The sequence below is a fragment of the Marinomonas maritima genome (assembly GCF_024435075.2).
GTDB classification, from domain to species: domain Bacteria; phylum Pseudomonadota; class Gammaproteobacteria; order Pseudomonadales; family Marinomonadaceae; genus Marinomonas; species Marinomonas maritima.
Genome location: NZ_JAMZEG020000001.1, coordinates 748,438 through 806,108, shown reverse-complemented (window position 1 = coordinate 806,108; position 57,671 = coordinate 748,438). Strand labels below are relative to the sequence as shown.

55 protein-coding genes (1 of these 55 running past the window's edge) are annotated in these 57,671 nt (G+C 42.6%); 12 read left to right on the top strand and 43 right to left on the bottom strand.

Translation table 11 applies throughout. The annotated features are described in order from the left end of the window. From ispF to M3I01_RS03900, 5 genes are all read right to left on the bottom strand, one after another. Positions 1-265, bottom strand: the 5' portion of a protein-coding gene (ispF, locus tag M3I01_RS03920; protein WP_255894279.1) for a 2-C-methyl-D-erythritol 2,4-cyclodiphosphate synthase. It extends 242 nt beyond the left edge of the window; only the first 265 of its 507 coding nucleotides appear in the window; it begins with the start codon at positions 263-265; its stop codon lies off the left edge, out of view. A 16-nt stretch (positions 266-281) separates the two neighbouring features. Beyond that, positions 282-1,013, bottom strand: a complete 732-nt coding sequence (gene ispD / locus M3I01_RS03915) for a 2-C-methyl-D-erythritol 4-phosphate cytidylyltransferase (RefSeq protein ID WP_255894793.1) — start codon at positions 1,011-1,013, stop codon at positions 282-284. Continuing rightward, a complete protein-coding gene (locus M3I01_RS03910) occupies positions 1,013-1,291 on the bottom strand; it encodes a septum formation initiator family protein (protein ID WP_112137310.1) in 279 nt (92 codons plus the stop codon). The genes ispD and M3I01_RS03910 overlap by 1 nt, the downstream gene beginning before the upstream one ends. 122 nt (positions 1,292-1,413) lie before the next feature. Beyond that, positions 1,414-2,715, bottom strand: a complete 1,302-nt coding sequence (eno, locus tag M3I01_RS03905; protein WP_255894276.1) for a phosphopyruvate hydratase — start codon at positions 2,713-2,715, stop codon at positions 1,414-1,416. 51 nt (positions 2,716-2,766) lie between these two features. After that, positions 2,767-4,401 (bottom strand): CTP synthase, encoded by a 1,635-nt coding sequence (locus M3I01_RS03900; RefSeq protein WP_255894275.1) that lies wholly within the window; start codon positions 4,399-4,401, stop codon positions 2,767-2,769. A gap of 409 nt (positions 4,402-4,810) precedes the next feature. On the opposite strand from M3I01_RS03900, the gene M3I01_RS03895 reads away from it, so the two are divergent. Beyond that, positions 4,811-5,491 (top strand): nucleoside/nucleotide kinase family protein, encoded by a 681-nt coding sequence (locus tag M3I01_RS03895; RefSeq protein ID WP_255894274.1) that lies wholly within the window; start codon positions 4,811-4,813, stop codon positions 5,489-5,491. 20 nt (positions 5,492-5,511) lie between these two features. On the opposite strand, the gene M3I01_RS03890 is transcribed toward M3I01_RS03895, so the two are convergent. The 19 genes from M3I01_RS03890 to rpsB form a co-directional block, all read right to left on the bottom strand. Next, positions 5,512-5,661 carry a hypothetical protein gene (locus tag M3I01_RS03890; protein WP_255894273.1) on the bottom strand — a complete coding sequence of 50 codons (150 nt, stop codon included), beginning with the start codon at positions 5,659-5,661 and terminating at the stop codon, positions 5,512-5,514. A gap of 54 nt (positions 5,662-5,715) precedes the next feature. After that, a complete protein-coding gene (tilS, locus tag M3I01_RS03885; RefSeq protein ID WP_275564924.1) occupies positions 5,716-7,020 on the bottom strand; it encodes a tRNA lysidine(34) synthetase TilS in 1,305 nt (434 codons plus the stop codon). Positions 7,021-7,106: 86 nt separating this feature from the next. After that, entirely contained in the window at positions 7,107-8,054 is a 948-nt protein-coding gene (gene accA, locus M3I01_RS03880; protein WP_255894270.1) for an acetyl-CoA carboxylase carboxyl transferase subunit alpha, read from the bottom strand. Between the two features lie 84 nt (positions 8,055-8,138). Next, positions 8,139-11,615 (bottom strand): DNA polymerase III subunit alpha, encoded by a 3,477-nt coding sequence (gene dnaE / locus M3I01_RS03875; protein WP_275564923.1) that lies wholly within the window; start codon positions 11,613-11,615, stop codon positions 8,139-8,141. Positions 11,616-11,619: 4 nt separating this feature from the next. After that, complete coding sequence (gene rnhB, locus M3I01_RS03870) at positions 11,620-12,219, bottom strand: ribonuclease HII (protein WP_255894269.1); 600 nt, start codon at positions 12,217-12,219, stop codon at positions 11,620-11,622. Continuing rightward, on the bottom strand, positions 12,219-13,376 hold the full coding sequence (lpxB, locus tag M3I01_RS03865) for a lipid-A-disaccharide synthase (protein WP_255894268.1): 1,158 nt from the start codon (positions 13,374-13,376) through the stop codon (positions 12,219-12,221). The genes rnhB and lpxB overlap by 1 nt, the downstream gene beginning before the upstream one ends. Positions 13,377-13,439: 63 nt before the next feature. Next, positions 13,440-14,216, bottom strand: coding sequence for an acyl-ACP--UDP-N-acetylglucosamine O-acyltransferase (lpxA, locus tag M3I01_RS03860; RefSeq protein ID WP_255894267.1), 777 nt, complete (start codon positions 14,214-14,216; stop codon positions 13,440-13,442). After that, complete coding sequence (gene fabZ / locus M3I01_RS03855) at positions 14,216-14,653, bottom strand: 3-hydroxyacyl-ACP dehydratase FabZ (RefSeq protein ID WP_112137286.1); 438 nt, start codon at positions 14,651-14,653, stop codon at positions 14,216-14,218. The genes lpxA and fabZ overlap by 1 nt, the downstream gene beginning before the upstream one ends. Then, positions 14,650-15,690 carry a UDP-3-O-(3-hydroxymyristoyl)glucosamine N-acyltransferase gene (gene lpxD / locus M3I01_RS03850; protein ID WP_255894265.1) on the bottom strand — a complete coding sequence of 347 codons (1,041 nt, stop codon included), beginning with the start codon at positions 15,688-15,690 and terminating at the stop codon, positions 14,650-14,652. The genes fabZ and lpxD overlap by 4 nt, the downstream gene beginning before the upstream one ends. Before the next feature lie 3 nt (positions 15,691-15,693). Next, the gene (locus M3I01_RS03845) at positions 15,694-16,188 is read right to left on the bottom strand and encodes an OmpH family outer membrane protein (RefSeq protein WP_255894264.1); all 495 of its coding nucleotides are present in this window, start codon (positions 16,186-16,188) and stop codon (positions 15,694-15,696) included. Between the two features lie 30 nt (positions 16,189-16,218). Beyond that, positions 16,219-18,564, bottom strand: coding sequence for an outer membrane protein assembly factor BamA (bamA, locus tag M3I01_RS03840; protein WP_394358964.1), 2,346 nt, complete (start codon positions 18,562-18,564; stop codon positions 16,219-16,221). After that, on the bottom strand, positions 18,545-19,891 hold the full coding sequence (gene rseP, locus M3I01_RS03835; RefSeq protein WP_255894262.1) for an RIP metalloprotease RseP: 1,347 nt from the start codon (positions 19,889-19,891) through the stop codon (positions 18,545-18,547). Before rseP ends, bamA begins: the two co-directional genes overlap by 20 nt. Next, positions 19,888-21,063 carry a 1-deoxy-D-xylulose-5-phosphate reductoisomerase gene (ispC, locus tag M3I01_RS03830; protein WP_255894261.1) on the bottom strand — a complete coding sequence of 392 codons (1,176 nt, stop codon included), beginning with the start codon at positions 21,061-21,063 and terminating at the stop codon, positions 19,888-19,890. The genes rseP and ispC overlap by 4 nt, the downstream gene beginning before the upstream one ends. Beyond that, positions 21,063-21,866, bottom strand: a complete 804-nt coding sequence (locus M3I01_RS03825; protein ID WP_255894259.1) for a phosphatidate cytidylyltransferase — start codon at positions 21,864-21,866, stop codon at positions 21,063-21,065. The genes ispC and M3I01_RS03825 overlap by 1 nt, the downstream gene beginning before the upstream one ends. Positions 21,867-21,868: 2 nt before the next feature. Beyond that, a complete protein-coding gene (gene uppS / locus M3I01_RS03820) occupies positions 21,869-22,600 on the bottom strand; it encodes a polyprenyl diphosphate synthase (protein ID WP_255894258.1) in 732 nt (243 codons plus the stop codon). A 49-nt stretch (positions 22,601-22,649) separates the two neighbouring features. Continuing rightward, entirely contained in the window at positions 22,650-23,207 is a 558-nt protein-coding gene (gene frr, locus M3I01_RS03815) for a ribosome recycling factor (RefSeq protein ID WP_112137273.1), read from the bottom strand. Between the two features lie 7 nt (positions 23,208-23,214). Further along, complete coding sequence (gene pyrH, locus M3I01_RS03810; RefSeq protein ID WP_112137271.1) at positions 23,215-23,937, bottom strand: UMP kinase; 723 nt, start codon at positions 23,935-23,937, stop codon at positions 23,215-23,217. Positions 23,938-24,065: 128 nt separating this feature from the next. Then, entirely contained in the window at positions 24,066-24,926 is an 861-nt protein-coding gene (tsf, locus tag M3I01_RS03805; protein ID WP_255894257.1) for a translation elongation factor Ts, read from the bottom strand. 85 nt (positions 24,927-25,011) lie between these two features. Further along, positions 25,012-25,749, bottom strand: a complete 738-nt coding sequence (gene rpsB / locus M3I01_RS03800; protein ID WP_112137267.1) for a 30S ribosomal protein S2 — start codon at positions 25,747-25,749, stop codon at positions 25,012-25,014. 335 nt (positions 25,750-26,084) lie between these two features. On the opposite strand from rpsB, the gene map reads away from it, so the two are divergent. The 5 genes from map (at position 26,085) to M3I01_RS03775 (ending at position 32,418) form a co-directional block, all read left to right on the top strand. Beyond that, a complete protein-coding gene (map, locus tag M3I01_RS03795; protein WP_255894256.1) occupies positions 26,085-26,942 on the top strand; it encodes a type I methionyl aminopeptidase in 858 nt (285 codons plus the stop codon). Positions 26,943-27,027: 85 nt separating this feature from the next. After that, positions 27,028-29,721 carry a [protein-PII] uridylyltransferase gene (gene glnD / locus M3I01_RS03790; RefSeq protein WP_255894255.1) on the top strand — a complete coding sequence of 898 codons (2,694 nt, stop codon included), beginning with the start codon at positions 27,028-27,030 and terminating at the stop codon, positions 29,719-29,721. A gap of 6 nt (positions 29,722-29,727) precedes the next feature. Further along, complete coding sequence (gene dapC / locus M3I01_RS03785) at positions 29,728-30,915, top strand: succinyldiaminopimelate transaminase (RefSeq protein WP_255894254.1); 1,188 nt, start codon at positions 29,728-29,730, stop codon at positions 30,913-30,915. Positions 30,916-30,963: 48 nt separating this feature from the next. Further along, positions 30,964-32,001 carry a 2,3,4,5-tetrahydropyridine-2,6-dicarboxylate N-succinyltransferase gene (gene dapD / locus M3I01_RS03780; protein ID WP_255894253.1) on the top strand — a complete coding sequence of 346 codons (1,038 nt, stop codon included), beginning with the start codon at positions 30,964-30,966 and terminating at the stop codon, positions 31,999-32,001. 72 nt (positions 32,002-32,073) lie between these two features. Next, positions 32,074-32,418: an ArsC family reductase gene (locus tag M3I01_RS03775; RefSeq protein WP_112137255.1), complete on the top strand. Its 345-nt coding sequence runs from the start codon at positions 32,074-32,076 to the stop codon at positions 32,416-32,418. Here the strand turns inward: M3I01_RS03775 and M3I01_RS03770 are convergent. Beyond that, a complete protein-coding gene (locus tag M3I01_RS03770) occupies positions 32,415-32,618 on the bottom strand; it encodes a hypothetical protein (protein WP_275564922.1) in 204 nt (67 codons plus the stop codon). The genes M3I01_RS03775 and M3I01_RS03770 overlap by 4 nt on opposite strands. A 79-nt stretch (positions 32,619-32,697) precedes the next feature. Here M3I01_RS03770 and dapE point away from each other — a divergent pair, with 79 nt between their 5' ends. The 4 genes from dapE to panD are packed head-to-tail and all read left to right on the top strand — an operon-like array spanning position 32,698 to position 34,934. Beyond that, a complete protein-coding gene (dapE, locus tag M3I01_RS03765; RefSeq protein ID WP_255894250.1) occupies positions 32,698-33,843 on the top strand; it encodes a succinyl-diaminopimelate desuccinylase in 1,146 nt (381 codons plus the stop codon). 13 nt (positions 33,844-33,856) lie between these two features. After that, a complete protein-coding gene (locus tag M3I01_RS03760) occupies positions 33,857-34,123 on the top strand; it encodes a hypothetical protein (protein ID WP_255894249.1) in 267 nt (88 codons plus the stop codon). Positions 34,124-34,127: 4 nt separating this feature from the next. After that, positions 34,128-34,502 (top strand): hypothetical protein, encoded by a 375-nt coding sequence (locus M3I01_RS03755; protein WP_255894248.1) that lies wholly within the window; start codon positions 34,128-34,130, stop codon positions 34,500-34,502. Between the two features lie 51 nt (positions 34,503-34,553). Next, entirely contained in the window at positions 34,554-34,934 is a 381-nt protein-coding gene (panD, locus tag M3I01_RS03750; RefSeq protein WP_255894247.1) for an aspartate 1-decarboxylase, read from the top strand. A 69-nt stretch (positions 34,935-35,003) separates the two neighbouring features. Here the strand turns inward: panD and tpx are convergent, their stop codons facing one another. Together tpx and M3I01_RS03740 are read right to left on the bottom strand one after the other, a co-directional pair. Then, the gene (gene tpx, locus M3I01_RS03745; protein WP_255894246.1) at positions 35,004-35,501 is read right to left on the bottom strand and encodes a thiol peroxidase; all 498 of its coding nucleotides are present in this window, start codon (positions 35,499-35,501) and stop codon (positions 35,004-35,006) included. A gap of 29 nt (positions 35,502-35,530) precedes the next feature. Then, positions 35,531-36,001, bottom strand: a complete 471-nt coding sequence (locus M3I01_RS03740; RefSeq protein ID WP_112137241.1) for a cold-shock protein — start codon at positions 35,999-36,001, stop codon at positions 35,531-35,533. Between the two features lie 288 nt (positions 36,002-36,289). Between M3I01_RS03740 and M3I01_RS03735 the strand changes: the two genes are divergently transcribed. Beyond that, positions 36,290-36,502: a SlyX family protein gene (locus M3I01_RS03735; RefSeq protein WP_112137239.1), complete on the top strand. Its 213-nt coding sequence runs from the start codon at positions 36,290-36,292 to the stop codon at positions 36,500-36,502. Between the two features lie 8 nt (positions 36,503-36,510). On the opposite strand, the gene M3I01_RS03730 is transcribed toward M3I01_RS03735, so the two are convergent. The 9 genes from M3I01_RS03730 to cysM form a co-directional block, all read right to left on the bottom strand. Next, the gene (locus M3I01_RS03730) at positions 36,511-37,266 is read right to left on the bottom strand and encodes a class I SAM-dependent methyltransferase (RefSeq protein ID WP_255894245.1); all 756 of its coding nucleotides are present in this window, start codon (positions 37,264-37,266) and stop codon (positions 36,511-36,513) included. A gap of 238 nt (positions 37,267-37,504) precedes the next feature. Continuing rightward, positions 37,505-38,305: an undecaprenyl-diphosphate phosphatase gene (locus M3I01_RS03725; RefSeq protein ID WP_255894244.1), complete on the bottom strand. Its 801-nt coding sequence runs from the start codon at positions 38,303-38,305 to the stop codon at positions 37,505-37,507. A gap of 4 nt (positions 38,306-38,309) precedes the next feature. Next, on the bottom strand, positions 38,310-39,017 hold the full coding sequence (gene tsaB, locus M3I01_RS03720; RefSeq protein WP_255894243.1) for a tRNA (adenosine(37)-N6)-threonylcarbamoyltransferase complex dimerization subunit type 1 TsaB: 708 nt from the start codon (positions 39,015-39,017) through the stop codon (positions 38,310-38,312). A gap of 7 nt (positions 39,018-39,024) precedes the next feature. Further along, on the bottom strand, positions 39,025-39,681 hold the full coding sequence (gene adk / locus M3I01_RS03715) for an adenylate kinase (RefSeq protein WP_112137233.1): 657 nt from the start codon (positions 39,679-39,681) through the stop codon (positions 39,025-39,027). A gap of 226 nt (positions 39,682-39,907) precedes the next feature. Then, positions 39,908-42,538: a phosphoenolpyruvate carboxylase gene (ppc, locus tag M3I01_RS03710; RefSeq protein ID WP_255894242.1), complete on the bottom strand. Its 2,631-nt coding sequence runs from the start codon at positions 42,536-42,538 to the stop codon at positions 39,908-39,910. 73 nt (positions 42,539-42,611) lie between these two features. Next, complete coding sequence (gene mazG / locus M3I01_RS03705; RefSeq protein ID WP_255894241.1) at positions 42,612-43,415, bottom strand: nucleoside triphosphate pyrophosphohydrolase; 804 nt, start codon at positions 43,413-43,415, stop codon at positions 42,612-42,614. Beyond that, positions 43,412-45,661, bottom strand: a complete 2,250-nt coding sequence (gene relA, locus M3I01_RS03700; RefSeq protein WP_255894240.1) for a GTP diphosphokinase — start codon at positions 45,659-45,661, stop codon at positions 43,412-43,414. The genes mazG and relA overlap by 4 nt, the downstream gene beginning before the upstream one ends. Before the next feature lie 16 nt (positions 45,662-45,677). After that, entirely contained in the window at positions 45,678-46,994 is a 1,317-nt protein-coding gene (gene rlmD / locus M3I01_RS03695) for a 23S rRNA (uracil(1939)-C(5))-methyltransferase RlmD (protein ID WP_255894239.1), read from the bottom strand. 106 nt (positions 46,995-47,100) lie between these two features. Further along, on the bottom strand, positions 47,101-47,994 hold the full coding sequence (cysM, locus tag M3I01_RS03690; protein ID WP_255894238.1) for a cysteine synthase CysM: 894 nt from the start codon (positions 47,992-47,994) through the stop codon (positions 47,101-47,103). A 382-nt stretch (positions 47,995-48,376) separates the two neighbouring features. Here cysM and M3I01_RS03685 point away from each other — a divergent pair, with 382 nt between their 5' ends. After that, the gene (locus tag M3I01_RS03685) at positions 48,377-51,190 is read left to right on the top strand and encodes a response regulator (protein WP_275564921.1); all 2,814 of its coding nucleotides are present in this window, start codon (positions 48,377-48,379) and stop codon (positions 51,188-51,190) included. Here the strand turns inward: M3I01_RS03685 and acpS are convergent. The 7 genes from acpS to M3I01_RS03650 all read right to left on the bottom strand — a co-directional run bounded on the left by acpS (position 51,157) and on the right by M3I01_RS03650 (position 57,479). After that, a complete protein-coding gene (acpS, locus tag M3I01_RS03680; RefSeq protein WP_255894235.1) occupies positions 51,157-51,543 on the bottom strand; it encodes a holo-ACP synthase in 387 nt (128 codons plus the stop codon). The genes M3I01_RS03685 and acpS overlap by 34 nt on opposite strands. A gap of 28 nt (positions 51,544-51,571) precedes the next feature. Then, a complete protein-coding gene (recO, locus tag M3I01_RS03675; RefSeq protein ID WP_275564920.1) occupies positions 51,572-52,309 on the bottom strand; it encodes a DNA repair protein RecO in 738 nt (245 codons plus the stop codon). Positions 52,310-52,315: 6 nt separating this feature from the next. Further along, positions 52,316-53,224 (bottom strand): GTPase Era, encoded by a 909-nt coding sequence (era, locus tag M3I01_RS03670; protein WP_112137215.1) that lies wholly within the window; start codon positions 53,222-53,224, stop codon positions 52,316-52,318. Further along, positions 53,217-53,900, bottom strand: a complete 684-nt coding sequence (gene rnc, locus M3I01_RS03665) for a ribonuclease III (RefSeq protein WP_255894231.1) — start codon at positions 53,898-53,900, stop codon at positions 53,217-53,219. Before rnc ends, era begins: the two co-directional genes overlap by 8 nt. Before the next feature lie 18 nt (positions 53,901-53,918). Continuing rightward, positions 53,919-54,743: a signal peptidase I gene (lepB, locus tag M3I01_RS03660; protein WP_255894230.1), complete on the bottom strand. Its 825-nt coding sequence runs from the start codon at positions 54,741-54,743 to the stop codon at positions 53,919-53,921. A 50-nt stretch (positions 54,744-54,793) separates the two neighbouring features. Beyond that, positions 54,794-56,599 carry a translation elongation factor 4 gene (gene lepA, locus M3I01_RS03655; RefSeq protein WP_255894229.1) on the bottom strand — a complete coding sequence of 602 codons (1,806 nt, stop codon included), beginning with the start codon at positions 56,597-56,599 and terminating at the stop codon, positions 54,794-54,796. Positions 56,600-56,846: 247 nt separating this feature from the next. Beyond that, on the bottom strand, positions 56,847-57,479 hold the full coding sequence (locus M3I01_RS03650; RefSeq protein ID WP_255894228.1) for a riboflavin synthase subunit alpha: 633 nt from the start codon (positions 57,477-57,479) through the stop codon (positions 56,847-56,849). Between the last annotated feature and the right edge of the window lie 192 nt (positions 57,480-57,671).

Genomic DNA, 57,671 nt, shown 5'->3' with positions numbered 1-57,671 from the left:
ACTGTATTTTTTGATAAGCGCGTTTCAATAAAAGACGACTGTCAGCGCCAGCAAAATCAGCATCAGTATCTGGAAAATGCTTACCTATGTCGCCAAGCGCTGCTGCGCCTAACAAGGCATCTGTCAATGCATGTAGAGCGACATCACCATCGGAATGGGCAATCAGCCCTTGAGAGTAGGGAATAGACACACCGCCCAATACAATGTGATCACCTTCACCAAATTTATGAACATCAAAACCATGGCCAATACGAAACGGCATCATGATAATTACTCCTATGCTATGGACTGCACTCTGTATTAAAATTTGAAAGATTTGTTATTGAAAGGTAAGAAAAAAGCGCCTCTGCAATCTGCAGATCTTCAGGTAATGTCACTTTGATATTACTACTTTCTCCCACTACAAGATCTGGATGCCAACCAACAAACTCCATCGCAGAGCACTCATCGGTTACTGACACGCCTTCAGTCTGCGCTTTTCTTAAGGCATTTAAGAGCGCTTGGGAAGGAAATTTCTGTGGCGTCTGAGCCAACCAAATAGCACTCCGGTCAAGCGTTGTTTCAACCGACGCTTGACCGGAAAGTTGAAGCTTCACGGTGTCTTTAACTGGCATAGCCAAAATCGCCCCCTGACTGGAGGAATGATCAATAATTCGATCTAGTGCCGCATACGTTAACAAAGGTCGCGCCGCATCGTGAACCAAGACGTCTTGCTGGTGGATACCCGTGACATCCATCATGTAACGCAAGCCTTTTTGCACAGTATCGCTACGCTCACTTCCACCCACAAACGTGTGCACAAAATCATGATTATGCCATTTAGAGTCTGACCAATAAGCATCACCAGCGCTAATACCAACAATCACGCCAGCAATACGAGGGTGCGACATAAAAATATTGATAGTGCGATCTAGAATGGTTTGACCAGCAAGTAATAAATATTGTTTCGGGCAGTTGGCCTGCATACGCTGACCTACGCCGGCGGCGGGGATGATAACCCACAATGGTGGCATCACTTTTTATTCACCATACGATAAAAGACTTCTCCATCTTTTATATATTGAAGTTCACTGCGAACATGCTCTTCTACCGCCTCTTCTCCAAGGCGCAGATCATGGACTTGTGCTCTAAGCGCTTGATTTCGATGTTTCAGACGTAAGTTAATACGCTCTTGATAGGCAATTTGCTTTGCTAACTCTTCTTGCCGCTTAACGCCCTGCTCACCAAAATACAAATGGTAAGATTGATAGCCAATGGCACAGACAAAAAAGACAAGTAACAAACGCGCCATAACATCCTCTACGACCTAAGAAAAACATTACCCTTACCATAAAATTAAAAGCAAAGGAATTGAACCAAAAAAATATAAAAAAAGGGGAGAACCAAGTTCTCCCCTTTTAGATCAAGGCGTGATTACGCCTGACCTTTGATCTCAGAAAGACCTTTATAAGGCGCTTTACCACCAAGTTGCTCTTCAATTCGCAATAATTGGTTGTACTTAGCAACACGATCAGAACGGCATAGTGAGCCAGTCTTAATTTGACCTGCGGCTGTACCAACGGCCAAATCTGCTATTGTTGCATCTTCTGTTTCACCAGAACGATGAGAAATAACAACCGTGAAACCAGCGTCTTTAGCCATTTTTATGGCTGCTAACGTCTCTGTTAAACTACCGATTTGGTTAAACTTAATTAAGATTGAGTTGGCAATACCGTTGTCGATACCACGCTTTAGAATCTTAGTGTTTGTTACAAACAGATCATCACCTACTAATTGGATTTTATCACCCATTAGTTTAGTTTGATGCGCAAAACCATCCCAGTCAGATTCGTCAAGACCATCTTCGATAGAAACAATTGGATACTGTTTAGTAAGGTCTTGTAAGAAAAAATTAAATTCTTCAGAAGTGAATTTTTTTCCTTCACCCTTAAGATTATAAATATTTTCTTCTTTGTCATAAAACTCAGACGCAGCACAATCCATTGCTAAAGTGATGTCTTTACCAAGCTCATAACCAGCAACGCCCACCGCTTCTTTGATAACAGCCAATGCTTCCGCATTAGAAGAAAGGTTTGGCGCGAAACCACCTTCATCACCAACGGCTGTGCTTAGACCACGATCGCTCAATACTTTTTTCAGCGCATGAAAGATTTCAGCGCCGTAACGCAATGCTTCACGAAAGTTTGGCGCGCCAACAGGCTGAATCATAAATTCTTGGATATCAACGTTGTTGTCTGCGTGCTCACCACCATTGATGATGTTCATCATTGGCACAGGCATAGAATAAACACCTGGCGTTCCATTAATGTCTGCAATGTGAGCATACAATGGGACTTTCTTAGAAATCGCTGCCGCTTTCGCAGCTGCCAAAGAAACCGCCAAAATAGCATTCGCACCAAAAGTGGATTTATTTTCAGTACCATCAAGATCAATCATGGCTTGATCAAGTTCGGCTTGAGCAAGCGCATCTTTGCCGATCAAAGCATCACGGATTGGACCGTTTACCGCGGCAACCGCTTTTAATACACCTTTTCCTAAGTAACGGCTTTTGTCGCCATCACGTAATTCCAAAGCTTCACGAGAACCGGTAGAGGCACCAGACGGTGCACACGCTGAACCTACGGAGCCGTCTGCTAAAATAACATCAGCTTCAACGGTAGGATTACCACGAGAATCTAAAACTTCTCTGGCTTTGATATCAACGATTTGACTCATAACAAACCTCTTAAAATAAATGAAGAATCACAAACTGCTTGTTTGATCTACTTATTTTTCTTTTCCTGCATATTTCAATGCCGCATGTACAAAGGCACTGAACAGGCCGTGTCCATATCTAGGCGTTGAAGTGAATTCTGGGTGGAACTGACAAGCGACAAACCAAGGATGTTCTGCAATTTCTACCATCTCAACCAAAGAGTTGTCTTCTGAACGACCTGAAATCGTCAGACCTGCTTTCTCTAACCCAGCTACATAAAAGTTATTCACTTCATAACGATGACGATGGCGCTCTTTAATCACTGCTTTACCGTAAGCATCAAAGGCTTTTGTGCCTTCAGTAAGATTACAGTTCTGCGCACCAAGACGCATCGTGCCGCCTAGATCGGATTCCTCTGACCGGATTTCTTTGGAACCCTCTGCATTCGTCCATTCTGTAATCAGACCAACGACTGGGTTCTCTGCTTTTAAATTAAACTCGGTGCTGTGAGCACCGGCTAAATTTGCCACATTACGAGCAAATTCGATAACCGCTACTTGCATACCCAAACAAATACCTAAATAAGGCACTTTGTTTTCACGAGCATACTGAGCTGTCAATATTTTACCTTCTACACCACGCTCACCAAAACCACCAGGAACAAGAATCGCGTCCATTCCTTTTAGGCACTCTGTGCCTTTTTCTTCGATGCTTTCAGAATCAATGTAGTGAAGTTTAACTTTCGTACGAGCATGAATGCCAGCATGATCCATGGCTTCAATCAAAGATTTATAAGCATCCAACAACTCCATGTATTTTCCTACCATGGCGATATTGACTTGCTTCTCTGGATTCAGTTTCGCTTGAGTAACTTTGTTCCAAATATCCAGATTTGGCATATCGCAATCTAGATTAAAATATTCAACAATCAAGCTATCTAAGCCTTGGTCATTCAGCATTTGAGGAATACGGTAAATGGTATCAGCATCTGGAAGAGAAATAACCGCACGTTCTTCAACGCTAGTAAACAACGCAATTTTCTTACGTTCTGGTGCTTCAATAGACACTTCAGAACGACAAATAAGAATGTCAGGTTGAATACCAATAGAGCGAAGCTCTTTGACGGAATGCTGAGTAGGCTTGGTTTTGGTTTCGCCAGCAGTTCGAATATAAGGAACCAGTGTCAAATGCATGAACAATGCTCGACGTGGACCCAATTCTACTTTTAATTGACGAATAGCTTCTAAGAAAGGTTGTGATTCGATATCACCAACAGTACCGCCAATTTCAACTAACGCAACGTCTGCGCCTTCAGCACCAGAAATAACACGTCGTTTGATTTCATCTGTAATGTGAGGAATAACCTGAACGGTTCCACCAAGGTACTCACCACGACGTTCTTTTTTAAGAACATGTTGATAAACACGACCACTGGTGAAATTATTACGCTTGCCCATTTTAGTAGAAATAAAACGTTCGTAATGGCCAAGATCTAGATCAGTTTCGGCGCCGTCTTCTGTGACATACACTTCGCCGTGCTGGAAAGGACTCATAGTGCCAGGATCCACATTGATGTAGGGATCCAGCTTTAGCATGGTGACTTTTAGACCACGAGATTCAAGGATGGCCGCCAAAGATGCCGCTGCCAAACCTTTACCAAGAGATGAAACTACACCGCCTGTAACGAAAATATATCGTGTCGCCATGAGTGTTTAACCCGCCTTAAAATGTGAAAAAATGAGATTTGATGACACATATAAATGCGCCTTCAGGACGGGGGGAAATAATAACATCGTGAGCCCCTTCACTCAATGTAAAACACAGCTGTTTTACATTGAGTGAAGGTTTGACTTGATCGTTATACCAAGGGCATTCTTATGACGTCGAATTCCCAAGCGATACTTCCAAAACATTTTCCGCTATACACACTGGCTTCCCTACCATTTATTCATAGACACGTTGATGGCATTACACCCGAGTTTTTTCCTCGTATTGGTTCTTTATTCGCTTTAATGGTTGCGAAGAAAAGCATACCCTTGGTTCATATACAATCGCTAAAGCGCAATAACACTTCATGCTAAAGTGAGCCAATAAGAATTAAAAATAGGATGATCCATGACGTATTTACAAGCCAATGATTTTTTCGCTCACTCTTCCAGTGTAAAGAACGCTTTATTAAAAATCCGAACCGCTCTAGACAAACCGGAGCGCACACTTATTGGCTTAACAGGCGGGCCAGGTTCAGGGAAAAGCACGTTAGCCGACTATTTAATGTCTCATTTTTCAGATCAACCAAACGCACAGGTTGTTTGTCTTTCAATGGACGGATTTCATCTTTCAAAAGCCCAACTTCAGGCACTACCTAATGCAAAAGAAGCGTTGGAAAGGCGAGGGGCGCCATGGACATTTGATAGCACTGCCTTTATTGAGCGCGTTGAAAAAATTAAGCGGAGCCATCGAAAAGAAAGTGTTTTGTGGCCGAGCTTTGATCATTCAGTAGGTGATCCAATTGAAGACGACCTGACGATCAACAAAGGCGCTAACGTCATATTAGTGGAAGGCTTGTACTTGTTGCATCAGCAAGACGGCTGGCAAGCGTCTAAAGACTTGTTTGATGAGCATTGGTTCTTAGACATTCCTTTGGACATTGCCATTGAACGTTTAGCGCAACGTCACATGAAGGCTTGGGGGTTCAGTCACGAACAAGCCATGCAGAGAATTAATCAGAGCGACGGGCTGAATGCCGAGCTGGTCGCACGCTATAGAAATCAGGCCGATTGGCTAATAAAAGTCTAACGCTTTGCCAAACTCATTCACTAGCGCCTTTGATCAAAAATCGACTCGGCACTTCTTTCAAACGTTAGGTTAATACGCAAAAACATACCTTGAATCGCCTCAAGTTGATTAGACTCTTCGACCAACGCCTGTAATTCGTCGTAAAGCTGATCGCTGATGCGACCTGCCAAATCGTCAACGATGCGAGCTGCTTTTCCGCCAAACAGTCACAAATTGAACACATTCTATTTAGGCAGCGGTAAACTTAGATTAATCCGCCATTCGATATCGAGATGAGAATGATCGGGATGACACCAAAGGTCTCCAATGGCAATCAGCGTATCATCTTGATATATATACGGAAGATGCTCTCGCCACCAGCTTGCAACTTGTTGATCATTGAGCCATTTTTTCAGTTTTCGAGTTTTACCATTCGGCATGATAAGTGTTGCGCCTTCGGGACGCGCTTTTAGTGTACAGTTGTTACTTCCGCGAACACAAATCTCGTCAAAAGGACGCTTCAATACCTCACCTGAGACAAGCGGTGCCAGCACGACGGCTTGATCAAGGGGTAATAGATAAATAACATTTTGATGGCGCATAAGGCGCCCAGAAGAAAACACAAACTCAGGCTGCTTATCTTCTCCACTCGCAAACATATCATCAATACTTTCTAGCTGAGAATGAGTCAACGATGTGTCTTTTCGTTGCAGAAATTGACGCAGCCAAAACAGCCGCTCCTCTCGCGCTTTATCCGCAATAAAGGATAATTTTAAGCCACCAAGCTCATTACACCAAACACCTAATTGCTGGCTAGATAATTGCGCTAGCATGCGGTAATCGGTGGCGATACGTTGCGCACTGGAAGCGATATTTTGCTCCATTTTGGGGAATCGTTCTTTAAGAATAGGGACGACACTTTGGCGGAGGAAGTTTCGTGTAAAACGCTCATCTGCGTTAGATTCATCTTGAATCCAATCAAGTTGCTGCTGTTGAGCGTAACTCTCAACCTCTGCTTTGGATACATACAATAAGGGGCGAATTAATTTAGCACCTTCTTCACCTAATGATCTTTCTGCGGGAATACCGGCTAACCCTTTTCCACCAGTGCCTCTAAGGAGTCGAAACAAAACCGTCTCGACTTGATCCCCAGCGTGGTGGGCCAACAATATAACCCCCCGATTACCAATATGTTTTTGAAAAGCGTGATAACGGGCATTACGAGCAGCGTCTTCAAGAGAAGCTTGAGCTTTAAGTTGTACATGTTCAGTAACAAAATTCACACCAAGGTCGTTGCAGATCAATTCACAATGTTTAAGCCAGTTGTCCGCATTCGCACTCAGCCCATGATGAATATGAATCGCCACCAGTTTTTGCTTTTGCTCTGACGTGAGCTGATTCACCAAAGAGTGAAGTAATACGTGAGAATCCACTCCGCCACTAAAACCAACCCACACTGTTTTCGCCTGCATGAATAGGTCATCAACCCACTCAGGGTTGAAACGAATAGGTGACGACAACGTCATTGGCTTTAGAGTTGAATACTTCATCCTAGCCTCAGCGGCAAAGCGCTTTAAGAGTGAACACAAACAAAAAAGCCCCCTAATATAGGAGGCTTTTTAGCATAGCTAAATAATTACAAGCCGTATGACATCAAACGATTATAACGACGAGCTAATAGCTCATCTGTCGTTAATGCTTCCATTCGATCTAATGCAGCAATAACGTTTTGTTTCAAATTTTCTGCTATTTGCTCATGAGCAATATGCGCACCACCTAACGGCTCTTGGATAATAGTATCCACAAAGCCCAACTCTTGAAGTCGTTGAGCCGTAATCCCCATCGCTTTAGCAGCATCAGAAGCACGGTCTGCACTTTTCCACAAAATAGACGCACAACCTTCAGGAGAAATAACGGAGTAAGTACCGTATTGCAGCATCATTAGTTCATCACAAACACCAATGGCTAATGCACCACCAGAACCACCTTCACCAATCACAGTAGAGATAATGGGTGTTTTAAGACGAGACATAACAGCCAAATTAAAAGCGATCGCTTCACTTTGACCGCGCTCTTCAGCACCAATTCCTGGGTATGCTCCAGGTGTGTCGATCAGGGTAATAATTGGCAATTTAAAACGTTCAGCGGTTTCCATTAAACGTAACGCTTTACGGTAACCTTCTGGACGAGGCATACCAAAGTTACGAAGTACTTTTTCTTTTACTTCACGACCTTTTTGATGGCCAATTACCATCACAGGACGGCCATCTAGACGAGCAACACCGCCAACAATCGCACGGTCATCCGCATAATGACGGTCACCATGCATTTCTTCAAAGTCTGTAAAAACATGTTTTATATAATCAAGTGTATATGGGCGCTTTGGGTGACGCGCTAACTGAGAAACTTCCCATGCCCCTAAATTACTAAATAGGCTTTTGGTCAGCGCTATTTTTTTATCTTCAAGACGACTAATTTCATCGCCTATGTTGATTTCATCATCGTTACCGACTAAACGTAACTCTTCAATTTTTTGTTCAAGTTCAGCAATCGGCTGCTCAAAAGGGAGATAATCTAAATTCATATTTAATTACACTACTGTTTGGTTGCCATAAAATTTAAGGAGAAAAAGCAAATCGCTTTTATCCTATAGCTCTATTAAATGAGACTAAGTATACACTAACTGAACATTTTGTTTACCGTATTGTTTCTGAAGTTGATGAATTAATTCGTCATCTGGACGAACTTTCCAACTTGCCCCCAAACGGATATCACCACATGCCTCAGCGGTATCAAAACCAATAACCACATCACAGCCGTCTCCACGAAATGATTCCATGTACCCTGCTAATGTTTTGATTTCAGTTGGTGTTACCGTCTCTGAAGTCCAAGTAATACGCAATGCCTCAACATAGCGAACTCGAGCCTGAGCAATATCAAGGATATTTCGAGCAATAACTTTTTGCCCTCCACGAAATTCATCAACCGAAATTTCACCTTCAACAACAACAACTTCATCTTTAACAATAACGTTTTTAAAGGTTTCGTAGCTATCTGGGAAAACCGTTACTTCAATACGAGCAGAGCGGTCATCTAGAGTGACAAAAGCAATATTACCACCTTTTTTACTCTTGGTAATCCGCAAGTCCACGATCAGACCAGCCATAATTTGCGTATCACCACGCTTAGGCTGGAGGTCTACAATTTTCGAGCGAACAAAGCGACGAATCTCTTTTTCATACTCATCAATCGGGTGACCTGTCACATACAGACCCAATGTGTCTTTCTCGCCATCAAGTCGCTGACGTGGTGGCCATTCATGCTGAGTACCTATTTCCTTATAAGCATCCTCTGTATTTTCATCTACTGCAATGCCAAACAAATCCGTCATACCAGCGTCGTGGTTTTTCGCATCCTGCACGGCCCTCTTCAGCGCTTCATCGATACAAGCAAATAGCGTGGCACGATTCGGTCCAATCGTATCAAAAGCACCCGAGCGAACCAACGCTTCCATAACGCGCTTATTAACTTTACGCCCGACACGTTGGCAAAAATCAAAAATGTGCTCAAAAGCGCCTTCTTTTCGCGCTTCGACAATGGCTTCGATTGGGCCTTCGCCCACACCTTTAATCGCTCCCAGACCATAGACAATAGCGCCTTTCGGGTTGACGGTGAATTTGAAAACAGACTCATTCACATTGGGCAGCTCTAATACCAACTTCATTGAGCGACATTCTTCAATAAAGATAACAATCTTATCCGTGTTTTGCATATCGGCAGACAATACAGCAGCCATGAACGGCGCAGGGTAATGGTTTTTTAACCAAGCCGTTTGATAAGAAACTAATGCGTAAGCCGCGGAGTGAGATTTGTTAAAACCATAACCTGCGAACTTCTCCATCAGATCAAAAATATTACCTGACAGGTCTTTATCAACATTGTTTTTTAGCGCGCCTTCCATGAAAATTAAACGCTGTTCAGCCATTACCTCTGCTTTCTTCTTACCCATGGCACGACGAAGTAAATCCGCACCACCTAGAGAGAATTTTGCCAATACCTGAGCAATCTGCATTACTTGTTCTTGGTACAAAATAATGCCGTACGTTGGCTCTAGAACAGGAATAAGATCGCTATGTTGATAATCAGAATGAGGGAAAGCCAGCTCGGCACGACCGTGCTTACGGTTAATAAAGTCATCTACCATGCCGGAGCCTAGTGGCCCAGGTCGATACAAGGCCACCAAGGCGATAATATCTTCAAAACGTGAGGGTAAAAGCTTCTTGATCAACTCTTTCATACCGCGAGACTCCAGCTGGAATACCGCCGTTGTTTCGGCTCGCTTTAATAAGTCATAGGTGGACTTGTCTTCCAAATCAATGAGTGCAATATCTAACGGTGGCTTACCTTCCAACTCGTTAATAGCGTCAATGTTTTTAACCGCCCAATCTACGACAGTAAGCGTCTTCAAACCGAGGAAGTCAAATTTCACCAGTCCCGCTTCTTCCACGTCATTTTTGTCATATTGAGTAACTAATCCTGAACCATCTTCCTCACAATATAGTGGCGCAAAATCTATCAATTTTGTCGGCGCAATAACCACACCGCCGGCATGTTTACCAAAGTTACGAACCACGCCTTCTAGTGAAATAGCCATTTCCATGACTTCAGCGGCGTCTTCGTCCCCAGCCAAAAACTCAGGTAATGCTGGCTCTTCTTCTAAGGCCTTTTTTAAGGTCATACCGATTTCAAAAGGAATCAATTTAGAAAGCTTATCTCCAAGACTGTATGGCTTACCTTGCACTCGTGCCACGTCTCGCACTACCGCTTTAGCCGCCATCGCCCCAAAGGTGATGATCTGAGAAACCGCATCGCGACCATAAGTGCGCGATACATAGTCAATTACTCGGTCACGATTTTCCATGCAAAAGTCGATATCGAAATCGGGCATGGAAACCCGCTCAGGATTCAAAAACCGTTCGAATAGCAAATCATACTCGAGTGGATCAAGGTCGGTAATCTTCAGAGCATAAGCCACTAAGGAGCCTGCACCAGATCCTCGTCCTGGGCCAACTGGAATGTCGTTATCTTTTGCCCACTGGATAAAGTCCATTACGATTAAAAAGTAACCGGGAAAACCCATTTGATTGATAATGGTTAATTCAAAGTCCAAACGATCCCAGTATTCTTGACGTCGTTTTTCAATTCGTTCACCATACTTTTTAGTCAAAAAATTAAAGCGCTCAGTTAAGCCATCGTAAGACAGCTCACTAAAAAACGCCTCCATCGTCATCCCTTCTGGTACAGGATAGTCTGGCAGAAAATATTCACCCAGTAACACATCCACACTACAGCGCTTTGCAATCTCTACGGTATTTTCAAGCGCCTCAGGAATATCTTCAAAAAGCGCAGCCATCTCTTCTGGTGTTTTGAAATACTGCTCTTCTGAATAACGACGTTTACGACGTGGATCATCTAAAGTTACGCCATCATGAATACACACACGAGCTTCGTGTGCTTCGTAGTTTTCACGCTTTAAAAAGCGAACATCATTCGTCGCAACGACTGGACATTCAAGCTCGCTCGCAAGAGGAACAACCGCGTGTATGTACTCTTCTTCCCCAAGACGGCTAGTTCGCTGTAACTCAATATAAAAACGTTCAGGAAATATCGACATCCAATAAGCCAAACGACTTTTTGCCTGATCCTGTCGGCCTTTTTGCAGCAACAAACCAATATCGCCAAAACCCGCTCCAGATAAAGCAATAACATCATCACTACAAGCTTCAATCCACTCGCGCTGAACAATTGGACGACCGTCCACTTGACCAAGTTGATATCCTTTCGAAATAATTTCGATGATATTTTTGTAGCCCTTATTTGACGTCGCTAACAAAGTAAGACGGTAGCGAGAATCCATCTCACCATCCTCGTCGACAACAACATCAACACCACAGATAGGCTTAATACCCTTGTCCATTGCACCTTTATAAAAACGTACAAAACCGCAAAGATTGTTTTCGTCGGTAATGGCAACTGCCGGCATGGACATTAACTCGGTCGTGCCAAGTAGCCCTTTGATTTTCACCAAGCCATCTACTAAAGAAAACTCGGTATGGACTCGTAGATGTATAAACGATGCGGACAAAATATTATCTCTCTAAAATCTTTTTTACTGGACCAAAACTACGTCGATGAATTGGCGTGATGCCATGCACTTGAATAGCTTTAAGGTGCAAGGCAGTAGGATAACCTTTATGTTTTTCAAAACCATATTGCGGATAAATTTTGGCCGCCTGCACGATATCCCTGTCACGGGTTACTTTGGCTAAAATAGACGCGGCTGAGATAGCTGCGTGCCGAGCATCTCCTTTCACCACCGCTTCCGCAGGACAAGGCAAATTAAGAGGAATACGATTGCCATCAATCAATACATGCTCAGGCAACACTGTTAATAATGCCACGGCTCGTGACATAGCCAGCATACTGGCGTGCAGTATGTTTATCTCGTCAATTTCTTCTATCGTGGCACTGGCAATACCATAGGCTAAGGCTTTTTCTTGTATTTCAATAAACAACGCTTCACGCTTTTTTTCGCTTAATTTCTTTGAGTCCGCAAGACCCTCTATAGGCCGATTTGGGTCTAGAATCACCGCCGCGGCGACCACTTCGCCAGCCAACGGCCCTCTTCCAGCTTCGTCGGCACCCGCAAGCAAGCTGCCAAAGTAAATCTGACTAACGAAAGGTTCCATTATTTTTCTTTTTCCTTAAGCATTGAAACAATTGCTTGCGCAGCCCGCTCTCCAGCATTTTTACGTAACATTTTATGCAAATTAACGTACTTAGCTTGAATGGTTTTATCTTCATTAAAAGACCGCCAAGTCTGTAGCAATTTTGTTGCTAAATTATTGGGTGTGGCGTCATCTTGAAGCAATTCAGGCACCAAGGCTTCATTCGCCAATAAGTTAGGCAACGAGACATAAGGCACTTTGATCATTCGAGACATGATGGCATACGTCAACTTATTAACTCGATAAGACACAACCATAGGGCGCTTTACTAACATGGCTTCAAGAGCCGCTGTTCCAGACGCTAATAAGATGGCGTCGGATGCGGCCATCACAGTACGTGATTGACCATCGATAATAATGGCTTCAGCATTGGCCTCATGAAGTATCGCCTCTATTTGAACTCGCCTTGCAGCATTGGCCGCCGGCATCAAAAAAACAGCATCGGGCTCTTTCAGTTTAATCTGCTTCATCGCCGCCACAAAAAGAGGCGCAAGGCGAGACACTTCACCTTCACGAGAACCGGGTAAAATGCCAAACACCGGTCCATTAATTAAACCTAAACTAAGCACATCTCTTGCTTCAAAAACGTCGCTATCTAGCGGAATGTCATCCGCTAATGTATGACCGACACAAACAATGGGGATTTTATGTTCGTGATAAATAGGCAACTCGAATGGAAATAACGCCAACATTAAGTCAACTGATTTTTTGATGTTAAAAATACGCTTTTGACGCCAAGCCCAAACAGAAGGACTGACATAATGCACGGTCGGAATACCGGCTTTTTTTAACTTCCTCGCCAAAGGCATATTAAAATCAGGAGAGTCTATACCGATGAAGGCCGTTGGCGGGTTATTTAAACAAGATTGATATAAACGTTTTCGGATACCAAGAAGCTCTATTAAGCGCCCTAAAACTTCAACCAGTCCCATTACCGATAATCGATCCATTGGTACCACTGTCTTGAAGCCTTGCGCCTCCATTAACGGCCCACCAATTCCTTCAAAAATAGCATTGGGGTGCAATATTTTTAAATGGGCAATCAGATTAGCGCCTAAAATGTCACCTGAAGCCTCACCTGCAACTACAACATAACGTATCGGAGACATCACTTTCATTTATACAACCTCTAATAATAAAAAACCCCGAAACTATCCGGGGTTTTCTTTTAAACATAGTGCCTATCGTATTATTCCACGTTTAGACTGCCGAATGGATAAGATGAACTCGGCCACCTCAGGAATATGAAACATGTCCCCCTTCTCCAATTCTTCTAGCGCGGAATCTAGCGTTAATCCTTTGAGGTATATTCTCTTATAGGCTGAGCGCAAAGCTCGGATAACATCAGAAGTCACACCTCTTCGACGCATCCCTTCAAAATTCATCCCATGAGCCTTGGCTGGGTTTCCAGAAACCATAATGTACCTAGGGACATCTTTAGCAACCATTGATCCCATACCGCACATACTAAATGAGTTCACCTGACAAAACTGATGAATCCCAGTATAACCACCAAGAATAACATGATCACCCACTTTGACATGACCCGCCAAAGCGGCAAAGTTAGCCATTATATTATGGTCACCAACAATACAATCGTGTCCAATATGCGTACTAGCCATAAACAAGTTGTGATTACCGACCACAGTAATACCAGTATCTTGAACAGTACCACGGTGAATCGTCGCATTTTCACGAATCACATTACTGTCGCCAATAACCAACTGTGTTGGTTCACCTTTATACTTTTTGTCTTGGTTCGCCTCTCCAACAGAAGCAAACTGATAAATTTCATTATTATATCCAATTGTCGTATGACCATTGATGACAACATGTGATTTAATAATACTACCAGCACCAATTTTTACATTCGGTCCGATCACACAAAAGGGACCAATCTCCACATCGGAGTCAATCTCTGCTTTCGAATCGATTAACGTTGTTGGATGTATCGCCACTATATCTTCCTGTCTGCACACAGAATAGTTGCAGAGCACGCTAATTGACCATCAACCGTTGCTCTACACTCAAATTTCCAAATACCTCGTTTTTCCGTAACAATTTTCGCTTCTAGCTGTAATCGATCACCAGGCACAACCGGACGCTTAAAACGTGCTTTATCAGAGCCAACAAAGTAATAAATAGAACCATCTTCTGGTTTTTTATCCATGGTTTTAAAACCAAGGATGCCAGCCGCTTGAGCCATTGCCTCAATAATCAAAACACCAGGCATGACTGGGTGATTTGGAAAATGCCCATTAAAGAATGGTTCATTAATGGTGACATTTTTATACGCTATAATGGACTCGTTTAAATTCAGTTCAATAACACGATCCACCAATAAAAACGGATACCTATGAGGTAAGTATTGGCGAATTTCATTTACGTCCATCATTTATTATCAACCTTCTCTAGAAACTTATTAACCTGTTGTTTCAATTGTAAAAACTGCTTTGCCATATCGTCTATTCTTCTGACTCTAGCAACCGTTCGACGCCATTTTGCTGTTGGTTCCATTCCCATTCCAGAAGAGTAAGAACCCGCTTCTGTAATAGAATTACTTATCATACTCATACCAGTAATATGAACGTTATCAGCAAGCGTTAAATGCCCTGCAATGCAAACACCTCCTGAAACAGTACAAAAAGAACCAATTTTTGTACTGCCGGCTATCGCGGTACTCGCGGCAATCGCTGTATTATCACCAATTACCACGTTATGAGCAATTTGAACTTGATTATCAATTTTAACACCGTGCCCAATTAGGGTGTTTTCTATTGCACCACGATCAATTGTTGTACTAGCACCGACTTCAACATTGTCACCAATGACAACCGACCCTAGCTGATCAATTTTTTCCCAACCCCCTTCTTTTGGAGCAAAACCAAAACCGTCCGCTCCAATAACCGAGCTGCTATGAAAAATACACGCTTCACCGACAACAACATCATGGTAGAAAGTGACATTAGGATATAGACGCGTTCCTTTACCTATTTTAGCACCACGACCAATAACACACCCTGCACCTATAGCACAGCCTTCAGCGATATTTGCGTCATCATCAATAACAACATTAGGACCGACAACCACACCATCGGCAATGGTCGCCTTAGGGGAAATAACAGCACTTGGATGAACACCTGACCAGCATTGGATGGGCGGCACAAACAAATGGGATAACTGAGCAAACGCTAGGTAAGGGTTTGATACAACAATAGCATTTTCAACCAGTTGAGCCAGCGCCTCAGTCTTCACCAAAACAGCACCTGCGGACGAAGAGGCCAGCTGATTTTGGTACTTAGGATTTGCTAAAAAACTGAGCTCGCATTCTGTTGCGCCTTTCAACGTCCCTAATTTTTTAATCAGAAGATCACTGTCTCCCTTAACAACACCTTGCACCTTAGCAGCCAATTGCCCTAGCGTGTGGCTCATAGATTAGTTGTCCTTATTAATACGTTTCACCAATTCATCGGTAAGATCCGCGTCAGCATCAGCGTATAAACTTAATTGTCTGTTCAAAACTAAACCTAACTTGCGTTCTTCGATTAACGATTTCAACGCAGCTTCGCCTTGAGGCGTTAAAGACTGTATTAGCTTTTGCTCTAACGCTTTCGCTTGGCGTTGCATATTAGCCGCCATTGCTCGCACCTTATTATCATGCTCTGCCAGTGCTTGACGACGTTTTTTAAATTCACCCTCCGAAAGCGTTAGCTCATCTCGTTTCAAATCTTGAGCCGATAACTCAAGATCAGCCTGTTCTTTCTTTAAACGAGCATCCATCTCTGCGACTTTTTGCTTAGGCTCTTTTGCCGCCTCTTGACCGATATTACTCGCGAGAAGCGCCGCTCTAAAATCGATAACAGCCACCTCTGTTGCTTGTACACTACTCATGAAGCATAGAGTAAAAATTACAGTTATGATTTTTTTCATTGTCAATCCTCTTAAATAATATGCTTTAAGTTAAAAAGTGGTTCCTAACTGAAATTGGAAGAAATCTGTTTTATCACCATCTTTTGCATTTAACGGTTTGGCAAAATTAAATGACAAGGGTGCAATAGGTGTGATCCAAGTCCAACTCAAACCAACACTGTAACGTATTTCTGATAGATCAATACCTTCGTTACACTCTGTATTGCCGGAAAAACATGCGTCAGTAAAAACATTACCGCCATCTAAAAAGAAAGCCGTTCTAACAGACTTATGATCTTCAACCATCGGTAAAGGAAAAATAAGTTCCGCCGTACCTGTCATCAAAATATTACCACCCAAGGCGGAACTAGTATTAGTAGAAGTACTAGAATACGAATTCTTTGGCCCTAAAGAAGAGGCGCCATAACCACGAACGGAATAAGACCCACCAGCAAAATAGTTTTCAAAGAAAGGTAAACTGTCTGTATCTCCGTAGCCAGTACCATAGCCTAAACGGCCTTTTAGCCGGAACAACCACAAATCAGAACTGTTTAAATTCCAATATTTTTGCGACGTGAGTCCAAGCTTGGCATATTGCTGATCACCCACAGGCAATGCAACTTCCAAAGAAGCTTTGGTTGAGTAACCATCCGTTGGCAATACACCACCCACTAAATCACTGTCACTCCACGTTAAGCTGCCAATTAAATCGTCGTAATTATCACCATGCGTATTGACATAATCTTGTGTCTCATTGGATGGATCAGAGCCTAATTTCACCGTACTTTCTTTCACCGTCATTCCAAAAGACAAGCGCTGTGTATCAGAAATCGGATAGCCGTAATTTACTCCAGCACCAATTTCATCAAGGTCATAATCTTCCACATCATCATCAGCATGATCACTGGTTTGATAAAAAACTTGGAAGCCACGACTCACACCATCGACAGTAAAATATGGGTTATCGTAATTAATAGAATAATCTTGCGTTTGATTTGTACGGGTTGCATTAAAAGACAGTTTATTGCCTGTCCCTAAGAAGTTACGCTTAGAGACACCAAACCCAAGCACAGTACCGTCTTCTTGCGAATAGCCAATGCTCGCCTGAATACTACCGGAGGCTTGCTCTTGTACAACAACATCAAGATCAACCTGATCAGAGGTGCCAGCAACAGGGCGTGTTCTTAAATCAACACTTCCGAAAAAACCAAGGCGTTCGATACGACGTTTGGAAGATTGTATTTTAGAGTGCGTTGCCAAAGCCCCTTCAAATTGCGTCATTTCACGGCGTAACACTTCATCTTGTGTTTCACTATTACCACTAAACGTGATGCGACGAACATAGACTTTGGGACCAGGAGTAATTTGATAACTAAGGTTAACCGTATGGTTCTCTAGTTTTTCTGGAATCACATTCACGTTAGTGAACAAATAACCATCATCACCCAATTCAGTTGATATTTTCTCAATGATTTTAGTTACTTCACTACGAGAAAAAACATCGCCACGTTTCTGAGAGATTTGCTTCCACACACGATCTTCTGCAATCGGTAAACTGCCACTCAACGACACGTTATTAATATTATAAGGCTTACCCTCATCAACATTAATAACAATATAAACGTCACGTTTATCCGCAGACAAACTCACCTGACTAGAAACGACACTAAAATCTAAATAGCCTTTGTCTAAGTAAAAGCTTTTTAAAGTATTGATGTCACCCTCTACCTTCGCTTTTGCGTATTCATCTGCAGAGCTAAAGGGGTTCCAGGACCCGATTTCTTCCGCCTCAAAGTTTTTCGTAAGCGTTTCTTGGTCGAAATCCTTATTACCAACAATGTTTATATGAACTATTTTTGCTGTATCACCTTCATCGATATTGATAACAATACCCGTCCGGTTACGAGGCATATCCTCCACAGATATATCCACTTTGGCACTATAACGACCAAGAGCGTAATATTGACGCTGAAGTTCCTGCACAATCTGATTTAAGGTTTCAGGTTTGTAAATTTCACCAATTTCTAGGCCTGATAATTTCAAACCTCGCTCTAAGTCTTCTGTTTTAATGAGCTCATTACCTTCTATGGTTAAATTACCAATAGAAGGTCGCTCAGCCACATCAAAGATCAAGACATTGTTTTCTTCATACACATCAATGTCACTAAAGTAACTGGTGTTAAAAAGAGAACTAATAGCTTGATATACTTTACCTGAATCATAGGACTCACTCTTATCGAATCCTATGACATCAAATGCTCGCGCCGATGGCATCTGTACTAGGCCATCAATTCGAACATCTTCTACTGCTTTTGCAAAACTCTGCACGCTTATTAAAGCCAACAACACCGCTGGAACGAATTTCACATATACCTCTCTACAAGCGGGCAATATCATTAAAAATGGCGATGGCCATTAGAGCAAATAAAAGAGAAGCACCAACACGGTACGCCATACTCTGAATTTTCTCAGAGACAGGCTTACGACGAATAGCTTCAATGCCAAAAAACAACAAATGCCCACCATCTAACATTGGAATAGGCAACAAATTAAGCACCCCTAAACTGACACTCAGGTAAGCCATGAATTTTAAAAAAGACTGCAAACCAGAGTCGGCTGATGCGCTCGCCACTTTTGCAATCGTTATCGGTCCAGATAAATTATCAACCGAAATCAGTCCTTGTATCATTTTCCCAATAGACGAAACCGTTAAAGATACCATTTTAGACGTTTGTGCAACACCATAAGAAAGTGCATCAAACGGACCATAATATTGCTCCCTGATAAGACTTTCGTCCCATTTAGGAGGAACTACAGCCAGCCCAGCATACCCTATCACCTTACCATTTTGCTCGGTAGATTTAGGTAATAATGATAATTTAGTCGAGCCTTGTTCACGCTGCACTTCAACGATCAACGTCTTACTTGGGCTTGCCTGCACTAATGCAACAAACTGCTGCCAGTTTGCCACAGGTTGATCGTTTACCGTTAAAACTTTATCTCCAGGAAAGAAACCTGCCTCAGCCGCCGCTCCGCCCTCCACTACCTGAGCGATAATGGGTAAAATAAGCGGCTGCCATGGTGCCAAACCAAATGCTTTAATCAAATTATTAGGTTCATCACCAACAAGCCATCGATTAAGACGTACACTGTCTTCTTGTAACGAACTCAATCCATCAGGTTGGTACCGAACGATAATGATTCCTGTTTTACCAATCAAGCCCGCTAACACTAAATTTACATCTTCCCACGATGCTACCGATTCACCAGCAATTGAAACAAGCTCATCTCCGGCTTGTATTTGCGTTTGCGAAATAGGCGTATCTTGCTCAATCTGGCCTACTTTAGGCGCAATAGATTGAACGCCAAGTAAAGCTACCAATGCATATATAACAACCGCTAAAATGAAATTCGCGATTGGCCCCGCCGCCACTATCGCAATACGCTGCCAAACTGTTTTTGTATTAAAAGCCTGACTTCTTAATGATTCAGGAACATTTCCCTCGCGCTCATCAAGCATTCGTACATAACCGCCAAGTGGAATCATCGCGAGCGTATATTCTGTTCCCGTTTTACCAACATAACGATAGATAGGTCTTCCAAAACCAACCGAAAAACGCAGTACTTTAACGCCACAACGTCGAGCCACAAAATAGTGACCAAATTCATGAAAGGTAATCAGAAGGCCTAATGCAACAACAATAGAAAGGATATTTTGTATCATGAAAATTTACCGCGAGAGATCATATCCAGAGCCAAATGGCGAGAATATCTATCCGCTTCAAAAACATCATCAAGCGTATTCACCGCCACAATATTTGCGACAGTCAAAACATGTTCATTCAATTTTGCAATATCAAGAAAACCGATCAGGCGGTTCAAAAAAGCCTCTACGGCAATTTCATTCGCTGCATTCAATACCGCCATGGCTGTCCCTCCCATAAACCAGGCATCAGCAGCTAACTTCAAATTGGGGAAGCGCAACAAATCAGGAGACTCAAAATTCAAACGTGCGACATCAATTAAATTCAAAGGAGCCACGTTTGTCTCAACTCTGTCTGGCCAACTCATACCATACGCAATCGGGATCTTCATATCAGGGTTTCCCATCTGAGCAATCACCGACCCATCGCGATATGACACCATAGAATGAATAATACTTTCTGGGTGGACGACCACATCCACCTCATTTGGTGTTACATCAAACAACCAACAGGCTTCGATCAACTCCAACCCTTTATTCATCAAGGAAGCGGAGTCAATAGATATTTTTTGCCCCATTGACCAATTTGGATGTTTACACGCCTGCTCCGGTGTCACCGAGCTCATATCATCTAGAGACCACTTCCTGAAGGGCCCGCCGGATGCAGTCAAAATAATCTTTGACACATCCCGTTTATGAGCGCCGGAAGAAGTCTGCGGTAAACTTTGATAAATCGCATTATGCTCACTGTCTATCGGAAGAAGCGTAACATCATGACGCGCCACCTCATCCATGAACAGCTTCCCTGCCGTGACCAAAGATTCTTTATTCGCTAGCAATGTACGCTTGCCAGCACGAACCCCAGCTAACGTAGGCTTAAGGCCAGCGAACCCCATAATGGCCGCCATTACCTGATCAACATCAGAATCAGAAGCAATACTTTCTAAAGCCGCTTCTCCCCACTCAAACGACGTTGCTAAGCCTTGGCACTGTTGAGCCAATTCATTACAGGTCTTTTCGGATCCCATCACCGCGCGCTGAGGCTTAAAACGGCGACAAATTTCTGCCATTTTATCCACACTTTCGTTCGCTGACGCACTAATCAAAACAAATTTATCCGGATGCTGTGCAATAATTTCTAGTGTACTTTGGCCAATTGACCCTGTTGCACCCAATAAACAAATACCTTGCATCAAAGCCATCCAGCCAAACTTAGCAATAAAACATAAATAGGCGCCGCCGCCGTTAAACTATCGACACGATCCATCACTCCGCCGTGCCCAGGAATCAAATGACTCGAATCCTTTAGCTTCTCATGCCTCTTAAACAAGCTTTCCGTTAAATCACCCAACACCGAGACCGAGGAGGTTAATAACGCAATAACCGAGAGAATACTCCACTGGGTTAACGTGAACCCACTTAATACGGCAAATATAATCACACCCATCTGAGTCAACACTAAACCACCAATAACACCTTCCCATGATTTACCCGGGCTGACAAATTTGGCTAACTTTCTTTTCCCGAAAGCTCGACCCGCAAAATAAGCACCGGAGTCAGCACCCCAAATCAACCCCATCAGCAGTAAAACCCAGACGACGAAATCATCCGACTGCTTTAAAACAACCAAGGCAGTCCAGGTTGTAACCAGCACAAAAACGCCAAATAACAAGCGACTAACAACATGACGCCACAGTAGCGGCGATGGATAACGTACCACCCAATAAAGCGCCAAACCCCATAATAAAGGGCTAATGTAAAGTGACACTTTCTGCAAATTGAAATTAAAAACCCAAAAGCACACAACACCAATAAAAACAGAAAAACCAATGCGGCCTATTTGACTACGTACGCCCGATAAACGAGCCCACTCCCAGCCAGCCAGCAACACAACACCCGCCATGGCGACAATAAAATGTGACGCTTCGAGTACAAAAACCGCACAAATAAACAAAACAGCCATGACTATGGCACTTAAAATTCGAGGAAGTAACATGGCTATCGACCACCATAACGTCGTTGACGATTTTGATACACCTGAATCGCGTCATCAAAATGCTGTTGATCAAAATCCGGCCACAACACCGGAAGGAACACGAATTCAGAATAAGCGGTTTGCCAAAGTAAGAAATTACTAATACGCTCTTCCCCAGATGTTCTAATTAACAAATCAGGCGGAGGTAAGTCAGCCAAAGCAACATGCTGCCCTAATAACGTTTCATCGATATCTTCTGGCGACAACACTCCTGACATAACGAGTTCGGCTATCTTTTTCGCAGCCTGCGCAATGTCCCAACGACCACCATAATTCGCCGCAATCACTAATGTCATTTGGTTATTATTTGCAGTGGCGTCTTGAACACTCTGGATTTGTTTCTGCAAACCAGAACTAAACCCTGAAATATCACCAATAACCCGAAGTCGGATTTTATGCTCATTCAATCGTTTTAGCTCTTTTTTGAGAGAGCGCATAAACAGCGCCATCAAACCATCAACCTCTAACTTAGGTCGTTTCCAGTTTTCACTAGAAAAAGCGAATAGCGTTAATACCTCAACACCAGATCTGGCCGCGGCCTCAACCACTCGGCGAACAGCTGTAGCGCCTGCCGTATGGCCTGCAATGCTTGGTAGATGTTTTTTCTTTGCCCAGCGATTATTACCATCCATTATGATGGCAACATGAGCTGGCCCGACCACTGAATCGGAATCAGCGCCATCTAATTTAGACATAACTTTACCCTAGTCAATAAAAAGGGCGAGCCAAAGCTCGCCCTTTTTATTAGATTTGCATCAAGTCTTTTTCTTTTGCAGCAAGACGCTCTTCAACCAAAGCCACGCTCTTGTCTGTTATTTTTTGAACTTGATCCTGACCACGACGATCATCATCTTCAGAAATTTCTTTTTCTTTCACTAGGTCTTTAAGACTGCTGTTTGCATCACGACGAATATTACGAATAGCAATACGACCGTTTTCAGCTTCGCTCTTTGCCTGCTTAAAGTAGTTCTTACGAGTTTCTTCCGTCAAAGCCGGCATAGGAATTCGAATAAGGTTTCCATTTGTCGCAGGGTTCAGACCAAGATCAGATTTCATAATGGCTTTTTCAATTTCAGGAACTAAGTTATTTTCCCAAGGAGAAATACCCAAAGTACGTGCATCTTCAACCGTTATATTAGCAATCTGACTTAGTGGCGTTTCAGTGCCATAATAATTCACTTTAACCGAGTCCAATATACTAGGGTGCGCACGACCTGTACGAATTTTTTTAAACGCAGATTCAACAGAAGCAACCGCTTTATTCATACGATCTTCTGCATCTTTAAGAATTTCGTTAATCATAACTTCCTCACTTAATCAGTGTACCTTCACTGCCACCAACCATGATATTTATCAAGGCTCCGGGCTTATTCATATTAAACACACGTATTGGCATGCCATGATCACGGGTCAAACATATCGCAGTTAAATCCATGACCCCTAATTGTTTTTCAAGGACTTCATCGTAGCCCAATGTATCATATTTCACGGCAGCCGGGTCCTTCATAGGATCAGCAGAATACACACCGTCAACCTTCGTTGCTTTCAATACAACATCTGCATCAATCTCGATGCCGCGTAAACAAGCAGCAGAGTCAGTTGTAAAGAAAGGATTACCCGTTCCCGCTGAGAAAATCAGCACGTCGCCCTCTTTCATCAATCGCATAGCACGACGTCTATCATAAGGCTCAACAATCCCCGTCATCGTGATAGCTGACATCACTCGGGTCGCAATGTTTGCACGCTCCAATGCATCTCGCATTGCCAACGCGTTCATCACCGTTGCCAGCATCCCCATATGATCACCAGTAACGCGATCCATGCCAGCTTTACTCAACGCCTGACCACGAAACAAGTTACCACCACCAATAACGATACCAACTTCAACACCAATGCCTCGTAGCTGACCAATCTCAAGCGCAATACGATTTAACACTTTAGGGTCGATACCAAAGGACTCATCCCCCATTAGGGCTTCGCCACTTAATTTAAGCAAAATTCGTTTGTATTTTGGACTCTTTTCTTTTGGCATATCAACCTCCGGCAATGGTTTCATTTCTTCAATAACTGAGGTCTATTTATCCGACACTCTCGCATTTGTCTTTCATAAAAAGGGGCAGTCAAGCTGCCCCTTTTTGTTGAAGACACCGCAACCAAGAGTTAACCTCTAAGCTGTGCTGCTACTTCTGCTGCAAAGTCTACTTCAGCAACTTCAATACCTTCACCAACTTCAAGGCGAATGAAAGAGGTCACTGTTGCACCAGCGTCTTTAACAAGCTGGCCAACTTTAATTTCTGGGTTCTTAACAAAAGGCTGTTCAATCAAGCTGTTTTCAGCCAAGAACTTCTTCATACGACCCACAATCATTTTATCAACGATTTCTGCAGGCTTGCCAGCCATGTCTGGCTGAGCACGAACAATTTCTTCTTCTTTTGCTAGAACTTCTGCTGGCATGTCGTCGCCGCGAACTACGCGAGGAGCAACAGCAGCAATGTGCATAGACACATCTTTAGCCAGTTCAGCAGAACCACCTTCCAACTGAGTCAATACAGCGATTTGGCCATTACCGTGAAGGTAAGCGCCCACTAATCCGCCTTCGATAATGACAGCACGACGAGGAGAAATATTCTCACCGATTTTTTGTACCAATGCTTCGCGCGCCTGACCAATTTCACCCGCAAGCAAAACCGCTACATCCGTTTCTTTCGTTGCAAAAACAACGTCAGCAACTTTGTTTGCGAAAGCAATAAAACCTTCGTCACGAGTCGCGAAATCAGTTTCGGAGTTTACTTCAACCAAGATAGCGTAAGAAGAATCGTCAGCGACACGCATAACAATTGTTCCTTCAGCGGCAGTACGGCCCGCTTTTTTAGCTGCCTTCATGCCACTTGATTTACGTAGCTCTTCGATAGCGACCTCAACGTCAGCGTTAGCAGCGACAAGTGCTTTCTTACACTCCATCATGCCTAGGCCAGTACGTTCACGTAGCTCTTTTACCAATGCTGCAGATACTGCGGCCATGTTAAATCCTCTTTTTACCAATTCAAATTTAAAAAAGGAGGTAAGAAACCTCCCTTTAGAAACCAGAACAAACTAGAAAGTTTGCTTACGCTTCAGTAGTCGCTTCACTTACTTCAACGAATTCATCAGCAGTACCAGCAGTCGCAGAACGACCTTCTAGAACAGCATCAGCAAAAGCGCCAACATAAAGCTGAACAGCGCGAATTGCATCATCGTTAGCAGGAATAATGTAATCAACACCATCTGGGTTACTGTTAGTATCAACGATACCGATAACAGGAATGCCCAATTTGTTTGCTTCTTTAATAGCAATACGTTCGTGGTCAACGTCTACAACAAACAAAACATCCGGAAGGCCGCCCATATCCTTAATACCACCCATAGAAAGCTCAAGTTTTTCAAGCTCACGAGTACGCATCAAAGCTTCTTTTTTAGTCAGCTTTTCGAAAGTACCATCAGACACCTGACCTTCAAGCTCACGAAGACGTTTGATAGAGGCACGAATAGTTTTGTAGTTAGTCAACATACCACCCAACCAGCGGTGGTTAACGTATGGCATACCAGAGCGAGCAGCTTGCTCTTTAATCGTTTTAGATGCAGCACGCTTAGTACCAACAAACAAAACCTTGTTTTTGTTCTCAGCCATTTTCTTAACAAGCTCAAGAGCGTCATTAAGAGCAGGAACTGTATGCTCAAGGTTAATGATATGAATCTTGTTACGAGCACCAAAAATGAAAGGCTTCATTTTTGGGTTCCAGTAACGAGTTTGGTGACCAAAGTGTGAACCAACCTGTAGAAGGTCGCGCATAGAGACTGTAGGCATTTTACTATCCTTTATATTTGGGTTATTTGTGCTTACCAGCTAAAAGCGTCAGTCAAACAAGGTTTAAGGCAACCAATGACACCCCAGACACTTTATTTTATTGCGGCAAGATCGTTAGTTTTTTAAAGTTTTTTACCTATTTCGAACCAATAGTCCGACAGGCGGGCGTTTTATACCACATTTGACATAAAACAAAAAGACCTGAATCTTTTTTAACGTGCCCTCTGGCACGTGTTTTTTTTCAATTTGAGAGGCGATTCTATCGCTCAAGTCATGTAGAATATCCCGCAACATACTATCAATATAGACATAAACTATTTAAAGATGCGCTAATTATGAGCAACGAAATCCTACAAAAAGTTGAAAAGCTAACAAAAGATGGCCGTGTAGACGCTCCCAGCTGGACACCTCGACCAGCATCCACTCGCTTCACAGATATCAGCGATATTGAAGGGATGAGAGTGGCTGGAAAACTGGCTGCAGACGTTTTAGTCATGCTGGAGGAATTTGTTGTACCAGGCGTATCAACGGAACAAATAGACATTATCGCTCATAACTACATTATTAAAGAGCAAGGCGCCATCCCAGCACCATTAAACTACCATGGTTTCCCTAAATCTTGCTGCACATCGGTCAATGATGTTATTTGCCATGGTATTCCAAACGACAAAGCGTTGAAAAAAGGCGATACGGTCAATATTGACATCACTATCATCAAAGATGGCTATTACGGTGACACCAGCAGAATGTTTTTCGCCGGACCAGCTCTACCACATGCGGAACGTCTGGCCAAAATTACTCAAGAGTGCCTTTACCTTGCGATTGACCTCGTTAAACCCGGTGTTCGTCTTGGTGATATCGGTGCCGCTATTTCAGCTCATGCTCACAAAAACCACTGCTCTGTCGTAGAAGAGTATTGCGGCCATGGCGTCGGCACCACTTTTCATGGTGAACCGCAAGTTGCACATTATGGTGTAGCAGGCACAGGCGTGATGCTAGAAGAAGGCATGACTCTGACCATCGAACCAATGATCAATGCCGGAAAAAAACAAGTGAAACACACAGGCCCAGACAACTGGATTGCTAAAACTAAAGACGGCCGTCTATCCGCACAATACGAGCACACTTTGCTCGTCACCGCAGATGGTGTAGAAGTACTAACTCGTCGACCAGAAGAAACACGCTTCTCATAAGAGAGGCGCTACTTTTTAGCACTAAGATACAAAACTTACAGATTCATCATTTTAGAAAATATCACTCATTCTTCGAGGCTCTTGTATGGACTTCCCTGCTTTTCCAGACGCTCCGCCATTACTTACTGAGAAAGAGAAAAATGTACTGGCTCAACATAGCTGCTCTATTTCTCACTACAAAGCCATCATTGAAGAAAAAACAACAATATATAACGACCTTTTTCACTCCCTCTACCCAATAGAAAAACTCGTCAAAGGGCTATCTTCGTTTTATGACGAAGTACTACAAGCCGCCTGGATTGCAAAAGGGCTTAATAATGAGAAGCATGTCAGCCTCATCGCCGTTGGTGGATATGGACGTGGTGAGCTTCACCCTAAATCTGACATCGATCTTTTAATCCTTATTAAAAATGAAACGTCGGCGCCCAAAAATAAAATCGAAGCCTTTATCACCTTTCTTTGGGACATCAATTTAGACATCGGCCATAGTGTTCGAACTATCGACGAATGCACCGAAATGGCAGCCAAAGACATCACCATTATTACCAATTTGATTGAGTCTAGAACCCTAACAGGCCCATCAGACTTGCAAGCCACATTAAAGCTACACGTCGACATTTCTCAAATGTGGGATGGCCACTCTTTTTATCAGGCCAAATTAGCAGAACAAAAGCAACGCCACGCAAAATACCAAAATACAGCCTACAACTTAGAACCCAACCTGAAAGAATGCCCAGGCGGGCTAAGAGACATGCAAGTCATCGACTGGGTTGCCAAGCGCCACTTACACACAAACAGATTAAGTGCCCTCATAGAAAAACACTTTTTATCAGAAGATGAATACATTCAACTCAAAGGTGCGGTAAGCCATTTATGGAGAATACGCTGGGCTTTGCACATCGTAGCAGGACGCAAAGAAGACAGACTGCTTTTTGATCATCAGCGCACACTCGCAAAACTGTTTGGATTTGACGACGACGATCTGAAGCGTAATGTCGAACGCTTTATGCAAGGCTATTACCAAAGCGTTGCGGCTATTCAACAACTTAACGACTTGCTCTTACAGCACTTTGAAGAATCCTTTTTAGCCAAAGACGACGTCACTCCTATCGAAATCATTAACAATCATTTTCAGGTTGCTAACGGACAATTGGAAGCTCGCTCCACCACACTATTCCAAGATCATCCGTCTAGCATGCTGGAAATTTATGTTTTACTGGGCACTCATGAGAATATAAAAGGCATTCGCGCCAACACAATGAGGCAGCTGCGCGACAACCTTGAACTAGTCGACGACAACTTCAGAAACCGCAAAGAAAACACAGACCTTTTTTTAGACATAATATCCAGCCCTCACAATCTCACAAGCATATTGAGATCTATGAAGCACCTAGGTTTGCTTGGCCGATATTTACCAGAATTTGGCGCAATCATAGGCCAAATGCAACACGATCTTTTTCATATTTATACCGTTGATGCACACACACTACAGGTAGTTGAAAATTTACGCCGCTTATGGCTTCCAGAGTACAAACAAAAATTCCCTATCTCGAGCCAAGCCATACGCCATGTTCAAAAAGTAGAATTGGTGTACATTGCAGGCCTATATCATGACATTGCAAAAGGTCGTGGTGGGGACCATTCTGAATTAGGCTGCATCGATGCCCAAGCCTTCTGTGAACGTCACGGACTATCAAAGCAAGACACTGAACTTGTTGTTTGGTTGGTCAGAAACCACCTATACATGTCTGTTACAGCCCAGCGCAAAGACATTTCAGACCCAGAAGTAATTTGGGAGTTCGCCAGCTACGTCAAAGACCAAGAGCATTTAGACTATCTATTTATTCTCACCGTAGCTGATATTAATGCTACCAATCCGACCATGTGGAACAGCTGGCGAGCGTCTCTTATGCGTCAGCTATATTTAGAAACTAAGCGCGCACTGCGTCGAGGCTTAGACTTCCCTATCGATGCCGATATGATAAGCGACGAGCATAAACAACGCGCACTGGAAATTATTATCGAACGTAATGTCGATATTATGGAAGCAGAAAAAATTTGGGAATCGATCGAAGACGAGTATTTTATTCGCTCAAATGGTGATGAAATAGCTTGGAATACAGAAGCCATTTTACGCCACCGCCCAAGTGAAAAACCTCTAATAGCAATCACCCCTTTAGGTGGACGTAATTTCTCTGGTGCCAGCAAAATATTCATCTATATGCCCATCAGCAAACACCTTTTTGCTGTTACTGCAGCAACCTTTGAACAACTTGGTCTTACCATTTTGGACGCCAAAATAAGCCACACGACAGACAACTTCACTTTAGACAGCTTTGTTGTTATGGACAGCAATGACAACGACACCAACCTATATCTAGACAAAGAGCGTATCGCTCTTATTCGAAAAACGCTGATGAAACAACTTGAAACACCATCAATGTATGAAAGCGTCGTCCAGCGCCACACACCAAGAATTTTGAAAATATTCAATTCTCCGGCAACCGCACATTTTGTCAGCCAACCCGAAGAAGTGTGGTCTGCACTAGAAATAACTGCACCAGATAGACCTGGACTACTGGCTCTAGTAGGACAGTTTTTCATGAACAACAACATCATGCTTCACAAAGCAAAAATTGCCACACTAGGTGAACGTGTAGAGGATACTTTTTATATCACAGAAGAAAATGGCGACCTTATTACCGACACAGAAAATATGAATAGAATTTGCACCCTTTTAAAAGAGAAAATAGACCGTTTTTCTCAAGCGATGGATTAAAGACCGATGAACCCTCTTATACACTCTTTGCACCCATATCCTTTCCAAAAGCTTGCAGAGCTTCTAGAAGGGCTATCGCCAAACCCCGAAAAAACCCTTATCAAACTAACCATTGGTGAGCCTCAACACGAAGCGCCAGCCATTGTGCTCGATACACTTGCCAAAAGCTTAAGTGGTGTCAGCAAATACCCAAGCACCAAAGGTGAGTTATCGTTAAGAAATGCGATGAGCGAATGGACAAAACGTCGCTTTAAACTTGATAACCTCGATCCAGACACAGAGATCTTGCCAGTAACAGGAACTCGAGAAGCGCTTTTCGCTATCACTCAAACACTGGTTGGCGAAAAACAGAACTCGCTTGTTGTCAGTCCAAACCCTTTTTACCAAATTTATGAAGGTGCTGGCATTCTAGCTGGAGCAGAACTTCACTTTCTACCTTGTGGCGCCAAAACCAACTACAAGGTTGATTACCAGCTCGTTGACGATAGTATCTGGCAGCGTTGCGAAGTGTTGTTCGTTTGCTCGCCCAACAACCCAAGTAGCACCATTACAACATTAGACCAATACGCTTACCTCATAGAGAAAGCCAATACCTTCAACTTTACCATCGTCGCTGATGAATGTTATTCAGAAATATACTTTGGTGATCAAGCTCCTCTAGGATTACTTGAAGCATGTCAAATATTAGGGCATATAGATTATAACCACTGCTTGATTTTCCAGTCTCTTTCAAAACGCTCCAATCTACCAGGCCTACGCTCTGGGTTTGTAGCGGGCGACGCATCTATATTGAAGCCCTTTTTACTTTATAGAACTTACCAAGGATGCGCCATGCCAATTCACCACCAAGATGCATCTATTGCAGCTTGGAATGATGAAGAACATGTCATTAAAAATCGCGAAATATACACCCGTAAGTTTGATTCCGTTTTAGGTATATTATCGCCTATTATGTCCGTATCTAAACCTGAGGCAGGCTTTTACTTATGGCCTGAGCTGAATATGAAAGACGAAGATTTTTGTACTTTACTGTATCAAGAAGAGTCCGTTGTCGTCTTACCCGGAAGCTATTTAGGTCGAGAAGTAGAAGGTGTCAACCCTGGTGATCGCCACATTCGCATGGCGTTAGTTGCCGAAGAATCTGAATGCGTTGAGGCAGCAAAGAGAATTAAAGACTTCCTCAGTCGCAGATAACCCCTTAGTAATCTCTTTATATAGATAATCCAGTTGGAGAAACCACACATGAGCAACACAATCTTCGCGTTCGGTCTTGGTATCGGCACACAAAACAAAGAAGACAATTGGCTAGAAGTTTTCTATTCAGCACCAAGTCTTAATCCAGAAAAGGGTACGCTGGATGCACTTTTAGAAAGCACCAATTATGAATGTGGAAACGCGACACTTGTACTGGAAGAAGGTGATCTAAACCGCTTACACATGAGCCTTTTAAAAGCGGGAAACATAGAACAAGCAGAGCTAGCTTCTCGCTTAAAAGCATCTACTAAGCCTATTGTTTTGTGCGTATTAGTCACTGATGAAGCACCAAGTAACCCAGCAGAAGTATATCTAAAGCTTCAACTAATCTCGCACCGCCTAGTCAAGCCTCACAATACAATATTAGATGGTATGTTTGGCCTACTGATTAATACAGCATGGACAAGCGAAGGCCCTATCGACGTACGAGAACTAGCAGATCGTCAACTAAACGCACGCATGGAAGGCCGTACCATTGAAGTGTTTAGCGTTGATAAGTTCCCTAAAATGCTAAACTTCATTGTTCCTACTGGCATCCGTGTCGGTGATGCTGCACGTGTTCGCTTAGGCGCCCACCTAGCCGAAGGCACAACCGTTATGCATGAAGGTTTTGTCAACTTCAATGCTGGTACTCTTGGCTCTAGTATGGTGGAAGGCCGTATTTCTGCTGGCGTGGTCGTCGGTAATGGTTCTGACCTAGGTGGCGGCTGCTCAACTATGGGTACACTGTCTGGCGGTGGTAACATTGTCATTGGCGTTGGCGAAAAATGCTTGATTGGCGCTAATGCCGGCATTGGCATTGGTCTTGGTGATCGCTGTATCGTAGAGTCTGGTTTGTATATTACGGCTGGCTCTAAAGTGGCCGTTCTGGATGAAAACAATCAAATCGTCTCTACTGTCAAAGCACGCGAACTATCGGGTCAATCGGATCTTTTATTTCGTCGTAACTCAGAAACTGGCGCGATTGAATGCAAAACCAATAAGACAGCCATCGCACTAAACGAAGTACTTCACGCCCATAACTAAAAATAGAAAACACTAATAACCAAGAAGCGCCATTTTGAGAGCACTTAAAATGGCGTATTGCGGAACAAAAAAATGATTGAAATATTTGGCATCAAAAATTGCGATACCATGAAAAAAGCCTTTCGTTGGTTAGATGCAAACAATATTGCATACACCTTTCATGACTTTAAGAAAGAAGGCTTAGATGAAGCTACCGCAAAAGCATGGGTAGACAAACTCGGCTGGGAAAATGTAATCAATAAACGCGGCACAACTTGGCGCAAATTAGATGAAGAAACGAAAAACACCATGGACAATGAAAACGCTGTCCATATCATGGTTGCTCAATCTTCTATTGTTAAACGCCCCCTATTGAAAATCGATGATTCGATAATTTTAGGCTTCAGTGTTGATGAGTACACCCAAAGGTTACGTTAGCGCAGAACTGGCGTATAAATACGTGGTCTCTCTTTGTTCGATTTAGGTGACGGCATAGGCGTGACCGTTGGCGTATAACCAGAAGATGGATTATCAGAACGGATCACCGGGACGAAATACGACTCCTGAATAACTGGTTGCTGAAAAAGGCTACAACTAGCAGAAATCAAACCCAAAAATACAACAACACCTAATTTCATAATCCCACCTTTGTATGAATCTCCTGTTATAGTAACAGAATCATTCATAAGGTAGCGAAAACTAACACAAAGGTAAAGAATGTCTAATTTATCTCCTACACTAAAACTTGCCGTGGACCTTATTTCTCGCCCTTCTGTGACCCCAGAAGACGCAGGCTGCCAAGACCTCATGATCGAACGATTGAAAAAAGTGGGTTTTAACATTGAATACATGCCTTTTGGAGAAGTAAAAAACTTTTATGCAAAACGCGGCACTTCCGGACCAAACCTTTGTTTTGCCGGACACACTGACGTTGTGCCAACAGGGCCTGAGGCTGAATGGAAAGTCCCCCCTTTTTCTCCTGCCATTATCGACGGCATGCTCTACGGACGCGGCGCGGCTGACATGAAAGGCAGCCTTGCTGCTATGGTTACAGCTGTAGAAACTTTTATTGGAGAGCACCCTGATCATCAAGGCCAAATCTCCTTCTTGATCACCAGTGATGAAGAAGGTCCATTTGTCGACGGTACAACACGTGTCGTGGATGCACTTATGACACGTAATGAAAAGATCGATTGGTGCATTGTAGGTGAACCTTCAAGTACTAAAACGCTTGGCGACATTATCAAAAATGGTCGACGTGGTTCATTTAGTGGTGATTTAACCGTGCACGGGAAGCAAGGCCACGTTGCCTATCCACATTTAGCGCAAAACCCAATTCACCTAGCAGCACCCGCACTTGATGAAATGGCGCGTGCGCATTGGGATGACGGTAACGATTTTTTCCCACCAACCAGCTTCCAAATATCAAATATACAAGCGGGAACGGGAGCTACTAATGTTGTTCCTGGTAAACTCAATGCTCAGTTTAATTTCCGCTTTTCTTCGGAACTCGACTTCGATGCACTTAAAGTTCGCGTTATAGACATTCTAGACAGGCATGAACTACGCTACGATATCAAATGGACATACAACGGGTTGCCTTTTCTAACTCGACCAGGAGAGCTCGTTGATGCCATGGTTGACGCGGTTCAAACGACAGTCAATATCACTCCTGAACTATCCACTTCTGGTGGTACCTCAGATGGCCGATTCATCGCCAAAATGGGTACACAGGTCGTGGAGCTTGGTCCAATCAATGCTACCATTCACCAGATTAACGAATGCGTCGATGCCGATAGCCTAAATAAGCTCTCTGAAATTTACACTCGCATACTCAAAAATCTATTTACAGACAAAGCATAAAACAAGTATCCAAATGAGAGACTCTATCCATAAATTAGCGATGAAGCTAGGAAACAACCCTAGAGTAGCGCTTATAAAAATGATTCAAGGCGGGTTAATCTTCGTCTTTGGAGTGCTCATACTTATGGTCGCAGATCGCGTTATTGCAGAATCTCTTGCTCAAGAGATTATGGCCTTATTTGGACTAATACTTGCGGGATGCGGAGTGCTATGGACTCTCATTGGCTACCTATCAATGAGTATTCTCAGAATTTATCACATGATTAAAAAGAAGGATTAATAGGATGCAAACTGACATCGAGATATACACATTATCCTGCCCAACAGAAAAGATCATCGCTTGGCTTGAAGAAACATTCACCATAGTCAATAAAAGCGAGCCATCAAAATTGTGTTCAAAAATCACCATTAATTCGAATGGCAACGAGATTGACGTGACAATTTTGAAGCAAGCGGCAGGCAAACGTTTTACCTCTATTTCGTTTGATTCGGATAAAACCCCTTGGAAAAATGATATCGACTGCGCCAGACAGGCTTTTAAGTCTCTTAATTGCGAAGTCCGCTGTAATTTCGAAGCATGGGAAGAAAAAGGCGACCAAGACCCTGATCAATGGTGGCAAATAAACGCATACGGTGAAGGTCCGTTTATTTGGAACTAGGTTATCCGTAACAAAATACGCGACACAGAAACATTAATAGAGACTTTATACATGCAAATCACACTTCTTAAAGGCAAGCTTCACATGGCCAGCGTAACGCAAGCTGAGCTATGGTATGACGGTTCCTGCGCCATCGATAAAGACCTTGTAGAGCTCGCTGGATTCAGAGAATTTGAACAAATTGACATATACAATGTGGATAACGGCGAACGTTTTCACACCTACGTGATATTGGCAGAATCCGGTTCAGGTACTATTTCAATGAATGGCGCAGCCGCGAGAAGAGTGCAGGTAGGTGACCGCGTTATCATAGCCGCTTATGGACAAATGGACGAGACAGAAGCAGATCAATTCAAACCTAAGCTGGTGTATTTAAATAAAGACAACAGTGTTGAGCGAACCACCAATACAATTCCAGTACAAAAAGACTAGAAATACAGCCCAGTAAAAAGACAAAAAAAGCCCGCTCTATGTTAATAGAGCGGGCTTTTTAAATGAAGGTTAGGCTAGTACAGCCAAAGCCGCTTCGTAATTAGGCTCATCTGCCGTTTCCGCTACCTGCTCTGTATAAATCACAGAACCTTTTTCATCCAATACCACAACAGCACGGGATAAAAGGCCAACGAGTGGGCCAGTTGAAAAAGTGAGTCCGTAATCCGCACCAAACGTTGAACGGAAGCTAGACCCAGTATCAACATTATCAATACCTTCCGCTCCGCAAAAACGGGCTGCAGCAAAAGGTAAATCCGCTGACACGCACACTACGTTTACACCTTTTAATGCCGATGCCGATTCATTAAATTTGCGAACCGATGTTGCACACGTTGGCGTATCAACAGAAGGAAAGATATTAAGTAGCAATTTGGCACCTTGATAATCTGCTAAAGTAGCAACGGATAAATCCGTTTTAACCAATTCAAATGCTGGGGCCACAGAGCCTACAGCAGGAAGAGTACCAACAGTTTCAAAAGGATTACCTTTAAGTGTCACAGTTGTCATACAAAGCCTCTAAAATAAAATAGTGAAAATTAACCGCGAATAATAGAAACGTTTTCAGCTTGCTTGCCTTTCTCACCTTCAGTGACATAAAAGCGGACTAACTGACCTTCAACAAGAAAGCGGCGACCACGGCCACGGATGGCACGGTAATGAACAAACACGTCATCGCCATTTTCCATGGTTAAAAAGCCAAACCCCTTTGAAGAGTTAAACCATTTTACTGTTCCCTGCTCACGATCATCGTCTTCATCTTCATCAGACTCAGAGTCGAAACCGACAGAACTAACCTTGCTAACCATAGCACCGACATAAACAGATACTAGAACAAAGCCAAAGTATATAAGGAAATTCGCGCCTACTTCCTCTTTCAAGACCCCTGCAATGAGCAGAGGTACGATCAAAGCAATAACAAGGCTAACTATAAATGTGCGCAACGAAAAAAAAGCAGAACCAGCAGAAGACTCTTTATTATGCGAAACACTATCCTGATGATCATTCATAAAAGTATATCTCTTATCAAATTAAATATTATTGTGAAGCGAGGCCCATTTTTAAAAATAGACTCCGTGTTAGTACAAAAGTGAATAAATAAATATTTTCACTAAACTCTTTTTGAAATTACCATGTGAAGCTAAAGAAGATAGTAGTAAAATACTCAACATCTTTATTAGAGCAATTTTCACGCCACTCTTACATTAAATATGACCAATACTGGCGCCATATATTCGTATAGAACAGCTCATAAAATACGAGTTTAACTTAGTAAGGTTAACACACAGAAGGTATCTATGAACACCTCACAAATCAACCAACGTATAGACGAATTAGAATTCAAACTACAATTTCAAGAGGATACGATTGATAGTTTAAATCAGGTCCTAATCAGTCAGCAAAAAGACATGCTCTTAATGAAAGAAAAGTTCGTCATGCTAGGAAAACAACTCGACTCTTATCGCCAACAACAACCTACTAACGATAGCGACAGACCACCGCATTATTAATAAGAAGACTAGGCTGAAAGTGAATCGAGTGACTTTAAAACATAAATATCAAATCTTCCCGACTTACCTTCGAGTTGATATGTTGGCTCAGAATCGTTTAAAAATGGCGCGCCTTTAGGGCGCTTCACGACCACTCGATATTCCGCTAGTTGCATAGCCTGCTGCAAAAGATCATCAGCATCTAAATCTTTACCAACCAAATCTCTAAAAAAAGCCATCTCTTTTTTAGCCGCCGCTGAAGACTTCTCTGTGTGTGGATACATTGGATCTAAATACACCACATCAAATGTCACACTGGGATCTATACCTGTTATATCGGTATCGAGTAAAGGCATTTCAGCCACAATATCCGCAACTTCATGATGAAAGGAAGCGCGGTATAATCCATCTTGCAACATCGCTCGAACAAAACCAACACGCTCACAAAGTGAGACTGAACACCCCAAACAAGCCAAGACAAAAGCATCTCTCCCCAAACCTGCCGTAGCGTCTAGAACCGATAAATTTGAACGCTTATTTAAACCAACAGCCTTTGCGATATCCTGTCCTTTTCCGCCACCAAATCGTCGCCTATGATCCACTGTCCCTGATGTAAAATCTACATACACAGGCTTAGGAGCCCCTTTTCCTGTTTTGGCAATAGCGACCCCATCTGACGTTTTTAACAAAAGATAATCATACTGCGATACAAATTTAATGGGTTCACGCAGTAAAATAAAAGCAAGATTTAGAGACTCTGCCAATAACCGAGATTCTGATTCCAAAAACCTATCTGTAGTCGCAACTGCAATAGAATTAAGCAAAAGCACCTTCTCCAAAATACATCATCAAACAAAGCCCAAAAGAGTTAGGGTAAACATCGGCTTATTCAGTTTTCGCAATCAAATTACTCAATGACAAGATAGAAAAAAGCCTCTTAAACTAGAGGCTTTTTATCTGAACTAAAAAAATCAACCATTGAGCAAAGCTCACTTCAGCCTACAAGACACTCAAGATAACCCTTTAAATATACACTATGAGCAAGAGAGCAAATCCTAAAATTAATCTATAAACAAAAAAAGGAAAGAAGCCAATGGTATTAAGCCATTTTAAAAACAAATAAATACAAAAATAAGCACTCAGCGCTGACAAAATAACACCGACTAAGATACTTACCCAATCAACAGCAACATTGGATGACACAAGCTCAACGAGCTTTAATCCACCAGCGGCTAAAATAAGAGGGATTGATAAAAGGAAAGAAAACCGTGCTGCACTTTCTCGACCAAAGCCCAAAAATCGTGCCGCCGTCATCGTAATACCAGAACGAGACGTTCCAGGAATCAAAGCTAGCGCTTGAGCAAAGCCAATATAAAGCACACTTTTAAAGCCAAAGTCCTGTTCCGTTTTATCAGATGCACCATAACGGTCAGATAGCCAAAGCAAAACACCAAAACCAATCGTAGTATAAGCAATGACTTCCATAGAGCGTAAATGGGTACTAATAAAATCATCAAACAACAAACCTGCAATACAAGCCGGTACGGTCGCAAGACAAATCCACCATGCCAGACGACTATCAGGCGTCGCTTTTTTGTCCTTTAAAGAAACACACCATGCCAAAATAATATTCGTGATGTCTTTTCTAAAATAGCCAACAACAGCAACCAAAGTACCAACATGAACGGCGACATCAAACGCCAACCCCTGATCCTGCCAATTAAACAGTTGAGCCGGAAGAATTAAATGAGCAGAGCTTGAAATAGGTAGGAATTCGGTCAGACCCTGAATTAAGGCCAAAAATACAATTTGGTACCACAGCATGCAACTAACGTTTCCCTATGCGAGGAGCCTGTTTATCCCAGGTAATTTCATCCCTTAAATACGTTGGCATTGCTTCATAAGAAGATACCGTTTCGCCTTTAATGAAGTGTAATAGTGCCAACTCTGCAACACATGCTGCACGAGGCGCCAAGTCTGTCAAAACATGCTCTGGCGGCTCAGGAAGTAAAGGTGTCAATTCCTTCTCGTAACACCAACCAGATCCGGCACCCTCAAAACAGTGTGTAAATGGCACTAAATCCGATGGTTTTATTACTCGCTCATCAAGCAAAGAAGCAATTTCATAAAGACCATTCACTTTATCGACATGGTAACCACCTAGATAAATTTCACCCATACGAGCATCAAGTGCTGCCAACCAGTCATTTTTACCCGTTTTTTGAAAACCCTCTAAAGACAAAGCCGCAAGTGTAGATACAGGAATAACGGGTAAATCTGCCCCATAAGCCAGCCCTTGAACCACACCAGCACTAATGCGTAGACCAGTAAAAGATCCTGGTCCTCGCCCAAAAGCAATGGCATCAAGGTTTGATAGCGTCAACCCTGCTTGACTCAGAATTTGATCCACCATAGGCAAGATCAAATCATTATGGAGACGAGGTGCTATGCGAAAATCTTCCAACACGACACCATCAATATTCAATGCTACTGAACACGCAGGCGTCGATGTATCTAATGCTAAAATGACGGTCATGAAATCATTAAGCCTTTAATGATGCTAATAAACTTTGTTTAATTTCATTCAAATCACCAACGCCATTCACTTTCACAAACTTAGGCGCAGTTGACGCTTCTGCCTTCAACCAATCTTGGTAATACCCAATCAGCGGTGCTGTTTGATCATGATAAACGCCTAAACGCTTACGAACGGTTTCTTCTATATCGTCAACACGTTGAACAAGGTCATCCCCTGTTTCGTCGTCTTTTCCTTCTACTTTAGGTGGATTATACACAAGGTGATATGTGCGACCTGAAGCTTCATGAACACGACGCCCACTCATGCGTTTTACAATTTCTTCATCCGCTACGTCAATTTCAACAACATAGTCGATTTTAACGCCAGCGTCTTTTAATGCGTCCGCCTGAGGAATCGTACGAGGAAAACCATCAAATAAAGCACCGTTAGTACAATCGTCTTGCGTCAAACGCTCTTTAACCAACCCGATGATAATGTCATCAGAAACAAGCTGACCAGCATCCATTACCGCTTTGGCTTTTAAGCCCATCTCGCTTCCTGCTTTTACTGCGGCACGCAACATATCCCCAGTAGAAATTTGTGGGATGCCAAACTCTTCCGTAATAAATTGAGCCTGAGTACCTTTACCAGCGCCTGGCGCACCTAATAATATTACTCGCATAAAAAAACTCCAAAAGACAGCGTTAACTGATTCGCAAGGGTGGCCGACACAATGCACTATCGATACTTATCTAAGCTCAATAACAAGTGTACAAGCAGACCTTTTGCATACTAAAAAATTAAATGGCCGCCAAGCATACCCAAGCAGCCCTTCTATATGCAAACTTACGTGTCTTTTTTTGTCATTTTCTTACTAATAGTGAGCATTTATTAGTCATATACACAAGTTAGCCTGTATTTTGCATGCCGCTGGCAATACCCGCCATGGTAATCATCAAGGCTTTATTCACTTCTGCGTTATCCTCATCCTTACGGCTACGATATAGAAGTTCGGCTTGCAGATAATGCAATGGATCAATATACGGATTTCGCACATCAATAGATTGGCGTATGGTTTTGTTATCCTCGATCAGCCTTTCTTGTTTTTTCAGCGTTCTGACCAGTTCACTCACTTGCTTTAATTTACTGCGTAGCAAACGACCCAATCCCTGTAAATCTTCACTCACTAGGCGTTTCTCGTAGTACTCGGCGATTTCAGGTTCTGCTTTCGCTAAAACCATGTCAAGCATGTCCAAATAGGAACCGAAGAAAGGCCATTTTTTATGCATTTCTCGTAATTTTTCTAAATTACCAGATTCAATAGCTTGTTGCAGGGCACTTTCAGCACCCAGCCAAGCAGGTAACATTAGACGAATCTGCATCCAAGCAAAGATCCAAGGGATTGCTCGTAAGCTTTCTACTCCGCCGTCAGAACGTCGGCGAGCAGGCCGAGAGCCCAGTGGCAATTTCGCCAGCTCTTGCTCCGGCGTCGTCGCTCTAAAATAAGGAACGAAATCTTCATGACCTCGAATAATGGAACGATACTGATTCATCCCCACTTCCGCCATTTCATCCATAATAGCGCGCCACTCTTCTTTTGGAGGTTCAGCCGGAATCAAAGACGCCTCCATAACCGCCGAACAATAGAGCTCAAGTGAACGCACAGCTATATCAGGAATACCAAATTTAAAACGGATCATTTCACCTTGTTCAGTCACTCGAATCGACCCATTCACCGAGCCCGGTGGCTGTGACAGGATCGCCACATGAGCAGGGCCGCCGCCACGACCAACAGTGCCGCCACGACCATGAAATAACGTAAGGTGAATACCATGTTTTTTACAAAGACGAGTTAATGCTTCTTGTGCTCGATATTGCCCCCATGTCGCCGCAATCTGCCCTGCATCTTTGGCTGAGTCTGAATAACCAATCATTACTTCCTGACGACCATTAATATAGGATTTATACCAAGGCAAAGAAAACAACTGCTCAATAATAGGTTCTGCATTATCCAAATCCGCTAAGGTTTCGAATAACGGTACAATTCGCATAGGAAAGCTAACACCAGACTCTTTCAGCATAAGAGCGACAGCCAACACATCAGATGGGGCACTGGCCATAGATATAACGTAAGACCCAAACGAGTTTTGCTGACCATTTGAGATCATAGTAAACGTATCCAGAACTTCTTTTACTTCTTCGGTTGGCGTCCATTCCATAGGCAATAACGGTCGCTTAGAGTTCAACTCCGTTAGCAAGAACGCTTGTCTAGACGCTTCGTCCCACTCAGCATAATCACCCAATCCATAAAAACGAGTGATTGCAGACAAGGCATCAATGTGACGAGATGCATCCTGACGGACATCCAAACGAACTAAGGTAGAACCAAACGTTGCGGCACAACGAATAAGATCAAGCAACGAGCCATTAGCGATCACCTTCATGCCACAATCTAATAAAGACTGATAACACAAAATAAGATCATCGGTGAGCTCTTGAATATCAAGAAAAATTGCCTCATCAGAAGCCGGCTTACCATCTAAACACGCTTTCGCCCAATTTTTGGTCGCTAGCATTTTGTTTTCTAAGTAGCGTAATACTTCACGGTATGGTTGAGAACTGTCACCCACACGTGCACGCAATGCGGCATTACATTGCGTCATAGAGAACTCAGAACGCAACACATTTAAGTCTTTTATGTAGAGATCTGCGGCCATCCACCGAGCAAGTAAAGTCACTTCTTTTGTGACCTTGTGAGTCACATTCGGGTTACCATCTCGGTCCCCACCCATCCACGTTGCAAAACGGATAGGAGCTAAATCAAGTGGTAAGCGGTCTTCTTTAGAAAATTGAGTAAATTGCTCATCCAGTTGACGGAAAAAACGTGGAACCGCTTGCCATAATGATTGCTCAATAACCGCAAACCCCCATTTCGCTTCATCAACTGGTGTTGGGCGGTCTTCTCGGATTTCATCAGTATGCCAAGCCTGAGTGATGATCTCTTTTAAGCGACGAATGTGCTTAGTTTCTTCTAATGGTAAGATGTTATCTTTGTCTAATGCTTCTAACTCACTGGAGATATTATCGTATTTTCGTATCAGCGAACGACGCACAACTTCTGTTGGGTGTGCCGTAAGAACCAATTCAATCGATTGCGTTTTCAAAGATTCAATCATTTGCTCAGATGTGAATTTTTGCTTAGATAGGCGAGTTAATAAATCCCCAATCGGATTGTGATACACACCTAAACTCTCGTTGGTTCGTCGACGGTGTACACGGTGATATTGCTCAGCAATATTAGACAGGTTCAAAAACTGGTTAAACGCTCTAGCAACAGGCACAATTTCTTTGTCGTCTAATGCTTCTAATGCTTGAATAAGAGCAGCGGAATCGCCCGATTGACGTCCGTCTTTCGAAAGTAATCGGATGTTTTCTACTTTCTCAAGAAAACCTTCCCCTAAGTGGTTACTCATGCTTTCACCGAGACAATCTCCCAGCAACCTAACATTTTCGCGTAATGACGCCTGACTATCACTCACTTCACCCTCCTAAACAGTTCCAATAACGCCCTTAATATTAAAGCGCTTTTAACCCATTTTACGATAATCAAGCCTATAAACCTTCGCGTTTAGCTTGCTCCCAATAACGGTCTAATTCTTCTAAAGAACAATCAGTTAGATTTTTATTCTGTGCCGACACTAAGCTTTCTATTCTAAAAAAGCGACGGCGAAACTTACTATTTGTTTTATTCAATGCCACATCGGGTGAAACATCAAGATGACGAGCCAAATTACTGACCGCGAACAACACATCACCCATTTCTTCTTCGATATGAAGGTCATTTTTTTCCTTCATGGCTTCTTCAAGTTCGTCTAGTTCTTCTCTTATTTTGTCAAAAACTGGGGCGACGTCTGGCCAATCAAATCCGACCTTAGAAGCTTTTTTCTGGATTTTTACTGCCTGCATTAAAGCCGGCATAGAAACAGGGATATCAGATAAAATCCCTTCCTTCGATTGACCTTTTTCTTGAGCCTTAATTTGCTGCCATTGTTCTGCTATTTGCAACTCAGTAAGCAAGCTTGGCTCACCAAAGCGCGCAATGTCACCATCCGGAAAAACATGAGGATGACGACGTAGCATTTTTTCAACAATACCCGTCGCAATATCATCAAAATTAAAATACTGTTCTTCCTCAGCCATTTGAGCGTAAAAAATCACTTGAAAAAGCAAATCTCCTAGCTCTTCTTTTAGATGGTCAAAATCTTCACGCTCAATCGCGTCTACCACTTCATACGCTTCTTCAAGAGTATATGGCGCAATACTTTTGTAGGTTTGTTTTTTATCCCAAGCGCAACCAAATGACACATCCCTTAGACACGTCATTAGATATTGCAGTTGCTCTATAGGACTACTCAAAAATCTCTCTCTCTAAATACATTCGATACATTAGGCAGCTGATTGATACGATGTAACAATTTACTCAATACGCTTAATTCACCTACTTCAATCGTAAAACGGATCGTTGCCATATGATTTTCTTTTGCTGATAACGTATTCATAGACAACAAGTTTACTTTTTCATTGGCCAATAGCCCGGTGATATCGTTCAGTAAGCCCGTTCGATCATAAGCTTCAACTTGTATATTTACGGGGTATTGGTTATCAAGCTCCTCGCCCCAATTTACATCCACAATACGTTCTGGCTCATCCAATCCCAGCTGTACGATGTTAATACAATCCTGACGATGTACCGACACACCTCGCCCCTGAGTGATAAAACCGACAATATCGTCACCCGGAATAGGAGTACAACACTTAGCCATTTGAGTCAGTAACTTACCCACTCCCATGATATGGATGTCATTATCAGACGATTTATGCCGACTTTTTTTCAAGCGGATCGGGCGAGGCGGCGCTATGTCCCCATCTATGTTATATAAATCATCAATAACACGTAGTACTCGTGATAACTGAATATCACCAGCGCCTAACGCAACAAACACATCACTCGCATTCGAGAAACTAAAACGAGAGGCAATTTTTTGGAAATCGATACGACTGTCTTCAATACCCAAACGTTTTAATTGTTTATCTAATAAATGCTTACCTGCGTCTAGATTTTTCTCACGATCTTCTTTTCTAAACCAGTTCTGTATATTTGCACGAGCACGACTGGTTTGCACATAACCTAACGTAGGGTGCAACCAGTCACGACTTGGCCCACCCTCTTTAGTCGTTAATATTTCAACTTTATCACCGGTTTTTAGGTGTGTCACAAGGGAGATGATTTTGCCGTTTACCTTAGCCCCACGACAGCGGTGCCCAATTTCCGTATGCACACGATAAGCAAAATCAACCGGCGTTGCATTGATCGGTAAATCGACTACATGCCCTTCCGGCGTGAATACATAAATACGATCTTGCTCGATATCACTACGTACTTGCTCAGATAAGGATTCCAAATCACCTTGAACTTCATGAAAATCCAAAATGGTTCTTAACCACTGCAGTTTTTCTTCATAGCTGGTGCTATTCGAACTTAAATCAGTTCCCTTGTATTTCCAGTGCGCACACACACCAAGCTCTGCATCTTCATGCATTTTATGACTACGGATCTGAATTTCAAGCGCACGACCCTGAGGACCAATGACCGCCGTGTGCAATGATTGATAGCCATTTGACTTTGGGTTACTGATGTAATCATCAAACTCTTGAGGTATTGGACGCCATAAATTGTGTACTACACCGAGGACGCCATAACACTCCATAGGTTCATCAACCAGAATACGTACTGCACGCACATCGTAGACTTCATCAAAGCCAATATTCTTGCGCTTCATTTTGCGCCAAATACTATAGATGTGCTTTGCCCTCCCCATTAAATCCGCGTGAATGTTAATGCTTTTTAAACGCTCATCTAACAAGGCAATCACATCGTCTATAAATTGCTGGCGATCAAGCCGTTTCTCATCCAGCCAAGTGGCAATACGTTTATAATCAGAAGGATAAAGATAGCGAAAAGAAAGGTCTTCTAATTCCCATTTAATATGGCCAATGCCCAGACGATGGGCTAATGGTGCATAAACACTCTGCACTTCCAACGCTACAGTAATGCGACGCTCTTCACTTTGATGTTTGGCTTCTTTAATAGCACAAGCTCGTTCCGCTAACTTAATTAGCACAACACGCACATCATCAATGATAGACACCAGCATTTTTCGTAAAGATTCAAGCTGGTTTTCACTGCTGCCAAGCACCTCAGAGGCGTTATCCGGTGTTAAATTTTTAGACACTTCCCCCATTCTAATGACCCCCTCTATAAGAGAGGCCACTTTACGACCAAACATATCCGTCACTCGAGAAATAGGCAATTGATCTTCTCGAACAGCACGATATAGAGCCGCGGCAACTAATGAGTCTTGATCCGCTCGAAAGCCAGACAAAATTTCAACCATTTCCAGTCCAGCACGAAAAGTACTCGCTTGCGCACCCCAATAGGACGGTCGGGCGCACTGTAATTCAGCTTGGCGAGCCAATTCACAAGCCATACGCAGAGGTACTCGCGCACTGTCATCAATTAAATGAGAAAAATGCCCCATCCAACCATCAATATCGACACTACCATCGTCTAACACAGGGTGATCTTTTCTTACCGTTACCATCTATCCGCCCTTCAGTTTACTTCTTTTTTTGCAATAACATCATCGTTTCGACATGAGAGGTTTGAGGAAACATATCCATCAGCCCCACACGTAATACACGATATCCCTTTGCGACCAAATATTCGGCATCCCTTGCTAACGTAGAAGCACTGCAAGAAACGTACAATATTTGCTTAGGTCCAATTTTTATTATGGTATCAAGAAACTCAAACGCGCCTGCACGAGGAGGATCAAGCAGTACTTTTGTAATTTTCTGCTTCATAAATTCATTTGTAACGGGTTGAGTCAAGTCAGAAGCTACAAATGAAAGATTGTCAAAGCCGTTAAGTCTCGCATTTTTCCTCGCTGCCTCAACCATACTTTCCTGCACCTCTACACCAATAACCAACTGTGCATGTTGTGCGAGTGGCAAAGAAAAATTCCCTACGCCACAGAACAAATCCAATATAACATCTTGCTTGTTTGGACTTAACCAGTCCATCGCCTGAGCAACCATCTTTTGATTCATCATGGCGTTTACCTGAATAAAATCTTGAGGATGATATTCCAACCTCAATTCACCCAGATCATAATGGCGCATATTTTCAGACGAAACCTCGGCCTTGCTCGTATTTGGTGCTTGCCAGTACAAAGATATCTGCTCTTTACTTGCCCAGTCTTCCCATGTTTTCTCAAGTTCATCTGTTATCAAAGAGGTCAATCTAAAGAGTACCGAGACCCCTTTTGTGTCTTCTAACAATTCAATATGACCCAGTGAGTCTGCCAAACTATTTGTTGCCAGTTCCAGTTTTAAAGAAGAAAAGGTTTTTTGCAGATTACCAGTAAGAACAACACAGTGATCAATAGAGACAATATCGCTAGAAGCTTTGCCACGAAAGCCCAATAACAATATGCCTTTTTTTCGAACAATAGCAATACGTGCTCGCCGGCGGTAATGTGTGAAGCTATCAGACAACAATTCAAGTTCTTGAGTGGTGATTAGATTACGCAATTGTCCTTGTAACCAATCCGCTTTTGAAGAGAGTTGCTTTTCATCAGCTAAATGCTGAAAGCTACAGCCACCGCACACGCTAAAATGCTGACAAGAGGGTTCGACCCGATAGGCACTTGGCTCAATAATCGCGTTCAAAACCGCTTCATCAAAACGACGACCTGATTTGGTGATTTGTGCCGCAACTGTTTCTCCAGGTAAAGCACCGCCAATAAAGGTTACTTTACCTTGTAAACGGGCAACACCTTTCGCTTCGTGCGTCAGCCCATCAACGGTAAAGGTCTGCACTGGACCTATTGCTTGAGGCTTGGATTGTCGACGTGGGGGGGTTCTTTTTCTCAAAAGTGGCTCTCTTGTTCCTGAATATAGGATAACGTAAGGGCATTCTATCGCATCTATCAGCGAATCTGCACCCGTTAGCGAACCTTAATCCCCTATTGATCACTCATCAATCAAACACGCCCGTTGATAAATAACGGTCACCTCTATCACACACAATAGCTACAATAACGGCATTATTTAGCTGTTCTGATAAAGACAAAGCCGTCGCAACAGAACCACCTGAAGATACTCCACAAAAAATACCTTCTTCTTTTGCAAGACGACGCATGGTCACTTCCGCTGCCTCTTGCGATACATCCATAACGGTATCAACACGAGTCTCATCAAAAATAGAAGGTAAATACTCTTTTGACCAACGGCGAATCCCTGGAATACTCGCCCCGTCTTGTGGTTGAAGGCCAATTATTTGAATGTCTTTATTTTGCTCTTTCAGGTAATGGGAAACCCCCATAATGGTTCCGGTTGTCCCCATTGAGCTAACAAAATGTGTTACCGTTCCTTGGGTTTGCTGCCAAATTTCTGGACCTGTTGTTAGATAATGTGCATTAGGATTGTCTTGATTGGAAAATTGGTTAAGAACAATACCGACTCCCTGCTCTTGCATTTCTTGAGCAAGATCCCTTGCTCTCTCCATTCCACCCTCTGCTTGCGTTACCAAATGCAGAATGGCGCCATACGCGGCCATCGCAGATTTACGCTCTTGGCTCATATTATCAGGCATAATCAAATGCATTTTGTAGCCCTTAATAGCCGCCACCATCGCCAAGGCAATCCCAGTGTTACCACTAGTGGCTTCAATCAAGCTATCTCCAGGTTTGATATCACCACGACGTTCAGCCTGTAATATCATATTTAAAGCTGGTCGATCTTTTACGGATCCTGCCGGATTTTGTCCTTCTAGTTTTAGCAAAATAGTATTGCTTAGATTGGGATTGATGCGCTGTAAGCGAACCAAGGGAGTTTGTCCGATTAAGGACTCAATGCTAGGGTACTCGATCATAAAAAAACTTCATTGACATTGATGGCATAGGGAATGAAACTTAACGTTCTGTGACTATTTAAGAACACTTACCCTAAACAGTACAAGAAGAAAGCGTTATAAACTTAGTTTCATTTTCGTATTCTTGGTAAACAGTATGTTAGTAACACGTTTTTTCACCCTATTTTTTTTAGCCCTAATGATGAGTGGCTGTGAAAAACCCACGAAAAAAGTCACTAAACTAAACAATATAGAACTCAGAACGAAATGGCGTGAATGCGCCTACATTCAGACACCATCCAACAGTAAAAAAAAGACGTGCAGTCACTATAAAATAGAATGTGAAAAACGTAAAAACGACGGCAACTTAGCCTGCTATTAACTCGTGAAATATAGCCCTAGCATGATAAAAAAAATATTCCAAAATATTCCTACCATGAGCCTAAGCAACAGACTATTTTGGGCATTGTTCGCTCCTGTTTTTGCCGTTTCTCTGCTCGCCAGTATATTTCTAGTATTGACTCGCTTTAACGATTTAAACCAAAACCTTTACGAACGTACATCAAATATAACGGAACAAGTCGCTACTACAAGTGAATATGCCATTGTATTTTCTGATCAAAATATGATGCATCGGATACTCCAAAGCGCACTCAATAATGAAGACATAAGTAGTGTTCAACTATTTAACAGCGAGCAAAAAATCATTGCTGAATTAGGGAAAACACCGACATCGGTAGACACTCCTTTTCCTGATAACATGTACCTAAAAGAATACGATGATTATCTAGAATCTATCAACGCCATTCACTACTCAAGCAATTCACTCGATGGTATTTTTAACACTCAAACCGACTTATTTATCCCACTTGACCAACGCAACCTCATAGGCTGGGTAAAAATTGAAGCGAATAAGTCCGCCGTCCGGATAGATAAATATCAATACGCAGGTCTAGTCGCTTTCATACTTATTATTTTTAATGTGTTAACTATTATAGGTGCATTCCACATTTCCAGAGCTCTAACACAACCTATAAACAGACTTGCAGGCTCCTTAAATAAATTGGTTAAAGGGCAGTTTTCAACAGTAAAACTGATGAAGTTGCCACCCGAATACGCCTCTCTCCAAAAAGACCTACTCGATCTGACAGAAAGACTGGAACACCATAATGAAGAACTGAATACTGGCATTGAGCAGTCTACCGAAGATATTCGGCGCAGCATGGACAGTATGGAAGAGAAAAGCGCTCAGCTACATATAGCAAACCGTGAAGCCATGGAGTCAAACCGCCTAAAATCACAATTTCTTGCCAATATTAGTCATGAGGTTCGCACACCTCTCAATGCTATTCTGGGTTATACAAAAACCCTGCAAAAAGACATTACCGATACCCAACACCGCTTTTACGTTGATACCATCGAGCAATCCACCAATAGCCTGCTTGCCATCATTGGTGATATCTTAGATTTCTCAAAAATCGAAGCAGGTAAATTAAGCCTCGAAAGCAATCACTTCAACCTTAAAGCTCTTATTGATGATGTCTACCAAACGTTAAGCATCAACTTATTGAGTAAAGAGAAGCAAATCGATTTGGTTCCTGAGTTTAACCAAGACGTACCTGAATGGTTTATTGGTGACAGCACACGAGTACGTCAAATATTAACCAACCTAATTGGAAACGCGATTAAGTTCACACACCAAGGTTCCGTTCGAACCAAAGTGTCGCTTTCCTCCAAAACGCCCCAAGCAATTACCTTGTCTTTTCAGGTTATAGACACTGGTATTGGCATAGCGGAACACAAAATCCATCGCTTGTTTAAACCTTTTTCTCAAGTGGATACCAGCACTACAAGACAATTTGGAGGAACAGGTCTAGGATTGGTTATCACCAAGAAACTTGTCGAGCAGATGAATGGAAAAATTGAAGTCAGCAGCGATCCTAGCATTGGCTCTACCTTCCGTTTTACATTGAACCTTAAAGCCTCTAAGAAGCTGAACAACAGCAACCCCGACCTTAATTGTCATGTTATTTTACTAGAACCAAGCGCTACCTATAAGAGCTATCTAAAGAGCTATCTAAAGAGTATTGGGGTCAGTTGTATAGCGTGTTCCGACTTAGAGCAAATGATCGCTATTTTGAACAAGCAACATGCTAGCATTGACGCCATTTTATTAAGTGTCATGCCCGACGACCAAAGTGTCGCTGAAGCCCGTGAACTGATTACCTACTCTGCACAGCAGTTTACTATCCCCTGCATTCTCATGGTTCAGCCACCAGGTCAAATCACTCATTACCCAGATTTAAAAAACCTATGCAGCGACATTCTTCTCAAGCCAATCAGTCATAATCGCTTATACAGTGCCCTACAAAACCTCAATAAAAGCTCCGCACCACTAATTAACCAACAACGGCAAGTGAGTGCAAGTACATTGAACGAAAAAATAAAAGGTCTCAAAATTCTAGCCGTTGATGACTCTCCAATCAACTTGCAGCTATTAAACCATTGGCTAACACCGATTGGTTTAGACGTATCTTTGGCCTACAGTGGACAGCAAGCCATTGACATGGCAACTCATGATAAATTTGATCTTATTTTTATGGACATCCAAATGCCTGAAATGGATGGCATGGAAACCACTCGACAGCTGCGTCAAATGGAGTTCTATAGGAATACACCTATTATTGCATTAACCGCTCACGCCTTGGGGACAGAGCAACAACAAATTTTAGCCAGTGGTATGAATGCTTACCTAACTAAACCGATTGATGAAGAGCTTTTACTTGGTACTATCGAGACCTGGCGCGCTAATACCGAAACATTTCAGGATCAAGTTAACGCCAAGTTAATCGGGATTTTTGATTTAGAAAAAGCCTTAGCAATCGTTGATGGAAAAACCGACATAGCAAAAGAAATGTTTGATATGTTGGCAAATTCGTTGGATGCAGAAAAAAAATTAATTCAGCATCACCTAGAAAATCAAGATATTGAAAAAATGATTGAAGTCGTACACAGAGTACATGGCGCCTCAAAATACACAGGTACAATCAATATTGCTCGCCATGCAGGCTTTTTAGAAACACACTTAAAGGAATTAGGGTTCGAAGATGTGGACGGCGTAGCAAAGGACTTTATTGATGCAATAGAGGAGCTACTCAGCCATCGCCAACTTATTCCTTGGCCTCACTCTTTTGATTCAAGTATAACAAAAGCCTGAGCGTAGGCTTTTTCATCTGTCAAACTTAAATGCCATGCTAATGGAAAATCATAACGCGCCAATATGCTGGCATCGACAGTTAACACTGGCTGTCCAGTCGATAAATTACTCACACTAAAGTGTTGAAAACTCACACCTAAGCCAATTCCTGTACCCAGCGCTTTTACAGCAGCCTCTTTCGCCGCAAAACGTTTAGCGACATAAGCGTTTGCCTGATCTAAATTACCAATTTCAGACCAACGTTGCTTCTCGTCCGCCGTTAAAATACGATCAATAAAACGCTCTCCTAGACGATCAATCGACTGAGCAATACGAGCAATATCTACCAAGTCCGTTCCAACACCAATAATCAAACGTTCTCTCCTTTATACAATGATTCCATTATAAGGCTCGAAAAATAGGCACACCCAAATGACGCTCGCCTTGAAAAGGTTGTTTTGGCAATAGTCGTCTAGACACAACCGGCTTACCGCTCAATAAACTGTCTAACCAGTGACGATGCAACTCTTTAGCCAGACTCAATACCTGCTTGTCCATCCATTTGCCACTGTGGTAATTCAATGCAACCTGCCCTTCGACAAATAACATCGGCATTTGCTTTGGTATTTCACCATAATAAGGTCGCAGCCCAAACTTGTAGTGAAACTGATAAAGCTGACGGGCCTCAATAGAGTCACCGCGACCAGTAGACACCATATTAATACCCACACCTAACTCCGAAAATAGCCCCACTTCAAAACGTCGTAACAGAGGCGCAATCGGCGCACCTGAATATAAGCTTTCAATTAGCCATTTATATAGCACGTAAATATCAGGTAACGGTAAATTAGCTGGTAGCAGTTTTTCAAGTAATTCATGGGCATAGAACGCCGCATACAATGGCAGTCCTTCTAATGAAGAAGCAGACTTGACCGACTCCAAGCTCTTCACTGTTTTTAAGTCACTACGACCAGAAAACTCCATCTCGTAACATAAAAAAGGCCCAGGTATGACCCGAGCCTCTTTTTTTGGTAATCGCCACACCCCCCTAATCAAACCTTGCTCAAGCGTTAACAGATCGAGCAAAATTTTACTGTCCTGAAAAGGGCGTGTATGGATGACATACGCAGAAACGCGCATTAAGAACTACTCTTCCTGATAGCCTAAACTGGCTAGCGCACGCTCATCATCGGACCAACCAGAACGGACTTTAATCCAGAGATTCAGCATTACTTTATGTTGAAATAAGTTCTCCATGTCAATACGTGCTTCTTTGCCAATAAGCTTAATTTTATCACCACGTTCACCGATGATAATCCGCTTTTGGCCATTACGCTCAACCAAAATCAGCGCACTGATGTGGATTGCCGACTCTTCGTAGACAAACTCTTCGATCTGCACCGCAACTTCATAAGGTACTTCTTGACCCAGTTGGCGAGTAATCTTTTCACGCACAATTTCAGCCGCCAAAAAACGAGAGCTGCGATTGGTAATCTGATCTTCAGGATAAAATTGCACCCCTTCTGGGATATAACTTTCTACCAAACGCTCTAACCGATCCAGATTTTTATTGCGCAGTGCAGAAATAGGGACAATTTGCGCAAAGTTCATACGATCAGACAAATTTGCTAAGCGTGGCAATAAATCTTCTTTCTGATCCAGCTGGTCTACTTTATTCACCACCAAAATAACTGGGCAGCGTGCGTGTTTTACCTTCTGAAGAACCGCTTCATCTTCCTCAGTCCAACGATCTGCATCAATCACAAACAACACCACATCGACGTCTTTTAATGCTGCCGAGGCTGTTTTATTCATAATACGGTTAATGGCTTTTGTCTCACCCAAATGCAAGCCTGGGGTATCAACATAAATCGCCTGAACATGACCTTCAGTTTTTACACCAAGAATCTGATCACGTGTTGTTTGTGGTTTACGCGAAGTAATGGATAATTTTTGACCTAATATGTGATTAAGCAAAGTCGATTTACCCACATTTGGGCGACCAACAATGGCGATATAACCACAGTGCGTAACTTCAACTTCAACGTCAGACATTTTTCTTTTCCAATTTTTTCAATGCTTTCGCAGCGGCAATTTGCTCTGCGATTCGGCGGCTATTGCCCTTACCTTCAATGGCTTCTTCACAAAGCTCTATAAAACAGTGTACATAGAAAGTCTGATCGTGCGGTTCACCCACAATCTTTATCACATCATATTGTGGAAGTGCATGCTTGCGCGCTTGTAAATACTCTTGTAAGAGCGTTTTCGAGTCTTTGGTCACTCCTTTTAAGGAGATAGCATCCAAACGTGACTTATACCATTCCAGAACATGCTGGCGACACACGTCCATACCAGCATCCAAATACATAGCGCCAATAATACCTTCAACGGTGTCTGCTAAAATAGAATCACGCCTAAAACCACCGCTTTTTAATTCGCCTGCACCCAATTTAAGATAGTCACCTAATTGGAACTCACGTGCTAATTCAGCCAGTGTATCCCCCTTGACTAGTGATGCTCGTAAACGACTTAATTCGCCCTCTTTGGCTTTTGGAAAGCGATGAAAAAGATCCTCAGCAATCACGTAGTTAAGGATGGAATCGCCCAAAAACTCAAGGCGTTCATTATTTTTCCCACCAAAACTACGGTGCGTTAGCGCCAGCTCAAGCAGTCCAAGGTCAGCAAAAAAGTAACCAATTCGCCGACTCAGCTTCTGATACGATGAACTCAAAATTTCTCCAAAAAATACTTATTCAATCAAACCGTTATTTTTAATGCTCGGGATACTAAAAAAATCATCCCAATGCAGCCACACATAAAAAGCACGGCCTTTCATATTTTCATCTGGCACAAAGCTCCAAAATCGGCTATCTGAGCTATTGTCTCGATTGTCTCCCATCACAAAGTAATGCCCTTCAGGAACAACCCAGTCTCCTTCATGAGGTGTAAATCGAAAACTATTATAAATGTTGTGTTGCACACCACTTAGATTCTCTTTAAACAGCTCAACTGGCTCTTGACTCGGATTCAAAGACACAGGTAACTTAGCCAAAAGTTCTTTACTAACTTGCTGCCCATTGACCGTCAATACTTTATCGCGATAACTTATTTTATCTCTGGGAAGACCTACTAAGCGTTTAATGTAGTTTATACTAGGATCACGAGGATATTTAAAAACAACCACATCACCACGTTCTGGCTGAGTCGTCGGAATGATAGTGGTATTCAAAACAGGCAAACGAAGGCCGTAGTCAAACTTATTGACGAGGATAAAATCGCCTATTTTCAACGTAGGCAACATAGAGCCAGATGGAATTTGAAAAGGCTCTACAACGAATGATCGAAGACCAAAAATTACCGCTATTATGATGAAGTAAGACTTCACTTCCACTACAAATTTAGGTGTTTCTGCTAATCGTTGTTGCGCATCCTTGTTGATAGCACTTCGAGTTTCCGGCGCCATGTTAGCCAATACTGCTTTTCGTTTAGGAAAATACACAATGCGATCGTAAACCCAGAAAACACCCGTCACCAAAAACGCTATGGCCAGTATCAATTCGAAATCAAAACCCATACTTCATTTCTCCATCAAGGTGCACCTTTGCGCACCTGTTGATTGTCTGGCTAGCTATCCAGTTGCAAAACTGCAAGGAAAGCAGATTGGGGTACTTCAACATTCCCCACTTGCTTCATGCGCTTTTTACCGTCTTTTTGTTTCTGTAAGAGTTTCTTCTTACGACTTACATCACCGCCGTAACACTTGGCGATCACGTTTTTACGTAATGCTTTAACCGTCGTTCGAGAAATGACTTTTGCACCGACTGCACCCTGAATCGCCACATCAAACATTTGACGAGGAATTAGTTCTTTCATTTTCTCACACAAAGCACGCCCTTTATATTGCACGTTGTCTTTGTGCATAATCAGCGCCAATGCATCCACTCGCTCGCCATTGATCAAGATATCCAAACGGCATAATGGAGCGGCATTAAAATGAGAGAAGCTATAATCTAAAGACGCAAAACCACGGCTACAAGATTTCAATTTATCAAAAAAATCCATAACCACTTCGCTCATCGGTAATTCGTAACGCAACTGTACTTGTCGACCAACATATAACATGTCTTTTTGAATGCCACGCTTTTCTATACACAAGGTAATGACATTGCCTAAGTATTCTTGTGGCACCAATATATTGGCTTCCACTATTGGTTCGCGCATTTCTTTGATAGTGCCAGGATCAGGCATTTTTGATGGACTATCTACATTGACAATCTCACCATTATTCAACTCGACTTCATACACTACCGTCGGTGCCGAAGTGATCAAATCCAAATTGTATTCACGCTCTAGACGCTCTTGGATGATTTCCATGTGCAGCATACCTAAGAAGCCACAACGAAAACCAAACCCTAGAGCATCCGAACTTTCTGGTTCGAAAAATAAAGACGCATCGTTCAATGTCAGTTTATTCAATGCAACACGGAAGTCTTCAAAATCATCAGAACTAACTGGGAAAACACCCGCATAAACCTGCGGCTTCACTTTTTGAAAGCCTTTTAATTGGGCAACATCTGGAGTAGAAGCATGCGTGATGGTATCACCAACGGGAGCGCCGTGAATGTCTTTAATACCGGCTACAACATAACCCACTTCACCCGCTCTTAAGACACCCGTTTCTTTACGTTTTGGTGTAAAAATACCCGCCATGTCAACTGGGTGAGCTTGTTTGGTCGATTTGATGAAAATCTTATCTTTTTTACGTAACGTGCCTTGTTTAATACGAACAAGAGAAACCACGCCTAAGTAGTTATCAAACCAAGAGTCAATAATCAGCGCTTGCAGCGGCGCATCGACATCCCCTTCTGGTGGTGGAATTGTCGCAATCAAACGCTCTAGAACATCGTCTACACCCACACCTGTTTTTGCGGAACAAGTCACCGCATTCATTGCGTCGATACCAATAATTTCTTCGATTTCGGCACAGACTCGTTCGGGCTCGGCTTGAGGCAAGTCAATTTTATTCAGAACAGGCATTACTTCAAGGCCCTGCTCTATTGCAGTGTAGCAGTTAGCGACCGATTGAGCCTCTACACCTTGAGCGGCATCAACCACCAGTAAAGCCCCTTCACAAGCGGCAAGGGAGCGAGATACTTCATAGGAAAAATCCACGTGCCCAGGCGTATCGATAAAGTTCAGTTGATACGTTTGTCCATCTTTTGCATGATAGTCTAACGTCACACTTTGGGCTTTAATGGTAATACCACGTTCACGCTCAATATCCATTGAGTCAAGAACTTGAGCGGACATTTCTCGTTCACTCAACCCTTCACAGATTTGAATAAAACGGTCTGCTAAGGTCGATTTCCCATGGTCGATATGCGCTATGATACTGAAATTGCGTATGTGCTTAAGATTATTAGAGGACACTATTTACTCACACTTTAAAAGCGATACTTGAATGATAACTTGTTGATAAATCGGTCGGATATGCACATTTTTCAATACAAATGTTACATAAACTAGTTCGCATCATGATATCGATCTAATTAAAAGAGTTATCAACACGTTTTCAGGATAGAAATTGGCGTGCATTCTACCGAAAATCGAGCAAGGACTCCATTTATTTCAAAGATCAACCGCGTTAGAGTCAATACCATTGATACAAGCGTGATCTTTACGGTAAAACAATGCCTCTCTCTTTTAGAATACGCTCGACAGTATCTACGGTTGCCTGAGTATGTGCATCGATTTCTAAGTTCACTCTATCGCCAACCGACAGAGAACCAAACGTCGTCAATCTGAGTGTCTCTGGGATCAAAGAAACCTCCAGCCAATCATTGCCAATGTCACTGATTGTCAAACTCGAACCATTTAATCCAATGTAGCCTTTGTTAAATAAATAACGCCTTGCGTCTACCTCATTCTGACGGTCCGTGGTGAAGCGAATATGGACACTTTCTTCTATTTTTTCGATACGCGACACACTCACGGACGTCATGATATGACCAGACATAATATGGCCGCCTACTTCATCCCCCATTTTTGCCGCACGCTCAAAATTCACAGAGTCGCCAGCCTGTAAAAGACCAATATTTGTCAGCATTAACGTGGTATCAATCACATCGAATGTCAGTACATCATGGCCAATTTCAGCCACAGTAAGACAAACACCGTTGATCGCAACACTTGCACCCAGTTGTTGCCCTAACATGACCCCAGTAGGAAATACCACGTCTAGACGCTTATTACGCCCAATTTGACTGGCTGCTTGAACCGTCGCGGTGCCCTGAACAATACCCGTAAACATGAAATCTCCTCATTGGTAAGTAATATATGCGCTATTCTAGCTAAATAATGTTCGCTAAATCAAAGACTGAAGAAGAAATGAACACCAATGATCAAAGCGGCATAACGACTGGCTTTACGTGAGTTATCATAGAGTCACCAAGAGGGTTATCCACAGGTTACGGGGATAACCCTCTTGGTGACTCTATGATAA

Excerpts from the sequence above, each read along its gene's own strand:
- ispD (WP_255894793.1), bottom strand. The coding sequence starts at position 1,013 with ATGCCACCATTGTGGGTTATCATCCCCGCCGCCGGCGTAGGTCAGCGT.
- M3I01_RS03910 (WP_112137310.1), bottom strand. The coding sequence starts at position 1,291 with ATGGCGCGTTTGTTACTTGTCTTTTTTGTCTGTGCCATTGGCTATCAA.
- eno (WP_255894276.1), bottom strand. The coding sequence starts at position 2,715 with ATGAGTCAAATCGTTGATATCAAAGCCAGAGAAGTTTTAGATTCTCGT.
- M3I01_RS03900 (WP_255894275.1), bottom strand. The coding sequence starts at position 4,401 with ATGGCGACACGATATATTTTCGTTACAGGCGGTGTAGTTTCATCTCTT.
- M3I01_RS03895 (WP_255894274.1), top strand. The coding sequence starts at position 4,811 with ATGACGTATTTACAAGCCAATGATTTTTTCGCTCACTCTTCCAGTGTA.
- tilS (WP_275564924.1), bottom strand. The coding sequence starts at position 7,020 with ATGAAGTATTCAACTCTAAAGCCAATGACGTTGTCGTCACCTATTCGT.
- accA (WP_255894270.1), bottom strand. The coding sequence starts at position 8,054 with ATGAATTTAGATTATCTCCCTTTTGAGCAGCCGATTGCTGAACTTGAA.
- rnhB (WP_255894269.1), bottom strand. The coding sequence starts at position 12,219 with ATGGAACCTTTCGTTAGTCAGATTTACTTTGGCAGCTTGCTTGCGGGT.
- lpxB (WP_255894268.1), bottom strand. The coding sequence starts at position 13,376 with ATGAAAGTGATGTCTCCGATACGTTATGTTGTAGTTGCAGGTGAGGCT.
- fabZ (WP_112137286.1), bottom strand. The coding sequence starts at position 14,653 with ATGATGGACGTAAATGAAATTCGCCAATACTTACCTCATAGGTATCCG.
- lpxD (WP_255894265.1), bottom strand. The coding sequence starts at position 15,690 with ATGAGCCACACGCTAGGGCAATTGGCTGCTAAGGTGCAAGGTGTTGTT.
- M3I01_RS03845 (WP_255894264.1), bottom strand. The coding sequence starts at position 16,188 with ATGAAAAAAATCATAACTGTAATTTTTACTCTATGCTTCATGAGTAGT.
- bamA (WP_394358964.1), bottom strand. The coding sequence starts at position 18,564 with ATGATATTGCCCGCTTGTAGAGAGGTATATGTGAAATTCGTTCCAGCG.
- rseP (WP_255894262.1), bottom strand. The coding sequence starts at position 19,891 with ATGATACAAAATATCCTTTCTATTGTTGTTGCATTAGGCCTTCTGATT.
- ispC (WP_255894261.1), bottom strand. The coding sequence starts at position 21,063 with ATGCAAGGTATTTGTTTATTGGGTGCAACAGGGTCAATTGGCCAAAGT.
- M3I01_RS03825 (WP_255894259.1), bottom strand. The coding sequence starts at position 21,866 with ATGTTACTTCCTCGAATTTTAAGTGCCATAGTCATGGCTGTTTTGTTT.
- uppS (WP_255894258.1), bottom strand. The coding sequence starts at position 22,600 with ATGTCTAAATTAGATGGCGCTGATTCCGATTCAGTGGTCGGGCCAGCT.
- frr (WP_112137273.1), bottom strand. The coding sequence starts at position 23,207 with ATGATTAACGAAATTCTTAAAGATGCAGAAGATCGTATGAATAAAGCG.
- pyrH (WP_112137271.1), bottom strand. The coding sequence starts at position 23,937 with ATGCCAAAAGAAAAGAGTCCAAAATACAAACGAATTTTGCTTAAATTA.
- tsf (WP_255894257.1), bottom strand. The coding sequence starts at position 24,926 with ATGGCCGCAGTATCTGCAGCATTGGTAAAAGAGCTACGTGAACGTACT.
- rpsB (WP_112137267.1), bottom strand. The coding sequence starts at position 25,749 with ATGCCTACAGTCTCTATGCGCGACCTTCTACAGGTTGGTTCACACTTT.
- map (WP_255894256.1), top strand. The coding sequence starts at position 26,085 with ATGAGCAACGAAATCCTACAAAAAGTTGAAAAGCTAACAAAAGATGGC.
- glnD (WP_255894255.1), top strand. The coding sequence starts at position 27,028 with ATGGACTTCCCTGCTTTTCCAGACGCTCCGCCATTACTTACTGAGAAA.
- dapC (WP_255894254.1), top strand. The coding sequence starts at position 29,728 with ATGAACCCTCTTATACACTCTTTGCACCCATATCCTTTCCAAAAGCTT.
- dapD (WP_255894253.1), top strand. The coding sequence starts at position 30,964 with ATGAGCAACACAATCTTCGCGTTCGGTCTTGGTATCGGCACACAAAAC.
- M3I01_RS03775 (WP_112137255.1), top strand. The coding sequence starts at position 32,074 with ATGATTGAAATATTTGGCATCAAAAATTGCGATACCATGAAAAAAGCC.
- M3I01_RS03770 (WP_275564922.1), bottom strand. The coding sequence starts at position 32,618 with ATGAAATTAGGTGTTGTTGTATTTTTGGGTTTGATTTCTGCTAGTTGT.
- dapE (WP_255894250.1), top strand. The coding sequence starts at position 32,698 with ATGTCTAATTTATCTCCTACACTAAAACTTGCCGTGGACCTTATTTCT.
- M3I01_RS03760 (WP_255894249.1), top strand. The coding sequence starts at position 33,857 with ATGAGAGACTCTATCCATAAATTAGCGATGAAGCTAGGAAACAACCCT.
- M3I01_RS03755 (WP_255894248.1), top strand. The coding sequence starts at position 34,128 with ATGCAAACTGACATCGAGATATACACATTATCCTGCCCAACAGAAAAG.
- panD (WP_255894247.1), top strand. The coding sequence starts at position 34,554 with ATGCAAATCACACTTCTTAAAGGCAAGCTTCACATGGCCAGCGTAACG.
- tpx (WP_255894246.1), bottom strand. The coding sequence starts at position 35,501 with ATGACAACTGTGACACTTAAAGGTAATCCTTTTGAAACTGTTGGTACT.
- M3I01_RS03740 (WP_112137241.1), bottom strand. The coding sequence starts at position 36,001 with ATGAATGATCATCAGGATAGTGTTTCGCATAATAAAGAGTCTTCTGCT.
- M3I01_RS03735 (WP_112137239.1), top strand. The coding sequence starts at position 36,290 with ATGAACACCTCACAAATCAACCAACGTATAGACGAATTAGAATTCAAA.
- M3I01_RS03725 (WP_255894244.1), bottom strand. The coding sequence starts at position 38,305 with ATGCTGTGGTACCAAATTGTATTTTTGGCCTTAATTCAGGGTCTGACC.
- tsaB (WP_255894243.1), bottom strand. The coding sequence starts at position 39,017 with ATGACCGTCATTTTAGCATTAGATACATCGACGCCTGCGTGTTCAGTA.
- adk (WP_112137233.1), bottom strand. The coding sequence starts at position 39,681 with ATGCGAGTAATATTATTAGGTGCGCCAGGCGCTGGTAAAGGTACTCAG.
- relA (WP_255894240.1), bottom strand. The coding sequence starts at position 45,661 with ATGGTAACGGTAAGAAAAGATCACCCTGTGTTAGACGATGGTAGTGTC.
- cysM (WP_255894238.1), bottom strand. The coding sequence starts at position 47,994 with ATGATCGAGTACCCTAGCATTGAGTCCTTAATCGGACAAACTCCCTTG.
- M3I01_RS03685 (WP_275564921.1), top strand. The coding sequence starts at position 48,377 with ATGATAAAAAAAATATTCCAAAATATTCCTACCATGAGCCTAAGCAAC.
- recO (WP_275564920.1), bottom strand. The coding sequence starts at position 52,309 with ATGCGCGTTTCTGCGTATGTCATCCATACACGCCCTTTTCAGGACAGT.
- era (WP_112137215.1), bottom strand. The coding sequence starts at position 53,224 with ATGTCTGACGTTGAAGTTGAAGTTACGCACTGTGGTTATATCGCCATT.
- lepB (WP_255894230.1), bottom strand. The coding sequence starts at position 54,743 with ATGGGTTTTGATTTCGAATTGATACTGGCCATAGCGTTTTTGGTGACG.
- M3I01_RS03650 (WP_255894228.1), bottom strand. The coding sequence starts at position 57,479 with ATGTTTACGGGTATTGTTCAGGGCACCGCGACGGTTCAAGCAGCCAGT.